This is a genomic window from Blautia coccoides, assembly GCF_034355335.1.
In the GTDB taxonomy this organism is placed as follows: Bacteria; Bacillota; Clostridia; order Lachnospirales; family Lachnospiraceae; genus Blautia; species Blautia producta.
Genome location: NZ_CP136422.1, coordinates 2011446 through 2069116, shown reverse-complemented (window position 1 = coordinate 2069116; position 57671 = coordinate 2011446). Strand labels below are relative to the sequence as shown.

The window sequence follows — 57671 nt, the reverse complement described above, 5'->3', positions numbered from 1 at the left end:
ATCCAGGCCCAAGGGCAATGGTCAGTTCTGCCATATCCCTTCTGGTGCCTAGATTCCGCTTTGCCAGAATCCCATCAATCAGGATCTCCGGTTGCAGAATAGCAAGGGAACTACACGCAGGGTCCACCAAAAGCACCGGGGACATAGGAGCCGCAGCAGCGAGCGCCTCCTCGGCACTCTCCGCCCTTTTGCACACCATGCCCTCCACTTCTGTCTCCCCATCATAAACTGCCTGGGAAAAAGCCACGAGCCTTCGGATTGCGGAAGGTCTGTCAGTCTCCAGTATGACAACAGGGTATCCGCTTCTGCCAAGGCGGTGGATGGTTCCTGTTGCCAAGTCGCCGCCGCCTCTTACTACAATTGGTCTCATGATCCGTTCTCTCCTAACCGTAACCGCTCAGACAAACTGAACGGTTACTCCTAACCTGCTTTTGTCATTGTCCTATGGACGTATGATCTTATCTGCGTCTGCCTGTTTTTCCACAATTTCATACATATTGGTCGCTCTGCCCACAGCCAGTTTTTCCCCGATCCCGTAATGATTCAGACAGGTCCCGCAGGTGAGAATCTCCACACCTTCCCTGTCCAGCAGCTTCAGATCCTCCAGGGACTCTGAATCCTCACAGGACAGATGTGCGCCTCCATTATATAAAAGCACTGTTTTGGGAAGTACGGGAAGCTGTGTCAGGGCATAGATAAATCCTTTCATTAGGATTTTCCCCAATACCGCGTCTCCGTTTCCCATCTCTTTTGAGGAAATCACCACTACAGTATTGTCCCCGGCGGGAACCGCACAGTTTACAGGGATCTCCTGCTCTGTCCGTTCTTCTCTTTCACTGGTCACTGTGATCCTTATACTGTATTCCTTTTCTCCCAGCTTTTCAGAGGCATACTCTGCACTCTGTGACGCAGCCAGCTTGCGCAGATTTTCCACAGCCATCACATTATCCACTGTGATGAGGACAACATCACCCCGGTTACATGTATCTATCGCCTTTTTTGCCAGGATCACTGGTTTTGGGCAGGCCAGCCCTTTTGCATCAATTCTCTGCTCCATATGTCACCTTTTCCTCTTTTCTTACTGAGGTGCCGTATATTTTTTTCTGGGCACATATCTGCCCGCCTTTTCAATCTGTACTGCACCTTTGTCTACTACAAGAGTACCATGCAAATAGACTTTGTCAATACATCCTTTTATTTTTCTTCCCTCAAAGGGAGCATAATCCATGGCATAGTGCTGACTTTCAACAGAGATCACTGCCTCTTTTTCCGGGTCCATAACGACCAGATCCGCTGTACTTCCCGGGGCGATGCAGCCCTTCTCCGGGTACATTCCATACAGCTTTGCCGGATTCTCAGACAGAAGGCGGCACATCTGCTCCAGAGAGATTTTACCTTCCCTCACCCCATAGGTATAGAGAAGTGTTCCCCTTGTCTCCACACCCGGCATACCGTTGGGTATTTTTGTAAAATCCTCTTTTCCCATGGCCTTCTGCTCTGTGGTAAAGCTGCAGTGGTCTGTGGAAACTGTCTGGATCCGTTCCTCTTTCAGCGCCTTCCAAAGGCATTCCTGGTCTTTTTTCTTCCGAAGAGGCGGAGATATCACATATTTTGCCGCCTCAGCACCACCCTGTTCATAAAGACTGTCATCCATGAGCAGATACTGGGGACACGTCTCCGTGTATACCTCCTGCCCCTCTGCCCTGGCCTTCTCAATTTCCCGGTATGCCTCCTCACAGGTCAGGTGCACAACAATAATAGGAGTACCCGCAGTCCGCGCAGTCACCAGCAGTCGGTGCACAGCCTCAGCCTCAAGCCGGGCAGGGCGTACTTTGGGATGTGTATCGGAATCCAGCCTGCCCTCTTTTTTTGCCTCACGGACCAGGGCGTCGATAATATCAGCATTCTCACAGTGTACTCCCGCGATCCCGCCCATGTCCTGCAGACGTTTCAGAACCTCGTATATCTCACCGTCATTAAGCTTCATTGCAGGATATGTCATATACAGCTTAAAGGTTGTCACCCCTGCCTTTATCATATCCTCGATCTGGGCAGCAGTCTCTTCGTTCCAGTCGGAAATGGCCATGTGGAAACCGTAATCACAGGAAGATTTTCCATCCGCCTTCCTGTGCCAGTTTTCAAGGGCTTCTTGCAGGGTCTCCCCTTTATTCTGTGTTGCAAAGTCAACCACCGTCGTTGTCCCTCCGGCTATGGCAGCAATGGTCCCGCTGGCAAAGTCGTCTGCCGTTACGGTTCCTGATACCTCCAGATCAAAATGGGTATGTGCGTCGATGAATCCCGGGAATACCAGTTTCCCTTCCAGGTCCACCGTCTCATCAGCCTCCCCAGACGGTATATCCTTCCCCACTCTGCATATGGTCTCCCCGTCAATGAGAATATCCTTTCTTCCGCTTTCCTGTCCGTTCACAACTGTTCCGTTCTGCAAAAGCAGCTTCATATGGCCTCATCCTTTCTTCTTTTCTTTCCTGTAAAATGTATTTTCAAGGGGCAGTTTTCTCCGCTCCACTCCGTCCAGTCTGTAGTAGGCATGTGCGCATGCAGGTGCTGTGGGCACTGTGGAAATCTCTCCCACACCCTTTGCCCCATAAGCCTCGGTCAGCACTTCCGGGGAAGTGACCAGAATAGATTTGATATCCGGCGCAGCGGTTGCCCTGAAAAGTCCCAGCTTTCCGTAACTCAGCACCGGCCTTCCGTCCACCATAGGGAAGTCCTCTGTAAATGCATAACCAAGCCCCATAACTACGCCGCCTTCCACCTGTCCCTCACAGGACTGTACATTGATCACCGTACCTACATCGTGTGCTGCCACCACCTCTGTGACTTTCCCGCTCTCGTCCAGGATCACCACCTGGGTTGCATATCCATATGCGATATGGCTCACAGGATGTTCTTTCTCTGAACCCATGGCATCGGTCACTCCTGTATACTCCGCATAAAATTCCTGTCCCTCCAGTTCATCCAGGGATTTCTTATCCTGCAGGGCATCCTTTAATTTAAGCGCTGCCTTTCGTGTGGCCTCCCCAGTAAAAAGCGTTTGGCGGGATGCCGTACTGGTCCCGGAATCCGGTGTGTCTATGGTATTTGCCTTCTTATGGGTCACCTGATCAGCCCTAAGCCCTGTGGTTTCGCAGACGATCTGAATGGCCACCGTGCCTACTCCCTGTCCCATGCAGGCCGCGGAGGTGAGCACCTGGACTTTTCCGTCCCGAATCCTCAGGCTGCAGCGGCCTATGTCCGGATTTCCAACACCGATCCCGCTGTTCTTCATACAGGAGGCAATCCCTGCATAGGGATGGGAATCATATACTTCCTTTACTGCCTCCAGTGTCTGTGCCAGGGCACAGTCCGGTGTGGCGATCTGGCCGTTTGGCAGTGTCTGACCGGGGCGGATAGCATTTCTGTAGCGGATTTCCCACGGAGTGATGCCCACCTGCTCTGCCAGCAGATCCAGATTGAATTCCGTGGCAAAGCAGCTCTGGGTCACACCAAATCCTCTGTATGCACCTGCCGGAATATTATTGGTATATACACCATATCCGATGATCTCCACATTCTGATAATTATAAGGTCCTGCCGCATGGGTACAAGCTCGCTCCAAAACCGGGCTTCCCAGGGATGCGTAAGCCCCTGTATCCGCATAGAGCACAGCCTTCATTCCTGTCAGATATCCGTTTTCATCGCAGGCTGTGGTGAAGTCCATCTCCATGGCATGACGCTTCACATGGCACATCAGGCTCTCTGCCCTTGAAAAGCGGACCTTGACCGGCCGTTTCAGAAGCCAGGCGCAGAGGGCCGCGTGATGCTGCACACTCATATCCTCCTTGCCGCCGAAACCGCCGCCTACCAGCATGGATTCCACGATCACCTTCTCCGGGGGAATCTGAAGGATCCCTGATATCTCCCTCTGTTCATCGTAGACAGACTGGCCCGAAGTATACAGATGTACGCCATCCTCCCCTTCGGGAAAGGCAATGGCACATTCCGGTTCCATAAATGCATGGTCTGTAAAAGGAAGACTGTAATGGCGTGTGACGACATATTTTGAATTCTTCACAGCCGTATCCGCATCTCCCCGGATACACTGTTTCTTAGCCAGCAGATTGCCCTCCTCGTGTACTTTCGGCGCATCTTCCTCAAGTGCCTTTCTGGGGTCTGTCACAGGCTGCAGTTCCTCCGCATCCAGTTCTATGAGACCCAGCACTTCATCTAAGCTTTCCCTGTGGTTCACCACAGCAAGGGCCAGCGCATCCCCTACATATCTTGTGATCCCGCCTTCAGGGATCATGACATCCCAATCCTTCTTAATATGTCCGCAAATATTCTCCGGCACGTCTTTTGCCGTATAGACAGCCACACAGTCCGGGTGAGCCAGTGCTTTTCCTATATCTATGCGGTTGATCCGGCATCTGGGATACGGAGAGCGGAGAGCCTTTGCATAGGCCATATCCGGCAGGACAATGTCATCCACATATTTGCCGGTTCCCCGAACCTTCTCCTCCGCGTCCACACGTTTGAACCTGCGGGTTATACCGCCTTCTTCCTCTTCCTGTGGTACTTCACGTTTTTCTCTGAAAAAATCCGCTGCCATGAGAATAGCGTCCTCTATCTTCTTATATCCTGTACAGCGGCAGATATTGCCGTGGATCGCCTTCTTCACATCCTGTCTGTCAGGGTTTAAGTTTACATCCAGCAGGGATTTTGCGGAAATGATCATTCCGGGGATGCAGAAACCGCACTGTACCGCACCGGCTTCCGCAAAGCAGTGAACATATACCTTCATCTCCTCTTCCGGAATTCCCTCCACGGTTGTTATATGCCTGCCGTCCGCTTTTGACAGCTTGACTACACAGGCCTTCATCTTTTTCCCATCAACCAGCACGGTACAGGTTCCGCAGGCGCCCTCGCTGCATCCCTCCTTGGCTGCTGTCAGCCCCAGTTCATCCCTGAGATAGTCCAGAAGCCTGCCTTCCTTTTCACTTCTACACTCTTTTCCGTTTACATAGAACGTATACATAAAAACCTCCCATCCGGAACCTCCTATATGGTTCCTTTCCCTTTTCCTACACCAATACTTCGTAAATACCCTCATACAGGATTTCCCGCTCCTGCATCATTTTCTCCGTTCTCTCTTTTTCCTGAACCTCTGTACACCAGGACAGGCCGCATCCGGCAGAAACTGCTCTCGGAAGAGGGATCAGTCTCCCGGGAAGCCCCTGTTCCCTGCACATCTTTTCCATTGCCATGGCCCTGGTGGTGGTTCCGAACGTAACCACCAGCTTTAATGTTCTCTCTCTCATGTCTCTGTCTCCCTTGCAGCAGTCCAAACAAATGGATCTTACTGCTCTTCTTTTCGCTGTAAATGTGGCTTTGATATCCTAACTATAACACCTGCAGACCCTTATTACAAGGGATTCGGAGCACTTTTTAAAAAATATTTTAGATAACCTAAAAATTTTTGTAAAAATCTCTTGCAATCTCAAAAAAGTATGCTATGATGGAATTAACAAGAAAAAGGAAAACCTGTCAGAAAGGAGCTTTCTCATGGGCAGATTGAAATTACTGAAACAGGTGGCAGACGGCCTTGTCAGACAGTTCGGGCCGGACTGCGAAATCGTAATACACGACTTAAAGACCAAAGACCTGGAACACTCTATCGTCTATCTGGAAAACGGTCATGTCTCCGGCAGACAACTGGGAGACGGCCCGTCAAATGTGGTGCTGAAAGCATTGAAGGAAACACACCCGGAAAATCTGACGGACAGAACCGGTTATCTGACCCGGACAGCAGACGGAAGGGTCCTGAAGTCTTCCACTTTCTACATAAAAGATGAAGCTGAGGAGCTTCACTATATTCTGGGTATTAATTATGATATTACCAAGCTTCTCACCTTAGAAGCCGCCATCCACAATCTGACTGACACAGACGAGGAAAAAGAAAAAGAGGCCGCTCCTGAGATCACCCACAATGTGAATGACCTCTTGGACCACCTCATCGAAGAATCCGTGAATCTGGTAGGCAAACCGGTTGCACTGATGACCAAGGAAGACAAGGTAAAAGCCATCCAGTTCCTAAATGACTCCGGCGCTTTCCTCATCACCAAATCCGGCGATAAGGTGGCAACTTATTTTGGCATTTCCAAATATACTTTATACAGCTATACCGATGTGAATAAAGAAAAGGGGGAACAAAAAAAATGAAAGAAATCCAATGGGCAGAGAACCGTATGCCGAAGACGGCAGACACCTCTCTTCCGATCATGTCACTGGAAAATGTAGCAAAGGCCAGGGCATTTCACGAAAGCTTTCCGCAGTACAGCAAAACACCGCTTTCAAAGCTTGACCACATGGCCGAATATCTGGGTCTTGGAGGACTCTTTGTAAAAGACGAATCCTACCGCTTCGGCCTGAATGCCTTCAAGGTACTGGGCGGCTCCTTCGCCATGGCAAACTACATTGCCAAACAGACCCACAGGGATGTAAGCCAGCTTCCCTACGCGGTCCTCACTTCTGAAGAGCTTAGAAAAGAATTCGGGCAGGCCACATTTTTCACTGCAACAGACGGCAATCACGGACGCGGTGTTGCCTGGGCTGCCAACAGACTGGGACAGAAATCCGTAGTCCTCATGCCCAAAGGCTCCACACAGACGCGGCTTGAAAATATCCTGAAAGAAGGCGCTGACGCCACCATCACGGATGTCAATTATGATGAATGCGTCCGCCGGGCAAACGCAATGGCAGAGCAGACGCCAAACGGTGTCATGGTACAGGATACCGCATGGGACGGCTACGAGGAAATCCCCTCCTGGATCATGCAGGGGTACGGAACCATGGCTTCTGAGGCTGACGAACAGCTCAGGGAATACGGCTGTGACCGGCCAACACACATTTTCATCCAGGCAGGCGTTGGTTCCCTTGCCGGAGCCGTACAGGGATATTTCGCCAACCGCTATCCTGACAACCCGCCTGTGGTTGTGGTGATGGAAGCTGATTCCGCTGCCTGCCTCTACAAAGGCGCCAAGGCTGCTGACGGCAGTATCCGCATCGTGGACGGCGATATGCCTACCATCATGGCAGGCCTTGCATGCGGAGAACCAAACACGATCTCATGGGATATTCTGAAAAACCACGTGTCAGTATTTACCTCCTGCCCTGACTGGGTATCCGCCAGAGGCATGCGTCTGCTGGCCGCCCCCGTAAAGGGAGACCCACAGGTGACAAGCGGGGAATCCGGCGCTGTAGGCATGGGACTTCTGAGCGCAGTCATGGAACAGGAAGAATACAGAGATCTGCGGGAGCTGCTGAAGCTGGATAAAAATTCAACGGTTCTTCTCTTTTCCACAGAGGGCGATACAGACCCTCAGCGTTACAAAGAAATTGTATGGGATGGAAAACAATATGATTAATGGTTCCTGTTCACATGCATAGTTAGAATATGAATCCCCTTAAAAAATAAGGGAACGGAAACAATTACAGCAGCTATCACGATATGAAAAAGCTGCCTAATTATAAATCAAAAAAATGTATTGGGAGGATATTATCATGGATTACGGTAAAATCAAAGAAGCAGCACAGGGTTATGAGCAGGCTATGACAAAGTTTTTAAGGGATTTGGTCAGGATTCCCGGTGAAAGCGTAGGCGAGGAAGGCCATGTAAAACGCATTGAGCAGGAAATGAATGCTCTGGGATTTGATAAGGTTGTCATTGACCCCATGGGCAATATTTTAGGATATATGGGAACCGGAAAGACACTCATCGGCTTTGACGCCCACATTGACACCGTAGGAATCGGCAACCGTGACAACTGGGATTTTGATCCGTATGAAGGCTTTGAATCGGACACAGAAATCGGCGGACGCGGTACCTCAGACCAGCTCGGCGGCATTGTCTCCGCTGTCTACGGCGCCAAGATCATGAAAGACCAGGGACTGCTGGATGACCGCTATACTGTGCTGGTAACTGGAACAGTCCAGGAAGAAGACTGTGACGGCCTGTGCTGGCAGTACATCGTCAACGAAGATAAAGTAAGACCGGAGTTTGTCGTTTCCACAGAACCTACAGACGGCGGCATCTACCGAGGACAGAGAGGCCGTATGGAGATCCGTGTGGATGTAACAGGTGTCTCCTGCCACGGTTCCGCTCCGGAGCGCGGTGACAATGCCATCTATAAAATGGCTGACATCCTCCAGGAAGTACGTGACTTAAATGAAAATGATGCTGAGGACTCCACAGAGATCAAAGGCCTGGTTAAAATGCTGGATGAGAAATACAACAAGGAGTGGAAGGAAGCCCGTTTCCTCGGCCGCGGCACAGTGACCACCTCCGAGATTTTCTTCACATCCCCAAGCCGCTGTGCAGTTGCTGATTCCTGTGCGATCTCCCTCGACCGACGCATGACTGCCGGTGAGACCTGGGAAAGCTGCCTGGATGAGATCCGCGCCCTTCCGTCTGTAAAAAAATACGGCGCTAAGGTATCCATGTACAATTATGAGCGCCCGTCCTGGACCGGTCTCACTTACCCAACAGAGTGTTATTTCCCAACATGGGTGATCCCGGAGGATCACAAAGTGACAGAGGCTATGGCAGCCGCTTACACCGAGCTGTACGGAGAGCCGCGTATTGACAAATGGACCTTCTCTACCAACGGAGTTTCCATTATGGGCCGTTTCGGCATTCCCTGCATCGGTTTCGGACCCGGCAAAGAAGCTCAGGCACACGCTCCCAACGAGAAGACCTGGAAAGAGGATCTTGTAAGATGTGCTGCTGTGTATGCTGCACTTCCCACTGAATACTGTAAATAAGGATCACGGATCATATAAATTTTTATAAAAGAAAGGATACCCATACCATGAAAACATTACAGGATTATATCGATAAATTAAACAAACTGAATTTCAAAGAAATGTACGAAAATGACTTCTTCCTTACCTGGGAGAAAACAGATGACGAGCTGGAGGCTGTATTCACCCTGGCAGACGCTCTGCGTTTTATGCGCAAAAACAATATTTCCACAAAGGTATTTGAGAGCGGCCTGGGCATTTCCCTGTTCCGTGACAATTCCACCCGTACCCGCTTCTCTTTTGCCTCCGCCTGCAACCTGCTGGGCCTGGAGGTACAGGATCTGGATGAAGGCAAATCCCAGATCGCCCACGGGGAAACCGTGCGTGAGACTGCCAACATGATCTCCTTCATGGCAGACGTTATCGGTATCCGTGATGATATGTATATCGGAAAAGGAAATGCTTACATGCACCAGGTTTCCGACGCTGTCAAAGAAGGCTATGAGGACGGCATTTTAGAACAGCGCCCCACACTTGTGAACCTGCAGTGCGACATTGACCACCCCACCCAGTGTATGGCCGATATGCTCCACATCATCCACGAATTCGGCGGAGTGGAGAACTTAAAGGGCAAAAAACTGGCTATGACCTGGGCTTACTCCCCATCTTACGGCAAACCACTCTCCGTTCCCCAGGGTGTGATCGGTCTGATGACGCGTTTTGGCATGGATGTGGTTCTGGCACATCCGGAGGGATATGAGGTAATGCCTGAGGTTGAGGAAGTGGCAAAGAAAAACGCTGAGAAGACCGGCGGCAGCTTCAAACGTACCAACAGCATGGAAGAAGCGTTCAAAGACGCTGATATCGTATATCCAAAAAGCTGGGCACCATTTGCAGCTATGGAAGAGAGAACTGATTTATACGGAAAGGGCGACTTTGACGGCATCAATAAATTAGAGAAAGAACTTCTGGCACAGAACGCGCAGCACAAAGACTGGGCCTGCACAGAGGAGCTTATGAAGACAACAAAAGACGGCAAAGCACTCTATCTGCACTGCTTGCCTGCTGATATCACTGGTCTGAGCTGTGAATCCGGTGAAGTGGACGCATCCGTATTCGACCGTTACCGCACACCCCTGTACAAGGAGGCCAGCTTCAAGCCATACATCATTGCTGCCATGATCATGCTCAGCAAATTTGATGACCCGGCAGAGATCCTGAAAAAGCTAGAAGAAAGAGAACAGCCGCGTAAATTCAAATAATATGCTGTCACAAATGTAAGAACAGGGGGTTTTTACTATGCAGAAACAAAAAATTGTCATCGCCCTGGGCGGCAACGCCCTGGGCAATACCCTTCCGGAACAGATGGCAGCCGTTAAAGTAACATCGAAAGCCATTGTGGACCTGATCGAAGAAGGCCACCAGGTTATCGTCACTCACGGAAACGGCCCGCAGGTGGGTATGATCAACAACGCCATGGCAGCCCTTTCAAGGGAAGATGCAGCACAGCCCAACACTCCGCTTTCTGTCTGTGTTGCCATGAGCCAGGCTTATATCGGATATGATCTGCAGAATGCTCTGCGTGAGGAGCTGCTGAACCGGGGGATTGACAACATCCCGGTATCCACTATGGTCACACAGGTTCGCGTCAATGAGGATGACCCGGCCTTTTCCAATCCTTCCAAACCCATCGGAAAGTTTCTGGGCGAGGAAGAGGCCAAAGAGATCGCTGAAAAATACGGCCACATCATGCGTGAGGACGCAGGCAGAGGCTGGCGCCGCTTCGTCGCCTCCCCGAAACCTCAGGAGATCGTGGAGATCAGAGCGATCCGCTCCCTGGTGGACTCCGGTGAGGTAGTCATAGCCTGCGGCGGCGGCGGAATTCCCGTGACGCTGAAAGGAAATCATTTAAAAGGCGCCAGCGCAGTCATTGACAAAGATTTTGCAAGCTGCCTGCTGGCTAAAGAACTGGACGCTGACTATCTCATCATCCTTACAGCCGTAGAAAAGGTTGCCATCAATTTCGGCAAAGAGGATGAGACCTGGCTGTCAGCCATATCCACCTCTGAGGCAAAAAAATACGCCAAAGAAGGACAGTTCGCACCCGGCTCCATGCTTCCGAAAGTGGAAGCAGCCATTGATTTCGCTTCCTCAAAACCAGGAAGAAAGGCTCTCATCACTCTGCTTCAGAAAGCAAAAGATGGAATTGAGGGCAAGACAGGAACTGTTGTCTGTGACAAACTTTAATATAGAAAAAAGTATGAAAATACCCGGCAGGCCTGCCTCCGCTTTGTGCCTGTCGGGTATTTTTAATTTTACTTTTTGGAACAATAAAGAATCTTTACCTCCTGCGGCTCCAGGTTCCAAACCTTCTCTAATCTCTCACCTGTCTGCCACTGCTCTTTTGTCACCATATCAATCACCTCTGCCTCCCATTCAAGGTCCAGGCTGAGACTAACTCCTGTATGCTCTGACTCATGGTTGATCACAAAGACAAATTTATCCTCTTCCTGCTCCAAAATACGAACTTCTATGTTCTGTTCCTCTCTCGGTCCCTTTATGAGTATCTGAGAATGATATCCCACCATATCAAGCGCTTTCTTAAAAAGCCTGTTCGTATCCGCAGAATAATTCCACATGGCATTTGCGAAAAACAGAGTTCCCAGATATACAGTCTTCCCTTTTCCGTATGCGCTCTTTGTCATAATAGGAAGCCCGTCGGCAAGTGTGGCCACTGCCTCTGCGTTTTCATGGAGAACCAGTTTTTCTGCTATGACCTTGGCAGTATGCTCATACCGTCTGCCCTCCAGAATAATATCCTCCTCATTGATGGTCCTGTAATCGCTTCTCACATGCAGACCAAACACCTGGTCCAGGCCGCCTGCAGGACATATCTCTGCACCCCATGCTTTATCTGTAAAATATCCGCACAAGCCGTCGCTGATCACTTTTCCCCCATTGCTTACAAATTTTTCAATCTCCTTTGCCATGTCTGAGGACAGATTAATACTATAGGGCAACAGCAAAATCTGATATTTATCAAGTTCCCCGCTAAGGACCTGCTCTTTGCTCACAAAATCCGGCTGTATCTGATTCTGCATGCAGAGCTTATAGGCTCCCATCAAAGAGAGAGAATCCTTATAATATCTGTTTTGCTTCCGGATCATACAGCTTCCTGATAACCCCAGGGAGATAAGTCCCTCCGTAAAAATACTGTCCAGATTATAGAGAATGGCTGCCTGGCTCTTGGGTGCCATGGCCTTGGCGATTTTTTCCTTATACGGCTCGAAAACCTGATGAAACTCTTTCAGCGCCTGGCATCTCTCGGTCGGTTCCCCGTTTCTCTCCGTAAAGCCAAGAGAAATGGTCTCCACAGTGGAAAGCTCCGGCCTCCACCCCCAAAAAAGAATACCCTTTGCCCCTCTTGCAATCTGCCCCCAGGTCTGGCGCTTGATCTCCGCTCCTGTAATAGGGATGGAGAAGCAGAAGCTGTCCTCTGATCTTTCCCCTATAAAGACATACATGGGACCTGCCCCTGTACCCGTCTCCCCGATCCAGTAAGGCCCATTGCCGCCGGCACTTCGCAGCAGATCACAGACAAAGGCAGTGATTTCTGGGTTGATAAAATCATACATAGAGCTTCCCAGCATATCTGTTGTCCCGGCCAGCTTGTAATGATCATTGGATGTAACTACCGGATGCCCTGTTTCGTATATAGCAGTATGGACCACAGTGCATCTGTTCTCATCATATTTTTTCACGGTATCACTTAAAAATTTCATGGCATCTGCCTGGGCATCCGATCGGAAATATTTCCAGTCCAGCCAATCCGTATAAATTCCCACAGAACGAGGCGGTTCTACCTGTGCCCAGTTCTGATACTGTCTTGTCCAGGTATCATTCAGATTTTCCAAAGTACCGTACTTTTCTTTCAGCCATGACCTAAACTTCTCCTTTGAATGTTCACAGTAACAGTATACCAGTTCTCTCCATTCATTTTGATAATACTGCTGGGACGGTTCCTCTGTCGGTTCATGGAATACATCAAAAGCTGTGATATTCGTGTTGCCTTTATAATGTTCTGTGAAAGCCCGAATAAAGTTTTCTATGGTTTTCCTATGCGGCTCGCTGTCCAGACATAAGCCCGGCCATCCGCCTGTTGCCGCATCTGCCTGCTGGTGCGGTGTCCACACGGTTCCGGATGCTGATACATAGCGGCTGTCCGGATGCTTTTCATATACCCACTCAGGAGTACATACCAGGTACAAAGTAAAAATCGCCTGCAGTCCATGCTTCACTGCCGTTTCCAGGATCGCATCATAATAGGAAAAATCAAATTCCCCTTCTGACGGCTCAATCGTGCCCCAGGTAGCATGTACTCTTACGGTATCCATACCGCACTCTTTCATATTCTGAAAATCATATTCCCAGTGTCTGCTGGTTCTGTCCCTGTAAGCAGAATATTTCGTGCCGATAGGAAACAATGACTGAAGCTTATCTGTCTGATTCATATAGTTTTCCCCCTTTATCTTACCTGCCTGAAATGAATCTCCTGTCCCTTTGGATTCTCTATCTGAATCTCCTTTTTTTCACCCGGCAGAATGTCAAAATAGTTATCTGTACATACATAATTTCCTTCTGCATACGCCCCATGGACATAGCCTGTACTTGTCACGGTCACATGAGTAAAACAGCCTGTCTGTTTTGTCTGTACTATTTCAATGGTACTTTTTTCAAACTCCAGATTCCGCATATCTCCCATTCTCAGGCATACACTCTTTGCCGGACCATCGGCTGCAAAGAACATGATACTGCCTTTTTTATAATCCTCCTTGGGAAGCTTTTCCCGAAGCACGCATTGTCTGGAGGCCACAGGAAGTTTGAACGCAGCAGGGCGCAGCTTCCGGACCGTTCCGTCAAAGGAAACGTATCCCAGTTCTCCCACCGCTTCCGTACAGGTATTGGTATCGTTAAGTCCCCATACGACCAGTTCGTCCTTTTCACAGCGCATGACCAGTTTGACCGGGGCAAGTGCCCGCTTCACTGCATAATAAGATATTTTCCGTCTCAGATAATAATCAATAATGGTCCAGCCGTTTTCTCCCCAGGTGTCGTTATACATCCAGAATAAAGCTCCATAGCATTCCATCTGTGCCCGTATCGCTTCCAGAGAGTATCCCAGGACCAGGGCCTGAAACATACCTCCATAGAGTGAGTATTCTTCCATATCCAGGTTCTCGGGATTGTCCAGATAATGTTTTCGGATCCCAGCGTAAACGCTGTCCCGCTCAAAGACATTACAATGCATTTCCCACGCTCTACCGGTTCTTTCCGGTTGGTCTGTGTCCATATACTCATTCACGGATTCCACACAGCACGGACCTACACAACCATATTCGCTCACAAATCTGGAATGTACTTCATCATACAGTACGGGTTCTATCCTCTCCTCCATATCCATGCTCATAAAACCGTTATGCCACCGGTGAACATCTCCGCAGGAATCATCATTCGGCAGTTTCCCTCCATATGGAGAACTATTCCAATAAGGAATATCCGCACAATTTGCATGTATGATTTTTTTCGCCATTACATTCGTAATATATAAACCCAAAGGCTTCTCTCTCGTAAATTCCACCTGCCACTGTGGATTATCCTGAGGATTGAAAAGCCAGTGGTTCTCATTACTTCCGCAGAATAAAGCTATACAGGCATGGTTTCTCAATCGTCTGGTCTGGTATTCCAGCTCCTTTTCAACTTCAGCGCAAAACCAGTCCAGATGGTCCGGATAAGCGGCACAGGCAAACATGAAATCCTGCCATACCAGAATTCCTTTCCGGTCACAGAGCTGATAGAAATACTCTCTCTCATACAGTCCTCCGCCCCAGATGCGCAGCATATTAAAATTGGCATTCACTGCCTCCTCCAAAAGCTTCTCTATCTTCTGGTCCGTCACCCTTGCATAAATGGAATCATTTGGGATCCAGTCTCCGCCTTTGCAGAACACAGGTACATCATTTACATAGAACTGGAATCTTCTCTTGTCTCCTTCCATAGGTGATGTGTCCAGTCTCAGAGAGCGGATGCCATATGTTATCTCCCTGCATTCCTTTCTCCCGCCATCCAAAGTCATTTCCACTGAGACACGGTACAGGGGCTGTTCTCCATATCCATTTGGCCACCACAGCTTGGGATGTTCTATCTCCATATCCACACAAAAATAATTCATGCCGGAAGTCAGAAGCTGATCTTTCAGGACAGATACTGCACAAACCTGCTCTTCGTAAAAAACCTTCACTTCTATATCACAATTTTGTGTAGAAACCATGGACAGGCTTTCCACCTCTGCTGTCACTTCCAAAAAAGCCTTATCTTCCCGAAGCCGGTTCTTTATTTCCACATCCCTGATCACTGCCTTTTCACTGCAAAGAAGATATACATCCCCCACGATTCCACAGGTAACCACCCGCGGCCCCCAGTCCCATCCTACCGTGTACTGAGGCCTGCGCACAAAGGCCCTTCGGTAATCACTTCTGCATTTTCCTCCATTGTCATCTTCCCGGCATACTGCCCAGTTGATCTGGGAGAGCTGTTCGTCCGTAACCTCTTCAAGTCCTGTGGATACCCGGACTGCAATCTCGTTTTTCCCCTCTCTCAGCATATGTCCTGCAGAGCAGACAAATGGATAGTGCACACTTTTCTGACTGCCTGCATACTGACCATTGATAAAAACATCGCTCTTGGTATCCAGAGCTTCCAAAACCAGCTCTGCGGTCTTTCCCGACAGACCGCAGATTTCAAACTCTTTAAAAAACCACCATGCACGTTTTTCCACCCATTCTGATTCCAGACAATGATCCGCCACTACAGGGTCTTTGATAATTCCCTCTTTTATCAAAGGCATTCTCACATCTGCAGGTACATCACAGGTAAGCCACCCTTCCTGAAATGATCTTACTGCTTCCAGTTTGTCTTTTTCCCAGAAAAGAGGGGAATCATGCAGTTTCCATCCCTGATTCAGATTTATCTTCTCCATATTTTATCCTCCAGACAACTATTCAGTCCTTTTATGATCATAGTCATCTATACTGATGAGCTGCTCCTCATGAATATTTCTCAAGTCTTTTGTAAAATGCCGGAAATTCCTGCATATATGCCTTATACAGACGCTTTCTGCCCTCATATATATTGCAATTCTCCGCACCTGGCTCATATATGCCGGAAACCTTTACATATTTCTTAGTCGTCTCCTCCAAGCTGTCAAATATCCCAACTGCGTTTCCCGCAAGAATGCACGCCCCCCACATGGATACGTCACCTCTATTCATGGTGCAGTGGGTCTTCCCTGTAATATCCGCAGCCATTTCCGGCCAAAGGACAGACTTCGCCCCTCCTCCGATCATCTTTACCCTGTCCCACGGATATTCCGGATAGTGATGGTCCACTCGTTCCAGTGCAAGGGAAAAATCATAAGAAAAACTCTCCAGAAGTGCACGGTAGAAATGTCCTGCATCATGGCTCCAGTCAAACCCCATAAAAAGACCTTTCAGTTCTTCGATCAATGGCATGGAACTGCCGCCCAGAAGTCCTAAAGCCATCATGCCGTCACAGCCTGCGGGAACCGCTTTCGCCGCCCTGTCAATTCTGCTGAAGGCATCTTTTAATGACTCCTCTTTTCTGACAAAATGATTCACAAACCAGTCCAGGGTAATACCGGATCCTGCAATAAAATGTGTGGCGTAATATTTTCCGGGTACTGCTGCTGCCAGAACATCCAGACGCTTTTCCTGCATATCCGGACGGTACTCCTCCACGCAGCAGCTTATTTCCCCATATGAAGATGCCTCAAACACAATATCTCCGGCCTCTACATTGGCCGCACCCAGACATCCGGCCACTTTGTCCCCTGCTCCGGAGACAAGAGGTATCCCGCTTTTTAAGCCTACCTCTCTGGCTGCCCGTCCGCTTAAGTATCCGCAAATGGTATTGGACTCCACCATTTTAGGCAAATATTTTTCTTTCAACCCAATACTTTGGCATATCTCTTCTGACCATTTATCCTTCCTGATATCCGCAAGACCTGTCCAGGAGGCATAGGAGCGGTCCATTACAGCCTCCTCCATTTTAAGCTCCCCCAGCCTGCCGATCACATAGCCGCTGATCATTACGTATTTTTCAATTTTCTTTGAAAGCTCCGGATATTCTGTCTTAAACCATTCATATTTGGGTGCCATCTGCGGAAAATTCGTCCCGCTGATTTCCAAAAACTCGTCTTTCAGTTCCTCCATCTGCCTTTTTGCATATGGCATATACCGGGAATCCAGGGAACAGGACCATGTGGTAATATCCTCCCAGTCCTTCCCCACTCCCATAAACCCTGACATCTGTCCTGTGAAGGCTATGGCAGCAATATCCTGCGCCCGCTCCCCAAGTTTTTCAGAAACCACTTTGATACAGTTCACAACAGAAGCGAACAGATCATCGCCTCTCTGGATAAATACCCCCGGTGAGGGTCTTTCATCCTTCACCGGCTCCATGGCCTCTTCCACACAGATACTCTCTGTATCATACACACCGCACTTAATAAAACTGGTTCCCAAATCCACCGCCATAAGTAATTGTCTGTTCAATCTTTTTCCCCCTTACGGCCTTTATCTGCCGCCTGTCATGAATCTGTTGACTCTGTAAGAAGTTTTACCGCTGAACTCGTTCCGATCCTGTCACATCCCTCAGAAAGAAATGCCTCCAGCTCCTCCCGGGTCCGTATTCCGCCTGCTGCCTTTATTTTTACATTTTCCCCAATATATTCTTTGAACAGACGAATATCCTCAATAGACGCTCCTTTTGTGCCAAATCCTGTGGAGGTCTTGATATAATCCGCACCGGCCTGGGTAACTGCTCTGCACATGGCGATCTTTTCCTGTTCTGTCAGATAGCAGGTTTCAATTATAACTTTCAAAACCGTATTTCCCACAGCATCCTTTACGGCACGGATCTCATCTGTCACCTTCTTTGTGTCTCCATTTTTTAAATCTGTGATATTGATGACCATATCCACTTCCCGTGCGCCTTTTGACACCGCGTCTTTTGCCTCAAATACCTTGGTTTCCCTGGTACTGTATCCCAGGGGAAATCCGATGACCGTACAGATATCCAGACTGTTCCCAAAGCTTTTATGGACTCTTTCCACATAGCAGGGAGGTATACAGACAGAAGCTGTTCCATATGTAACTGCCTCTTCACACAGCTTCCGAATCTCCTCCCATTCTGCTGTGGCCTTTAAAAAGGTATGATCAATATGTCTTAAAATCTCTCTGTTTTCTGTCATGCTGCCTCCTGTCCGTTAGGAAAAATCATGATTTTACTGAAAAAATAACCGCCTGCATCAATTTTCTTAAATACCTCAGGCACATCATCCAGACAGATCCTATGGCTGATGATGCCCTTAGCGGACATGCCGTTTTCATAAAGCTTGATGGATTCCGTCCAGTCCCTTCCCGGGAACGGCTTGGTAAAAGAGTTCCAGGACCCTACAATCTCAATCTCGCTTCTCATCACGTAATCCACTTCTTCTTCCGATAAGGCAAGCCCCTGATGGGAAATGCCCAGCAGAACCACTTTTCCCTGTTTTCTGGCACAGCGGATACACTGTTTCTGCGCAGCCGGCGAACCGGAAAAGTCGATCACCACGTCTGCTCCTATTCCTCCGGTGGCATTTTTTACTTCCTGTATGACATCTGTGTGCAGGGAGTTGATGACATAGTCTGCCCCCTCTTCCTTTGCCATATCCAGCTTCTTGTCCCATACATCCACTGTGATGATCTTTCCCGCTCCCTGTATTTTTGCATACTGCACAGCAAAGAGACCAATTGCCCCTGCTCCAAAAATGCAGACATTTTCTCCCGGCTGAAATCCTGCTTTAAACATGGCATGAAGTGCATTCGCGCAGGGGTCCACTGTGGCGATATCTTCAAAAGGAACATTTCTGTCTACCTTCAGCAGATTACTTGTCTTCACAGCAATATACTGTGCCATGGCACCATCTCTCCTGGAGCCGTAATAGTCATAATGATCACACAGGGAATACTGTCCTTCTCTGCACCAGTGGCAGGAATAACAAGGGATCAAAGGCGTAGCGGTCACATGGTCCCCTATCTCAAAATTCCCGGCCTCCTCGCCTTTTTTTACAATAACACCACCAAACTCATGTCCCAGAATAATAGGGGAAACATGTGCCCCATATTTATTCGCCCGCGGGATATCTGAACCACAGATTCCCACAGCCATGACTTTTACCAATACCTCGTCCTTTTCTATTTCCGGAATGGAAACCTCTTCCACTCTCAAGTCCCCCGGTGCATACATTCTAACTGCTTTCATAAGCTGTCTTCCCTCTCCTTCTTAACCTTATACTCACCTTTCTACATAGTAACCACCAGTTTCATGGCTTCTCCCTTTTCAGCTTCCTCAAATGCCTCGCCTGCGCGTGACAACGGATAACAGGCGCTGATATATTTTTCCGCATCTATGACACCATCCCGGATATATTCCATTGCCTTTTTATTCTGCTCCGGTGTGGATGCATGGACACCATAAACTGATAATTCTCTGTAGTGGATCAAATTACTGTCGAGAAATCCCTTAGACTCCCCCGGAAGTCCCCCAAACAGGGATATTCTTCCCCTCTTTGCCAAAAGCTTCATGCCCTGTTCCTGTACTTTTCCCACAGAACAGGCCGTAACCACCACATCTGCCCCATTGCCTTGTGTAAGTTCTTTTATTTTTTCCTCCAGATTTTCCTTTGAAGAGTTGATAAAAGAAACTCCTTCCAATAATTTCTCCGCCTGGCAGATCCTCTCCTGTGATGTCTCAGCGATCACTACCTTTCCCGCTTTTGCATGCACAGCAAGCTCTGCATGCATACAGCCAATAATACCGCTTCCTATAATAAGAACACAGTCACCCGGTGCAATGTGCAGATAAGACTGGGCATTCATGACACAGGCAAGAGGTTCACTCAGAGCATACTTTGTATGGTTTCCTTCCTGCGGCAGTCTGTAAACATTCCCCATTTCAAACGCACATTCGGGAACAGACATATACTCCGCAAAGCCTCCGTCATATTCAAAACCTATGGTTTTCAGATCATCACACATATTGGTAAATCCCTGTTTACAACATCTGCAGTTTCCACATCCTATGGCAGGCGCCATGGATACATAGGTTCCTACGGGAAATTCATTGCTATACTTTTCTTTTATTTGTGCAATACGCCCCACGATCTCATGTCCTAAAATCCTCCCATCCGGTATTTTATTACTCCCGAACCGGTATGTGCGGATATCCGTACCGCAGATGGAACAGGCTTCCAGTTTGATCACTGCCCCGCTCCCCGCCTTAAGAGACGGCTTTTCCTTTTCGGTCAATTTAGGTTTTCCCTGTTTATCAAATATGTAAGCTAACATACCTCTCCTCTTATTCCTGAATCAGTTTCTCTGCCGCTTCCTCATCTATGATAAGAACATTGGCATAGCCTGCATGAAGGACCGCACGCAGGGTCTCAAGCCTTTTCTCACCTAGTATAACGGCTATTCTGAATTCACAGTTTTTAAGCTGCTCCATGGGAACCGCTATGGTCCTGTCCTCCAGATCCTGATTAGCACACTTTCCCTCTTTGTCTACAAAATGGGTACAAACCTCTCCCACAGCCCCGCTTTCCTTCAGATGTTCTATCATCTCTCCCGGAACGTAGCCGGAACGGACAAGAGAGCTTTGCTGTTCGCATTTACCCACCGTAAATACCGCTATATTCATATTTTCCCAAAGCTGCATCACACGGCTTATTCCATGTTCTTTCAGGAAAATATCCTTATACGCTTTGTTTTCCACAATGGCAGGAGCTGTCATGGCATACGCATCTCCCCCAAATGCAGAGACAAAATTCTTGCTGATTTCCCCTGAAAATGTGCTGTTCTGGTTCTGACTCAATCCACCGCATAACTGAACTACCTTTATGTCCTTATACTCCTGTTCTGTGGAAAGTCTCTTGGAGCACTCATAGATCGTTCTGCCCCATGCAACGCCAATGGTATCCCCATCCTTCACAATGGCATTGAGAATATCATTTAAAACCCTTCCAAGCTCCTGATAATAGGCCTCTCTTTTTCCCTCATCCTTTTTTCTGCCTGCTGAAACTATAAATCCCTTTTTCAGCCCGTATTTTTTTCTGAGGTACTTTTCCTCATCTGTCTCGATCAGCCACGGATTGCTGCTTCTTATCTCGATCAGCTTTTCCTTCCTGGCTTCTATAAGCAGTTTTGAAACATAGGAACGTGAAATCTCCATCTGTTTTGCGATTTGATTCTGACTTAAATTTTCCAGATAATAAAGTCTGACTACCTCTAGTTTTAAATGATCTCTTACCATATTTTTTTATCTCTCCTTGTCTGCTGAAGTTTTATCCCTTCACAGAACCAGCCACCATCCCTTCCATAATTTTCTTATGAAACAGAAAATATACGATCACAACCGGCAGTGTAGCTATGGTAAGCCCTGCCATCATAGGCGTATACTGGACGGAGTGCTGTCCTGTAAAATATGTCAGCGCGATCGGCAGCGTTTTCAGCTCAGGTTTTCCCATCAACACCAAAGAGAACGGAAATTCATTCCAGGCATCCAAAAAGCTCAAAATAATCACGGTCGAAAGAATAGGTTTGGATATCGGTAAAAACACCTTGAAGAAGATATCATGGGTATTTCCCCCATCAATGATCACAGCTTCCTCAATTTCTCTTGGTATGGTGGCGGCAAAGCTCGTCACCAGGAAAATGGCCTTTGGCAGCCCAAAAGCGGCATAGACTAGAGCCAGTATAAACCTATTATTATTCAGTGTAAATAGCTTTAACTCCACAAAAATCGGTATTAGGAGACTGTGAACAGGGATCAGCATTCCGGACAGGAACATGGTGTAAAGAATTGTTTTACCCTTGAACTGATATCTGGCAAAAACCACTCCCGCCACAAATGCTATGAAAACCAAAGCCGCTACAGCCACAACACTGACCAATACACTGTTGACAAATGCCACATCCATCTTTCCCGTCTTGATTGCAGAGAGATAATTGCTGAAATGAAGGGAAGTAGGAAGCCCTATGAGATTTTTTAAAAATGACGGTTCATCCTTCAAAGAAGAATAAATCATCCATACCACAGGAAACAGACAGAAAAGAGACAGAAGAGCTATGAGCACATTTACCAGCAGCATAAGTATTTTTTTTGATATTTGCGTCACTCCGTAAGTTTTATTCATATTTCTTCTTTCCCTTCCCGAATATCACATTGCATAGCAGAACCAGTGTCAGACTCACCGCCATGATCCCTACGGATATGGTAGAGCCATAGCCAAACCGCTGTTTAATAAAGGACGTTTTGTAAGCATACATAGCCCCCACCATAGACGCGGTACCCGGCCCTCCGCTGGTGATGATATAGATATGTTCAAAGATCTTCATACACCCGGAAACAGCCAGGATAACTGAAATTTTCACTGTATCCATAGTCATAGGCCATGTGATAAAAACTGCCTTTTTGATTCCCCCTGCCCCGTCAAGTGCTGCGCTCTCAAAAATCTCCTCGGGTATGTTTTTCATGGCACTGACAAAAATAACCACATACAGTCCAATCCACTGCCATACAATAGGCACCGTTATACATTTCATAACTAGATCCACATCGTCGATCCATGGCCGGATCCAACTCTCCAATCCCGCTGACCTCAGCAGAAAGTTTAAAAGTCCGTAATCCTGGCTGTAAATGATTTTCCATAGAAAGCCCACCACAACTGGCGCCAGAACAACCGGCATAAATATCGCGAACTGGTGAAAAGATTTTAATTTAAGGCCTTTGGAACAGATTAGAGAAGCAATTATAAATGCAATTCCCACCTGAAAGATCACACAACAGGCTGCCAGAATAAAGTTATTGAGCAATGCCTTTCCAAATATGGAATCTCCCAATAATCTGGAATAGTTGTCCAGCCCCAGAAATATCTTTTTCTTTCCTCCGGACCAGTTAAACAGAGAATAATAAATCGCCATAGCAATAGGTATCGCTGTAAATACAAGAAACAGCACTACACTCGGAAACATGTACAGAAAAAGAGTTCTCTTCTTAGGCTGCAGTACCTTGTTGTTTGCCATTTGGCAGCCACCGCCTTTCTAAATTTATCTGCCGGGACCGGCCTTGGACCGGTCCCTTTGTACAAAACTGCTTACCTGTCATCAGTCAAGAGTCAGCTCATATTCCTCCTGAACACGTTCTCCCCATTCCTTCGGGGTAATTTCTCCAATGAGAAGTTCCTGGAAGTTTGTATTCATAGCATCAATGACAGAAGTATCAAAATGACAGTCATACTGCGGGGTCTTTTTCACACTGTTTTTAAGCTGTGCATATTCCTGGACAAGAGGAGAAATTGCACTGTAATCGTAGTCTATATTCATACCTCCAAAATCACCTTTTTCTGCCAGATCCTTACACCATTCTTCATCCGTGGTATATTTGATAAACAATTCTGCCGCCTGCTTTTTGGCTCCGGTAAGTTTTGCGTTATATGCCTGCCCCCATGCAGAGCCGCCAGGTGTAGCCGGATAATCGCCCTTGCCTCCGTCAATTGCAGGCAGAACAGCCACGCCTGATTTCTCTACTACACTCTGGTCATCGCCTGCTGTTGCGATCAGTGTGGCAAAGGTCCAAGAGCCATCCACATAAGAAGCATACTCCTCATTGAGATACGGCGGCATAACTTCAAACTGGTCAATACTGTTCAGGTTCGTATTTAAATACTCTTTTTCTGCCAGTTCTGCCATCTTCTCTACGCCTTTTAACATATTTTCATCCAGGAATCCATCCCCGGTGCCTTCCATGATGTCATCATACCATTTGCTTCCGGCACCTCTGTCTCCCATTGCTCCGAAGATACAGGAGTTGGCAACCCACTGTCCGCTGTTTCCCACACCTAAAGGCACATAGCCAGCCTCTTTCAGCTTAGCAAAGCAATCCATCATGTCTTCCCATGTCTCGGGGAACTTTTCGTATCCCACAGATTTATAGATATCCTTATTGTATATTACCAGGGAACAGCAGAGATTCTGGAATGGTGCACCATAGTAATGTCCGTCGTACTCCATATCAAAAAGCACTTCATCATCGAATTTATCTGACCAGTCTTTATCATTTTCAAAAAATTCATCCACAGTACCTATCTGTTCGTTCTCCACCAGATTCGGAATCCATGCTCCCTTTACGTTAAATACATCCGGAAGCGTATCTGCTGCGGCATAGGTCATCATAATCGTCTGATAATCATCATGTACAGAACCATCATAATTTACTTTAATATTCGGATAATCCTTCTCCAGCCTTTGAATGGCACGGTTCAGCGCGTATGATTTTGCATCTGTAGTGCTGTCAAGAGGCCACATCATAGCAACATCCAGCGTAACCTCCTCTGTAAAGTCACCGCCTGTCTCAGATTCATTCTCTGCTTCAGGTTCTTTCTCTTCCTTTGCCTCTTCCTTTGTCTCCCCCTGTTCTGCTTCAGGTTCTCCCTTGGGTTCTTCCGTGGAACCACAGGCAGTCAGCATAGAACAGACCATCAACCCTGCCAATAACACAGCAATTCTTCTTCTCATTGTTTTCCTCCCAAATTCACATTATAATTTTTTGCCAATATCGTTTACATTCTCAACTATGAGCTGTTTTTTCAGCTCCTCTTTTGTGATCTGCCGGCGGAGACTCTTTTTATCTATCTCCACTGTTTTTGTTCTTCCCGGCGAAAGGTCAAAACAGTTATCCGAAAACTCACAATCATTATCCTCTAAATCCATTTTTATACATTTAGCAAAACAAGTAGTCTGAATATTTAAGATATACTTTTCCCTTTGATTCTGTACATCCACCATAAATTCCGGATGCATAAACTGAAAATGTTTAGGTTTTACAAACAGGTAAGTCTCCTCAGCAATCATCTCATCATTTTGACCGTATAAAAATAGTTCCAGATAATATTTTTTCCTATCCTCCTCTTTGATCTCCTCTGACCAGTCCATCTCCTGAATGACAGTGGAGGAAGAGGCTGGGATCTGCATAGTTTTTTCCCCATTCTTAACTACATGGCCGGCAGCATCTCTCAAGGACCAGGAAAGCTTTGACGCAAATCCTTCCGGATCATCGTTTACCGCCAATATCTCCAGCCTGCGTGATTCAAACCGGTCCTCTCTCACACACAGAATGACCTGTTTGAAAAAGCGTCTTGCATAATAATGCAGAACTTTCAAACGGTATTCGTAATCAATGCCGGACCAGCTTGTGCCTGGAAAACAGTCTACGATCTGCCAGTAGAGAGCCCCCATACACCTTGGTTTCATGCTTCTGAAATGGCAGGTTCCGTATTTTATACCTTCAGCCTGGGCGTACTGGGACGCAAAAATATATTCCTTAAAGCTCTGGGGTGTCTGAACCTCCTGGAAAATATAGTTCATGATCTTTCCATTCCCCATATTGCAGTAATTGTCACTGCACCGCTGCATGTAATCCATCACTTCTGAATTGGGGCTCATGTCTTCCGGATCCAAATAATTACAAAGCGTCTTATAATTCTGGAAGGATTCCAACCCGAATTCGCTGATGAATCTTCCTGTACAGTCTCGGTAAAAAGTATAGGGTTTTGCAGGCAGATACCAGACATACCAGCAATGCACATCCCCTTTTTCATATCCATTCGGGTCGTAATACCCTCCCCCACTGGATGGAGAACTGGGCCAGAACAGCCTGTCCGGGTCATATTTCCTGACCACTTCAGCCAGATGCACTTCATACTGCTGCAGGTTCTTCATTCTCAGTTCCTGAGTCAGCCCCTCTGCATGATGCTCATAGTCATGAAACCACTCATTTTCGTTATTCCCGCACCAGAGCACAAGGCATGCATGATTCCGAAGTCTGATCACATTGTCTCTCACTTCTTCCCTGATGCTTTCCAAAAACGCCTCGTCAGAGGGATATAATGCACAGGCAAACATCAGATCCTGCCAGATTAAAATTCCGTTCCTGTCACACAAATCATATAATTCATCGTCAGGATATACCGCCCCACCCCATATGCGGATACAATTATAATTAGCCTCCTTACAAAGACGGATCAACTCCTCGTGACGCTGTCCCCTGCAGGCTGTCAGGAATTTATCCGGGGGAGTATAGCTTCCTCCTTTTGCAAATACAGGAACACCATTTACATAAAAGGCAAAGCTTTCTCCAAAGGCATCTTTTTCCCTTCTCACCTCCATCGTGCGAAGGCCCACAGAAAAACGTTTCTCATCCCGCTCTTCCCCGCACTGCATTTTGACACAGATTTCATAAAGCGGTTGATCTCCATACCCGTTAGGCCACCAGATTTGAGGATTCTCAATCTCTATCCAGGCTTCCGACAGAAATTCTATGCATTTTGTCTGTTTTCTGGATATTTCTGTCCCTTCCGGATCATATAAAATTATACTTACGTCTGCCTCTCTCCCACATACCGTGTCCACCAAAGTCTCTGTTTTCAAAAAAACTTTTCCTTCTTCATGTCTCTGTCTGGTATATACATGGGAAATACGCGCCTTGTCGTAAGCCTCTATGTATACCTCTCTCCAGATTCCCAAATCCGGCACATTCGGCTCTGCATCCCATCCAAAGGAACTGTGGATTTTCCGTATCTGTGAAAAACCATGAGGGCTTGCCGTATTAAACTCAGGCAGGGGGTGTTTTCTGTGCTGTTCTTCTATGTAACGCACCGGCGAATGCAGGGTGATATGCAGCAGGTTTTCCCCTTCCTGTAATATCCCCTTTACCGGAAGCCGGTATGTACGGTGCATATTTTCTGTCTGGGCAATCTCAACACCGTTCAGACAGATGTCTGCGATCGTATCAATCCCTTCAAACACCAAAAACTGTTTTTCTCTGAAAAACACATCCTCCTGTACGGCAAAACGCAGCTCATATTCATAATCCTTTTGTGCAAGCTCCTGAAATTCTCTCTCCTGGAAACGATAAAAAGGATTTTGGATTCTCCCTTCTCTTATCATATCCATAAACAAGGTACCAGGAACATTTGCATCATGCCACTCTTTCTCCTGTATATCTCTATATTTCCAATCCGTTCCTCCCAGCTTTTGTACGATCATAAACAGCCCCCGCTTTTTATTCTTCTATTGTAGTAAACCTTGAAATCGCAGGATCTGTATAGACATCCGTGCCGTCATCACTGTATGATGAAAACTCTGAGACCACTGCACCCTCCGGCCCGGCCTGGAACCAGTGCTTCGTATTCGGTACCAGGGTATACTGTTCCCCCTGCTTCAGTACAATTTCATGCCAAACAGTATATACGTCTTCCTTTCCCTCCGGAATCGTTGCCTTGGGAGTCTGGGTTGGCTCTCCGGGAACATGTACATATACTTCTCCGTAACGGCAGCGGAAGGTCTCTTCTTTACCCGGATTGTCCGGTCCAAGGGGCGGATGTCTGTGTTCTGCACAGATTTGTCCGGGGAGCATAGGCAGTTCCTTGGCGCAGCATCTTTTTGTATTTACATAAACATGCAGCATAAGACCTTCGTGATAAGGATCATTCAGACCAAAATCTGTAACTTCCATCCTTTCCTTTTCTTCCGGTGTCAGATAGATACCGGCCTTTTCCATCAGTTCCAGTCCTTCCTTTTTAATCTGATCATATTCGCTTCTCTTCATTTCCTTCTCCTCTGTGTCATATGACACAACTTTTTTTCATATTTAGTTACCATTCATTTTCGGATGCATCCATAAAAATGAACTTTTTTGTTTATATCTGCATATTATCACAATTATTTACAGCGGTCAATTATAAATATTTCACAATTTTCCCCCTCAAATTTCTACATATTAAAATTTTTCCAATTTTTACCATTTGTGTCATTTGACACAGACAATATTTTCAATCCGTTTATGCTTAATTTCAATATATTTATTGACTTCTGAAATCGCCCATATCATGAACTTTTTTCTCAACATTCTCTTTTAAACTCCGTCTTCGCTGCTTTCTACTGCAAAGAAAAGAGGTATAAAATAAATCCCCGGCCGCCGAATCGTTACCCAGGCACAAAAAAATACCCTTTATGATGAATGCAAACTCATAAAGGGTATTCCTATAATCCAATTTTAATCTTTTGAAACCAATAAAATCTTTTTCTCAAACCCGCCTCGCCGCCGGCGTTTTTCTTCCCTGACAGCATGCAGCTTTTCAACGGTATATCCCCTGGCTTCACAAATTGCGTAGATAACCTCTACCACGTCCGCCAGTTCTTCCAGTTCCTTACTCTCCTGATATTCCGCAATTTCCTCGTCAAGCTTTTTGTCAAGCTCAGAGATATACGATGCCGCTGACAGAATTTCCGTCCGTGGCTGTCCGCCGTCTTCTCTTATGATATCCGGAATTTTATCCCGCACCAGCTTGTTAAAATTTTTCAACACATACCACCTCTCCAAATACTCCGCCCTCCCCGGACGGTTTTTCTCTCCCTTAAAACAACAAAAAACCCTTGAAAATTCAAGGGTTTCCATCGAGCTGCCTAGCGGATTTGAACCGCCGACCTCCGCCTTACCAAGGCGACGCTCTACCAACTGAGCCAAGGCAGCATTCCTTGTGATGTCCTGTGTAGTTCGTCATCACAATTAAGAATTCTAACAAAAGTTGTGTCAAATGTCAAGATATTTTTGAAAACTTTTTTATTTTTTTGTCGTATCCGGTTACTGTTCCCTGTGCGATGTCTGAATTCCGCACCGCACAGGGCATTCCATACCCAATGGCTTTATTTTTTATTGATTTGATAGATGGAAATCTTCTTATAAGCCCTCATAAATGTTTATGACACCATGAGAAAATGGCTTAAAATCAAGGTTTTCCGCATATCTTCATTTATCTTGCCGTATCTCCGTACAAGGTGGTTTTGTAAGACCGGGCACCATTTTAGCACCACAAAAATAAAGGAGGACGACATGAATAACGTACTTTTAGACAAGGGTATTATAACCCCGTCCGGCGAAATCAGCAAGGATAAGATAAACCTTGTCGCCGGGGCAATCACGCAGCCATTCGCAGAAATGGTATGGGTAACGACGGGCGGCGACATGGAAACCGTAAACCGCCTGACGGACGTACTCGTAACCATGAACACCCCCGCCGACCGGGAAAAGCTATTCAAAATCATTAAGCTGCTTTACGGGCTTATGGGCTTGCGCTTTTCCGAGGAAGCCGAGCCAATGGACGCAGACCCCGACGTATTGGAATACTTCATCTTTTCCTTTACGGCAGACTTTGGCGAAGTCATGCAGGACATTATCGCTGATGAAAAAGAATAACGACCCGCACAGGCGGCGTTTCTCAATCCCCACCGGGGAGAAAAGGAACGCCGCTTTTTTCATGCCCTCATGTTACGCAGTAGAGCCGAAAAAAGCCTTGTATTATGCGGCTTTACAGACACTATTTTGACGCGGCAAGGGGATTTATACCTAATTGCTCTAAAACGCTGTTTTAGAGCGTAACAGGCACTTCAAAACTGCACCCACAAAATATGGGGCGCGGTGGCCCTTCGTTGGCTGCCGCGCCCCGTTTTTTATGTTCTGCAAATGCTTTATTTCTTTACGTCCATATGTAGGGATTTTTTAGCCGCTTTTCTTACTTGTTCAATACAGCTATTTAGTTTTGATAGATTGTATGCCGCAACCCTATCATGCTCTGCATTAGCTGAAAACTTTTCCATTAGGTGATTAACAATTACTAATATTTCACAATCTGATATTGTTTGGCGCTTCAACAACTCATTTTTGAAATCATCTAATTCCAAAAGCAATATTTGGGGAAATGTTCCGATTTCACTATCCGCTAATAGTTTTGAACACTTTTCTTCTTGGTCCTTTTTCGCATTATATTGATTGATTTTATTTTGAACTTGCTCTATCACAGTTTCGTCTTGGTAGTCTTTATATTGAACATCTATATGGCTAATACAATTTGATGAAAGAACAAGTAAATCTAATAATTGCTTGCTTTTTTCTTGAACAGTTAGACGTTCACCTACAAATGAATACTCTGATATTTTGTATTTGTAAAAATCAATCGGATAAAACGAAAGCATTTCAAATATATCAATCGCAGCATTTAATAGCTGCTCAATATCCTCTAAATTAACAGATAGCTCTTTCATTTCTTTTGTCAATTTATGGGCTATGGCTTTATCTCGAAACTCTCCCAGAGCGTCTTTTAAGCGAAGTTTTGTAGCTTTGATACTGTCCGATTTCCAACATGAGCTTGAAATATGGCTACGTAACTCTGACTTAAATTCTACATTACTTAAATTTTGAATTACTCTGCTTATAAAAGTATCTATTGTAAGGACATCAGTCCCGTTGTCAAACATTATTCGGTATGTTTTCAATATCAAATGTTCAAAATTGTTCTTAAATAAATACGATATTATAATATCCGTGTCCAATATCATACGAGGTTGTGTATCGTTATGTGATATACACTCTTTCAAAAAAGCAACATCGAATAGCATAATATTTAGCTCTCTAAACAATGTCATATGATAAGATTTATATTGTTCAATAAAATCTTCGTTTAGTACGTCTTTATACATAGTTCCACCTTATCTAAAAGTAATGCTCTTGCTTACGTGTTATATGTTTTATTATACCTTGGAAATGTAAACATTTCAATCGCAATGCCTGTTATAATTCTGTTTCCCTGCCACGTTCCGGCTCTCTGTCCTGACGCAAAATGCTGTCAATGTTCCGCTTGATAACGTCGTATTCCTTGACTTGCTTTTTCAGCCTGCCGTAGTCGGCGTATAGGGCTTCTTTCTGCTCTTGGAGCGCGGTATATTCCACTTGCAGGGCGGCAACGTTTAAGAGCTTGGCACCGCCATATCTCATTCATCCCCCCTTGATTTCCTCTATGTCCTCTTGGTAGACGTTGCTCATCGCATTGACGCGCTTTGCTATCTGATTGACGTTGACCCCGATTTTCTGTATCTCGGCGGTCATTGCCTTAATGTCGCTGTGATCTACTTGCAGGATATATCCGTCGATTGCGATTTTCCGCAGATATGCAGCCATGTTCCGGGTGGGTATGAGCTTCATCTTTTCCAGTATTAAATCTCGTTCTGCTTCCGTAACGCGAAACTTGATTTGTACCGTCCTTTTCCGTCCGTTCATGCTCTAACGCTCCTTTCCGTTTTGAGAAGGTTTGGGATACTTCCCAACAAGCCATTTTCAACCGACGCGCCGCAGGCGCTGGCGGGCGAAAATATGGAAGCGGGTACCCGCTTCCTATGCTTGCTACGAAACTTTCTCCCTTACTCCTACTACAACGAAAATTCCATTTTGCCAAAGCAGGACAAAAGAAAAACGCTGCAATCCTCATTCAAGGCTGCAACGCTCTTTCCTGCCTATTCAGTTTTCTTGTTCGACATCTGCAATCTCTTTCACCGTTGCGGTTACAATCCGTATTCCCTTATCGCTCATACCGTCAAGCAGCGCGTTGAGCTGCCGCCCGGTGCTTTTCCCGGCTGTCTTGTCCGGGAAAAAGAATTGGTCTACTGATATGCCAAAATAGAATACATTCTTTGCTATACTGTTTTTCGGAAAGATGAAAAGTGGATGTACATTCAGCCATAGGAATTGACAAATTTGTTGCCCTGATATATAATTTGAATTATATATAACGCAAATTATAAAACAGGAGGTACGGATATGCCTGCAAAAGCAAAGGTTTCAAAAGAGATGATTGTAGACGCTGCCTTTGAGATTGCCCGTAAAGAGGGCATGGAAAATATCAATGCAAGGACTGTATCAGAAAAGCTAAACTGTTCTACGCAACCCGTTATGTACCACTTTGCAACGATTGAGGAATTGAAAAAAGCGGTCTATGCAAAAGCAGACTGCTATCACTCGGAATACTTAATGAAAATTAAAGACCCACAGAAGGGTACTATGCTTGGAATTGGATTGAATTATATCCGCTTTGCGATTGAAGAACCGCATTTGTTCCGTTTCCTTTTTCAGTCAAATTTTTTCACTGGAACTACTCTGCTTGAAATGATAGACGCCGAGGAACTTACGCCTGTTATTTCGGCAATGCAAGGAGCAATCGGAGGAAGTATCGAGCAAGTGAAAGAAATTTTTTTGATGGTTTTCCTGTTTGCTCATGGATATGCAAGTATCATAGCCAACAATTCATTGGAGTATGATGAAGAACTCATAAAGTCACATATAGAACGAGCGTACAGAAGTGCGATATTAGCCGTACAGGAGGAAACAAAATGAAAAAACTATATGAGAAAAGCGAGCAGACATTTGCGATTGTTTGGATTGTGATTTATTGCGTTTTGCAATCTTTAGCTAATCCACTAAATGAAAAAATAGGGATTGAATATTCTGCAAGTGCTATTTTTTGTATCGTACAGGCCACTGTCCTTTTTGTTTTTATTCGGAAAAACAATTTACTGAAACGGTACGGACTTTGCAAAACTTCCGTACCTGCCCGACGATTTCTTTACTATGTGCCACTTTTTATCTTAGCCACAGGAAATCTTTGGAACGGTATTGCTGTCAATTATTCGCTATCGGGAACTGTTTGTCGTATTGCCTGTATGCTTTGCGTGGGATTTATCGAGGAAGTGATTTTCAGAGGTTTCCTGTTCAAAGCAATAGCAAAAGACAATCTGAAATCCGCAATTATTATCTCAAGCGTAACCTTTGGTGTGGGGCATTTGGTAAATTTATTCAACGGAAGCGGTATGGACTTAGTAAGTAATTTGTGCCAAATTTGTTTTGCGATTGCGGTAGGTTTTTTGCTTGTAACTATATTTTATCGTGGTGGCAGTCTGCTTCCCTGTATTATTACTCATTCTGCTATTAACACTCTCGGTACTTTTGCAAATGAAGTGGGATTTACGGTGGAAAAGCATATTATTCGTGTTCTTGTTATGACTGTACTAACTGTTGCCTACACTTTAATCCTCACAAAGACGCTCCCGAAAAGGCAGCGGAAAAATGGGAATGACGAGGTGGATTGACTATATGACGAAAATAATTTCTGAGTGGATACGCTGCCCTGTTTGCGGAAATAAAACAAGGTTACAGATACGGGAAGATACAGAACTAAAAAACTTTCCTCTTTATTGCCCGAAATGCAAACAAGAAAGTTTGATTGACGCAAAGGATTTACAGGTAACAGTTATTAAAGGGCTTGAAATGAAAATAGCAAAGAGCGCGGCAAAGAAAAAGAGCAGCAAAATAGAGCTTTAACTGCCTTATCTCTTTACTGCTTCTTGCAGCCTTTTATAACCTCTTGTGGGATTTAGGCACCATTTGGGCACCATTCACCGAAAAAGCACCACCAACACAGGTGATAAAAGAAACGCCGAGAACGCGCAAAAAAGTAGTGTTTATGCGGGCTTCCGGCGTTTTCTAATCCTTTATCCACCTAAAATTATCTTGTGCGAGAGAGAAAAGTTCTACTATTTTTTATTTCCGCTGCAATATCCCGCCTGGAAATCCATGACATTCCTGAGTCTCTGTCCCTGCATGTACCGCTTCAGATTCTCAGTGCAGATATTCACCACCTTATCCAGAGTTTCCGGAAGATGATAAAAGCCTGATATATGGGGCGTTATAAACACATTGGGATAATCCCAAAGCCTGTGGTCTGCAGGAAGAGGCTCCGGCTTTGTCACATCCAAGGCCACGCCGGCCAGACGTCCTTCATCCAGCACCTCACAGAGTTCCTCTGTACAGACTGCATCGCCGCGTCCCCCGTTTAAAAAGAACGCACCCGGTTTCATGAGATGAAACATCTCTTTGTTGAACAGACCTCTTGTCTCTGATGTACTTGGCAAAAAGGAAACCACCACATCCGCATGGGGAAGCAGTTCTCTGCAGTCCTTCATCAGATGGGGCTCATCAATAAACTCCGGACAATTTCCGGGATTCTTCTTAACACCGATCACATAAGCCCCCAGGGCATGTGCCATTTTAGCGAAATGGCGGCCGATATCTCCCATTCCAAAGATAAGCACCGTGGAATCCGCAATGGATGTCACAGTTCCGTGTTCGTCCCAGATGTGCTTGTTCTGGCTGTCACGATAGAGATGCAGTTTCTTCTGCATGGCCAGCAGCATGGCAAACATATGCTCTGATACTGTTTTTCCGTAAGCTCCGTTGGATGTTGTGACAACTGTATTCTTATCCAGAATACCCTCTCCGGCATAGGCATCAGCTCCCGCAGAATTTAGCTGCAGCCACTCCAGTTTTTTGGAAGCCCCTATTTTATCTGCAGGGACATTCCCCAGAATGATATCTGCTTCCTGCACCTGCTCCCTGCTCACCTCTTTGATGGAGGAATACACAAAACGGTTTCCCGGTGCCGCCTCCTCCAAAAGTTCTCTATGTTCTTCTCTCACAGGTATTACTACCAGAATTGTTCTTTCCTTCATGTTGCTACCTCCCGTCTTTTCTGCTGTAACACTTTACTTCCCTCTATTTTAACAGGGCAGAGGATTTTCGTCAATCAGATGGAGTGTGGTATTGCCGATTCTATGGTTTTCCACAGAGTGTACCTTGACCCGTACGCCCAAAAATTCGCACTCGAACCGCTCACCGTTCTTCGGTACCCTTCCGATAATGCTGCAGATAAATCCGTTGAAGGTGTCGTAAGTATCCGTAGGAAGGTGGATCCCTAAGGCTTCGGCAACGTCATCCAAGGGTGCGCAGCCCTGTATCTTCCACTCTTTCTCACCGATTTTCTCAATTTCCTTCGGCCGCAGTGGCTCCTCCGCTTCATAAAGCTCTCCCACAAGGGCTTCCATCAGGTCGTGGAGCGTAGCAATCCCTGAAACACCGCCGTATTCATCAACCAGTACAGCAAAATATGTCCTGTTCTTTTTCATATTGGCAAAGAGCACATCTGCTTTCATTCCATCCGGCACAAACCATGCCTTATCTACAGCCTGCTCCATGACAGCCTCGCGTGACCTGTCCTTCATGCGGAAATAGTCCCTGGTATCCAGGATTCCCACAATATCGTCACAGCTCTCACCGCACACGGGATAAAAAGAATGACGGCTGCGGCATATTGTGTCCTCCCATTCCTGCATATCATCCTCCAGATACAACGCATCCACATCAATTCGGTGGGTACAAATCTGCTCCGCATCCATATCGTCAAAATCAAAAATATTCTGGATCATCTCATTTTCCTGGGCATCAATGGTTCCTTGGGCGTTTCCTTCCATGAGAAGCATGCGGATCTCCTCCTCGGAAACCTTCTCCTCCTCTTCCTCCGGATTGATCCCCATAAGTTTCAAGATCAGGTTTGTGGAGACTGTCAGCAGAAATACCAGGGGTGCAAATGCTCTGGACACTGTATAGAGCATACCCGACATGGACAGCGCCATGGAATCGGCCTTTTTCATGGCAATCCTTTTTGGTACCAGCTCACCAAATACCAGATTGAAATAAGCCAGTATCAGTGTGATCAGAAATACCGCTATGGATTTCAGCACTGATTCCGGAATGGACACCCCTGCTGCTATCAGCTTACCTACTAACGGCCCGGCAAAATTTTCCGCAGCAAACGCACTTCCCAGCAGTCCTGCCAGTGTAATGGCAACCTGAATGGTGGCCAAAAACCTGGCGGGCTGTTCTGTCAGGGCGGACAGCTTCACAGCCCTTTTATCGCCATCTGTTGTCAGCTTGCGCAGCCGTGTCTCATTCATGGAGATCACCGCGATCTCCGCACTGGCAAATGTAGCATTCAAAAAAATCAAAATAACCTGTAAAAGTATTGCTCCTATCATAACTCATATACCTCCTAAAATCGTACTATGGAATTTTCCCTCATAAATTCGGGGTTTAAAAAAACACAAAAAGGCACAGCCTGTATCCGGATTCCTCCGTATACAGACCACGCCTTACCTATCCATAATACGACATGGGGCAGCTAATCTGCTATATGCACTATCACTATCGTCGCTATCCTCCATGTGCGCGATCACATCCTTTCACCTTATTGTGTATTAAGATACCACCAAAATGAGCGCCTGTCAATGCTGTTATTTTTTTAACATTATGTGGCTGCTTACTATTCAGCCTTTCGGCTTTATAACAACAAAAATATGCACACAGACTGCAAAAGTCCTATGTCAAACCGCCTTCGGCAGTCCTTCTACTCTAAGAATTCTCTAATCTTCCCCCTGATCCTCTGCAGGGCATTGTCAATGGATTTGGGGCTTTTCTCCATGGCCTCCGCGATCTGGGTATACGTCATTCCCTCCAGATAAGAGTCCAGCACCTGGGTTTCAAAGGAACTCAGATGCTGCCTGATCTTCTCCTGCATGACATTCACATTTTCCCGGTCTATGACAATAGCCTCAGGGTCCTGCTGCTCAAAAGCCAGGCTGTCCAGAATAGGACTCTCCTCCTCACTCAGAGATATATAGGAGTTCAACGGCTTGTTTTTAAGCCTTCCGGACATCTCTATGGCTTTATAAAGCTGACGCTCCACACACAGATTGGCAAAGGTGGAAAAGACAGCACTTTTCCCCGGCTGATAATCTCTCAAAGCCTTGAACAGGCCGATCATGCCCTCCTGGATCAAATCTTCCCGTTCTCCGCCCACGATAAACATGGCATGCGCTTTCTTCAGCACCATCCCCTTGTACTTTTCCATGAGATAGTCCTCCAGCTCCTGCTCACCGTCTCTCAGCCGCTCTATTAATTCTTCGTCCGTAAATTGTTCGTAATTTTCCATATCTTATCCCAAAAGCCGCTGTCTCACAATTTCATAGGCCAATACTCCCGCAGCAACGGAAGCATTTAAGGAATCAATATCCCCTTTCATAGGAATGGATGCCACAAAGTCACACTTCTCTTTTACCACCCGGGATACGCCTTCCCCTTCATTTCCGATCACAAGACCCATGGGTCCCTTCAGATCAAGCTGATACATGCTGGTACCGCCCATATCTGCGCAGACAAACCACAGCCCCTCTTTTTTCAGTTCCTCTATGGTCCTGGCAATATTTGTCACTCTGGCCACAGGTGTATAGTTCAGGGCGCCGGCAGAAGTGCGGGCCACTGTGGCTGTAAGGCCCACTGCCCTGTTCTTCGGTATGATAACCCCGTGGGCACCTGCCAGATTGGCAGTACGGATGATCGCTCCCAGGTTGTGAGGGTCCTCAATGTTGTCAAGGATCACTACAAAGGGAGCCTCTCCCTTCTCTCTTGCCTTATTCAGAATGTCTTCCACCTCAGCATAGTCATAAGCTGCCGTCACGGCAATGACACCCTGGTGTTTTCCTGCCTCAGACATCTGGTCCAAACGTTCCTTTTTTACAAACCGAACCATAGTATCGTGTTTTTTCGCTTCTCTCAAAATGGTACGGACCGGACCGTCTTCACATCTCTCCAGCACGAACAACTTGTCCACCACGCGGCCTGACCGGAATGCCTCCAGCACCGCATTGCGGCCTTCTACTTTACTCTCCTGGAATTTCTCTTCCATCTGTTTCTCCTTCTTCCAAACCTATTTTTATCAGCTCCAGCATACGTTCCCACTGTTCCGTGAGATACAGGTATCCCATGAGCGCCTCAAAACCGGTTGCTCTTCTGTAGTCTGACATGCTGGCATTTTTCGCCATAGTATAAGATTTCGCGTTTCTGCCCCGCTTGTACACGGCTGCCTCCTCCTCTGTCAGGTGGGGTTTCAGCTTCTCTATCATGGATGACTGGGCAGATGCCTTTACAAGCCTGCTGGCGCGGTTATGCAGCTTATTTACCTGCGTATTGCCCTTTTCCACCAGAATGGTACGGATGATTAGCTCGTAGATGGCATCTCCCATATAAGCCAAAGTCAGAGGAGAATACGTACGGATATCCGTATCCTCCAGGCCAAACATATCTTTTAACTTTTTTAAGCTCTCTTCCATTGTACACCTTCTCTTGTGTCTTTTAAAATGATGCCCATGGAGGCCAGTTGGTCACGGATCTCGTCTGCACGCGCAAAATCCTTTGCCTTTCTGGCAGCCTGGCGCTCTTCGATCAGGCTTTCTATCACAGAGTCCAGGACCTCTTCCTTTTTATTCACCATCAGCCCAAGCACATCACACAGGCCTGTGATCTTATCAAAGAGCAGTTCCGCAAATGCTTTGGTGCTGCTGCCGTCCACCTGAGTATTGGCGAATTTTACAAGCTCAAAAACGGCTGCGATGGCATCTGCCGTATTGAAATCATCCTCCATGGACTCCTCATACTTCTTCACAAGCCCTTCGATCTCCGGAAGCATTGCTTTCTCTGACTGGGAAAGCTCCTCACCCTGGGCACTTTCAAGGAGATGTTTTAGCTGGTCCACACAGGTCACAATACGGTCCAGTGCATTCTTGGATGCCTCCATCAGCTCTGCACTGAAGTTGAGGGGACTTCTGTAATGGGCGTTCAGCATGAAAAAGCGCAGAACCTGCAGGTCATATTTCTCGCCGATCTCACGGACAGTAAAGAAATTCCCCAGAGATTTTGACATTTTTCTATTATCAATATTCAGGAACGCATTGTGCATCCAGTATTTTGCAAAAATTTTTCCATTGCAGCACTCAGACTGGGCGATCTCATTCTCATGATGGGGAAATACCAGGTCCTCGCCGCCTGCATGAATGTCAATCTCCTCACCCAGGTATTTTTTTGACATGACAGAGCACTCAATATGCCAGCCCGGCCTTCCTTCGCTCCAGGGTGATACCCAGTAAGGCTCCCCTTCCTTTTTCGGCTTCCACAGAACAAAATCCAGAGGATCTTCCTTCTGGTCCTCTCCTGATACCTGGATGGAACGAAATCCTGACTGCAGGTCATCCAGATTCTTGTGGGACAGCTTACCGTACTCCTTGAAATTCTTAACTCTGAAATATACCGTACCATTCACCGCATAGGCAAAACCCTTGTCAATGAGAGTCTGGATCATTTGGATCATACCATCAATTTCCTGGGTTGCCAGGGGATGTGTGGTGGCGGGCTTTACATTCATATCAGCCATATCTTTTTTACATTCCTTGATATAGCGCTCAGAAATCTCCTCTGCGGGAACCCCTTCCTCGATGGCTTTTGCAATGATCTTATCATCCACATCTGTGAAATTGGATACGTAATTTACCTCATATCCTTTATACTCCATATATCTTCTGACAGTGTCAAATACGATCATAGGCCTTGCATTTCCTATATGGATAAAATTGTATACGGTTGGCCCGCACACATACATTTTTACTTTTCCTTCCTCTAAGGGAATAAAATCTTCTTTCCTCTTTGTCAGTGTATTGTAAATCTTCATGTCTCTACTCCTTTTCTTCTATCAATTCCTGAAATGCGTATTCCAGCTTCTGCAGCTTTGATTTCAGATTTTCATTCTCACTCTGTAGTTTCCTGATATCCTCCAAAACCGGGTCCGGAAGATGGATCTGGTCCATATCACTTCTTGGCACCTTCTGATTCTCCCGCTTCACAATACGCCCGGGTACGCCAACCACAGTACAGTTGGGCGGTATCTCCTCCAGCACCACGCTTCCCGCACCGATTTTTGAATTCTCTCCTATGGTAAAGGAACCGAGTATTTTTGCACCGGCACTTACCATCACATTGTCCTTCAGGGTAGGGTGGCGCTTGCCGGTCTCTTTGCCTGTGCCGCCCAAAGTCACTCCCTGGTAAAGAGTCACATTATTGCCTATGACTGTAGTCTCTCCAATGATAACACCGGTACCATGGTCAATAAACAGTCCCTTTCCTATTTTTGCCCCAGGATGGATTTCAATACCTGTTTTTCTGGCTGCCCTCTGGGAAATCCATCTGGCAAGGAAATAATGGCCGTTTTCATAGAGCCTGTGAGCCCTTCTATATTGGATCATGACACGGAAGCTGGGATACAGAAGGACTTCCAGCGGCGTCTTGATCGCCGGGTCTCTTTCCTGGATAACCTGAAATTCTTCTCTTATATGTTTAACAAATCCCATGGTCTGTTTCCTTTCTATAATAAAAAACGTCTCTATATGGCTGTTCCTGCCATATAGAGACGAAGATATCACTCCGCGGTTCCACTCTACTTGAGGACGATCTGTCCCCCGCTCATACCTTTAACGCAGGTCTGCGGACCTTCCTGTCAGACAGGCAGGTCAGCTCCCGGACGCACTTTCACCTTTTCCTTTTCGGACAGCTCTCAGCCGGTGACTGTCCTTCTCTGTAAAAATTCCCAGGCTACTCTTTCCATTCACAGCTTTTTCCATATCTGTCTTTAGTTTATGCATAAATGGCCTGTTTGTCAATGGATTTTTCACCTGCTGATGCAAAAACCGTCTTTATCCGACTTTTTCACCCGGTACATGGCCGTATCCGCTGCCCGGTAAAGCTGTGGGAATGTGGCCCCGTCCCTGGGGCTTATGGCAACACCAATGCTGGCGGATACCGGTTTTCCCACACCCTCCACCTGAATGTTTCTTATCTCCTCTAATATCATATCAGCTTTCTTTTTCGCCAGTTCTGAATCCACCTTACCCTGCAGGAACACTGCAAATTCATCTCCGCCCATGCGCACCACCAGGTCATCCGAGCGAAAAGTTTTGTTTAAAACCTCACCGACTTTTCTCAGGACAATATCTCCGACCTCATGTCCCCATTTATCATTGATGCTTTTAAAATCATCAAGGTCGATCATAAAAAGCACACCTGCCGTATTTTCTTTTAAGCTCTGGGATATCTTCCCTACCGCGGACTTATTATAAGTGTTGGTCAGCACGTCCCTCTCGCTGATTTCTACCAATCTCTGTTCTCTTTGCTTGATATCCGTTATATCCTGAAGCTTGCCCACCACCACGCTGTCTTTGGCTTTTCCGTTAAAGATAGCCTTAAGATGGCAGGAATACCAATAATACCGGCCTTCTTTTCCCTTTACCCTGAGCTGTATGCTTCTGGTATCCAGAGAATGGGGCATTTCTTTTAAAGTGTTGTACACCATCTCCCTGTCGTCAGGATGTATGAGTCCCTTATCGATCGTATGGGAAAATTTTTCAAAACGAAGAGTATCCAGTCCCAGCATACTCCTGGCATTATTGGTGAACTCCAATACATCCTGCCCGCAGAAATACTCGAACAGTGCAGTGTCGGAGAACTGGGCAAGAGCCGCAAAGCGCTTCTGTTCCAGCACACGCTCTCTCTGCTGTCTTCTGAGCACCGCAAAGCCTGCACAGACCGCAGCCATGGTGAGAATTATGAGAAGCATTCCCGTAAGAAGTACGTTTCGGTAGACTGCGCGGGAGCTGACCAACACATCCTCCTCGCTGACAAAATTGACAATGTACCAGCCATTGTAATCCATTTTTTCCACAGACACATAAAAATGCAGCCCGTCCAGCAAAATCTTGTCTGCAATTTCCGTATTTTTGCTGTTTTCCAGCATATCTCTGACTGTTTTTTCATCTTCGGAGGAAATCCCTCTTTCCTCCAGGATTCCAAAGAGACTGCTGTCCGTGGTAAAATCAGGAATCCTGGAATAGGCGATCTCGCCGTCTCTTGTTGCTATGAATGTTCTGACTTTCTTATACATTTTGCTTTCCTGCGTCACGGAAGTAAGGATGGTAGCCGGGATTTCCGTCTGCAGTATCCCGGTGACCCGCCCACCCTGTGACACGGGAATTCCCACCGCAAAGCAATATTTCCCCTTCTCATCCACACAAAAATGGTCGGATACGGTGGAACCCTTTTGAAGGAGCTGCTGATAGACCTTCTGTTCCGTAAACCAGCATTCTCCCTTTTCCAGTTCCTTTCTGATCTCATCCATATCCAGATATTCCAGATGGTATCCCTTATTCTTATCTCCGATACGGTTCAGAAAAGGGGCAAACCATTCCTCTTCAGCTGACAGGCCGTTGGTATCCATCACTGCCGCTATGGCACTCATCGTATTTAAAATATCCGATATTTTCCCGTTGAGCTGCCTTTTCTGATTCTTCGTGTAGGCGGAGAGATTATTTCCGATCAGCGTATCATACTCCTCATTGAGCTTTTTCTGCTGTACGGCAAAAATTGAGGAGACCAGAATAATAAATATGAGACAGCAGGTTCCAAGCACTCCCAGCAGTTTTCCGGTCTTTTCGGGATGTTCCTTCATAGCCATCAGCCCTTTACATTTTCTCTTGCCATCAGCAGATTGGTAAATGCATCTGCAGGCATAGGTCTTGCATAGTAATAACCCTGTCCGTATTCGCACCCCACAGAGCGCAGAAAGTCTCCCTGCTCTTTTGTCTCGATCCCTTCAGCAATGGTATGCATGCCGAGTTTTTTCGCCATACGCACCAGGGATGCCAGAATCTCAGGTCCTCTTCCTGAAATACCCTGGTTCTCCAGGAATTTCATATCCATTTTCAGGATATCCACAGGTACATCCTTCAACATATTCAGAGAAGAATATCCGCTGCCAAAGTCATCCATCAACACCTGGAATCCATAATTCTGCAGCTCTTTCATGGCAGCCAAAAGCTGCTGTGGATTGTCCGTATAAGCACTTTCCGTAATTTCCAGCCGCATCATTCCCGGTTCCAGCCGGTACCTCTCTGTCAAATCTATAATGCTTCTACAGAGATTGGGATCATTAAATTCCAGCCTGGAAACATTTACGGACACAGGGACACAGTTCAGTCCCCGGCGCCCCAGTTCCATAATGTTCCTACAGACTTCCTCTCTGATATAGGCGTCCAGTTTAATAATGAACCCATTATGTTCAAAAAACGGGATAAAGAATCCCGGTGACACCATTCCCTTTTCCGGATGGTTCCACCTCACCAGGGCCTCCGCACTCACCACTTCCCCTGTTTTCAGATCCACAACAGGCTGATAATAAACCTCAAACTGCCTTTGGAGAAGTGCCTCCTCCATGGAATTGGTGAGCTGCTGCTCACTTAAGACTACCTGATGAAGCTCATCATTGTACACCGCGTAAGAGCGATTTGAATTTCCTTTTACAGTGCGCAGTGCCAGATTGGCTCTGTCGCACATCAGATCCACAGACATGTCTCTGTCCTCTACCGTGTAGACGCCATAATAGAGATTGATCTTCTGTTCTATCTTCACAGACGCAAGGCTCTTGTCCATCTGCTCCCGCACATACTGCAGCTCCTCTGTGCCGGCGGGCAGGCATACAGCAAAATGGTCCGCCTCCAGTCTGCCGTAGGTTCCTTTATCTTTCAGACATTTTTGGAGACCCTCGGCGATGAGGAGCAGTATCCTGTCACCCATAAAATTGCCGTATAACTCATTGATCACCTTAAAACGCTCTATGTCAAACTGCACCATATTGTAGGTGCCATTTGGATTCTGTCTCAGAAAATCCGCTGTCTTTCTACAGAAGGTAGAACGGTTATAAAGGCCGGTGAGAGCATCGTGCTCCAGCAGATACCTAAGCTCCTCATTTTTCTGTTCTATGAGAAGCTCATTCTCCCTGCTCTCCGTCACGTCAATATTTACAATGCGGTACACAGGCACGCCATCCTCCTCCTTGTATTTCAGCGCATTCAGGCTGAACCACCTGAGGATCTGGTCCTTTCTTCTCACCTGATGGACCAGAGAAATCCTGTCACTGCTGTCCTGATTTTCCCTGAGCCGCTTAAGTATATATTCCGTATCGCCTCCAACCCATAAAACAGTCAGATCCTTGGTAAACTTTTCCTGGAATTCCTCCCTGTCATAGCCGAACTGACGGCAGAATCCATCATTAAAATATTCCACCTGTACCTTATCTGTCACTTTCCAGACACCGATGCCGCCCGGAACAGAATCAATCAGGGAATTCAATTCATTTCTCGTCTCAAAAAGAGCATTCTCCAGCCTTTTTCGCTCCAGAATATGCTTGACCACTATGTTTTCCACACGTTTTTTTACCACCATGGCCCGGTATGGCTTGTTGATAAAATCATCCGCCCCAAGTATGAGGGCACGCTCCTCAGACTTTTCTTTCTCTGAGGTAGCCATAATCACCGGAATGCCTGAAAGGCTTTCCTCTTCTTTCATGGCTTTCAGGACTTCAAATCCATCCATGCGCGGCATGACAATGTCCAACAGGACAACATCCACCGGCTGGCTGCGCAGGATTTCCATGGCTTCCACTCCGTCTGCAGCCTGGAGAATGCTGTACTCATCATCAAAGATGTTCTCCAGGAGTGCTCTGTTCAATTCTACGTCATCTGCAATCAGCATGGTTTTTTCTCTCTGCATCTATTTATAACCCTTCCTCGTTTTTCTCCTGTCTGTTCCCATATACTACGGACGCTCTGCAGAATTTTTCTATCATGTCCTGCATCTTTTTCACGTCCACGGGCTTTGCCAGAAAACCGTTCATACCGGCCTTTTCAGCGGCCTCCACATCCTCCTGAAACGTATTGGCAGTCATGGCCACGATGGGCACTGAGAGAGAATCCTCCCGTCCCATATGACGAATTGCCCGCGCAGCCTTCAGACCATCCATAACCGGCATTTTTAAGTCCATCAGTATCATTCCATAGGTCTCCGGCCTGCTGTCTGCAAAACACTGGACGGCCTGTTTTCCATCTGCTGCCAGGTCTGTCCGGATTCCCCACATTTTCAAAATTTCTGCTGTTATCTCCGCATTGATCTCATTGTCCTCTGCCAAAAGGACTCTTAAATCCTCCCATCTGCACTCACACCCGGAAGTATCCTCTCTGCAGAGCGTTCCCCTTCTCAAAGGCAGCGTAAAGGAAAACGCAGCGCCTTTGCCCGGACAGCTTTCCACGCTCAGAGTGCCGCCCATAAGTTCTGTCAGGCTTCTGCTGATGGACAGGCCCAGGCCGGTTCCCATCTGGCGGCTCTCTGTTTCTTCTACCTGTTCAAAAGCTTTAAAGATCCTCTCCTGATCCTCCCGGGCAATCCCGATCCCTGTATCTTTTACCAGAAACCGTACCGGCAGAATCCCCTTCTCTTCCGGCTGCACCACTGCTTCCAGAAGAATGCTCCCGCCCTCAGGCGTAAACTTCACAGCATTTGACAGAAGATTCAAAAGGATCTGCTTAATATGCATGCTGTCACCTTCAAAAGCATCCTCCTCGTTCTCCGCGCGGAGGGTAAAATGAATATTTTTTTCCTTTGTCTGCAAAAGAAGGATATCCGTAATCTCCCTCATCATCACGCCCAGGGAGAAGGGGTCCTCTGTTATCTTCATCTTGCCGTTTTCTATCTTTGACATATCCAGAATATCGTTGATCAGCGCCAGCAGATAACCGGCAGACACTCTGATCTGTTCCAGTCTGGTCCTGCAGCTGTCAAAGCCCTCCTCTGATCTGAGGCACAGCTCCGTAAGGCCGATGACTGCATTCATAGGCGTTCGGATTTCGTGGCTCATCCTGGAGAGGAAGTCAGATTTTGCCCTGTTTGCCCGGTCCGCGGCTCTCAGCGCTTCTTCGAGCACCTGGCGGCTCTCCTCCTCCTTCTTCATCACATCATGCACGTCTCTGGATGTCATCAGGTACATATCCCTCTGCCCTTCAAAGCAGCAGATGCGCAGCTCCTTATACCTTCCCTTATCGGAGAGATAGATAAACTGTACCAGATCCGTATCTTTCCGAAGGCACTGTTCCAGATTTTCAAGACTTATCTTGGAGATCCACGCATCCCGGTCCTGCTCTGCCACATAGTACCCGGCAAACTGTTCCAGGGTTTTGTCATACATTCCCGTAAGGGGAATATCCGGGTATGCCTCCTTATCGGAAAACCTTATGGCATACTGGTTCTTTTTTGCATCTATGATACTCAGATACTCATAATCATGCTCCATGGTAAAATCATAGATAGCCTGAAGACGAATATTGTCCAGCTCCGCATTTTTTTCTTTTGTGATGTCTTCCGTGATTCCTATGTAGGAAATCTGGCCTTCCCCTGTCCCATGCTCTACCGCAGACAAAAAAGATCTGCACCAGATTCCTGTCTTCCGGCTTCTGAATACACAGGCGGCAGTCTTTTCCCCCTCATAGATCTGTCGGAACATTTTCCTATAGTCCTGTGCAAACTCTTCCTCCACATGTTCCTCAATGAAGCTTTCCGGCATATGAGCATACTCTTTTCTGCATCTGAAATACCGACATGTGCGCTCAGAATTTATCAGTATCCTCTTCTCCGGATAGTAATAGAAATCATAGAAGGCTGTATTCTCCAGGGAAAACCGCAGAAGCTCCCGGCTGGCCTCCACCTGCCTTTTAAGGTTCACATTCCGCAGTTCTGTCTCCTTCCGCTTGTGGATGTCAATAAACACACTTTGAAAGACCAGGTCCCCGTCTATATCATAGAGCAGCTCCGCATTGCCAACGATCCAGCATTTATCTCCGTTCTTTTTGAGCAGTCTGTATTCATACCCTTTCCGGTCCCCGGCTTTTTTGAGGGAAGAAAATTCCTCTATCACCCGTTCCCTGTCCTCTTCTGCCACCAGTGCCGGCAGATTCCAGATCTTTTTTGCCTGAAACTCCTCCGGGTCATATCCGAAAATGCGCATGGCCTCATTATTGGCCATCTTAAATTCCACGCTCATGTCATCCTTGGCTTTATACTGGACGATACCGCACAGTACAGACTGCAAAAGCCTGTCATACCATTCCTTCTGCCTTTCGATCTCCTGTCTGTGCTCCACTTCATCTGTGATGTCCCGGATGGTGCTGATGCAGATTTCCCTTCCGGAATCAGAGACAGCCTTTCTGCCCATATCATTGACCCAAAGGTAACTTCCGTCCCTGCGCCGCATGCGGTACTGTACTTCGTATTCCTCTCCTTTGGCAAGGGCTGCCTCCACAACGGCATCTATATTCGGAGCATCCTGGGGGTGCATACAGTTCATCACTTTGCCGTCTATATCCCTCACGTATTCATCATAAGAGGCATATCCCAGGTAATTGAGTAGCTGGTCATTGATAAAATACAGAGGAAAGCCTTCCTCTATATATCCGCCCATCATCCCTCCCGGTATACTTCGCTTGATCAGATCCATGGAACGGCCGGAAATCTGCTTTTCCATCTCTTTTCTGGACTCCCTGCCGTTGGAATCCGGAAAATAAGAACCCTCTTCCTGATCTGCCGCCGCTACCGACGCATGGATAGAGACTATCTTCCATCCCTCTTCTTCCCTTATGCAAAAGGCTGTGACACGAAGATATATGGAGATTTCCTCCTCCGGCTCCCTGCGTCCTACCTGCATCTGGATCAGAACAGAAGTACACTCACCCAGGTCTCTGCTCTCTATGTATTCATAATTTATATAATAGGGCACGGGGTCCATTTCCATCTCTTCCCTGAGTGCCCTCATGGCTTCCGTCTTGTCTCTTGCAAATTCCTGTTCACCGGTTCCTATCCACTGGATCTCACGGTGCAGATAGACCTCCGTCTTCTCCACACTGCGTTCTACCAGATAGGCATTAAAAAATGCTTTTACCAAACTTTCCGCGAAAGGGTTCTTCATGTATACCTCCCCTGCATCTTCCTGCAGTTCTGATTATCTTTCATTATAGCTCACTGCGCGCCTGCAAACAAGATTTTTCAAGACAAAAGCGGGCGCAAAATCTTAAGATTCTGCACCCGCTGCTTACAAGAGGCTGATTTCTATCTATTTTATCTTAATTTTCAAGGAAGGCTGTTCAAATCATACGTTATCAGCAGATGCCCTGGGCAAGCATTGCTTCTGCAACTTTTTCAAATCCGGCTGCATTGGCGCCAACTACATAGTTGCCCTCACTGCCGTATTTTTTAGCTGCGTCCACCATATTGTGGCAGATGTTGACCATGATACCCTGTAATTTAGCGTCTACTTCTTCAAAGCTCCAGCTAAGACGTTCACTGTTCTGGGACATCTCCAGTGCTGAAGTTGCAACGCCGCCTGCGTTAGCAGCTTTACCCGGTGCAAAGATAACGCCGTTCTCCTGCAGATACTCGGTAGCTTCCAGTGTGGTAGGCATATTGGCACCTTCACATACCGCAATGCATCCATTGGCTGCTAACTGTTTTGCGTCTTCAAGCTGCAGCTCGTTCTGTGTTGCACATGGAAGGGCAATATCCACTTTCACGCTCCATACACCTTTGCCTTCATGATACTCTGCATTTGGTCTGTATTTCTTATACTCTGTCAGACGGGCGCGTTTTACTTCTTTGATCTCTTTTAAGGCTGCCAGGTCGATTCCTTCCGGATCATAGATCCAGCCTGCAGAGTCAGAGCAGGTCACCGGCTTAGCGCCTAACTGATATGCCTTCTCAATGGCATAAATGGCAACATTTCCCGCACCGGATACTGCAGCGGTCTTGCCGGCAAGCTCTTTGCCGTTTAACTTCAGCAGTTCCTCTGTCAGGTATAAAAGTCCATATCCTGTAGCCTGTGTTCTCACCAGAGAACCACCATATGTCAGGCCTTTTCCTGTGAGAACTCCCTCGTAAGCGTCGCGGATCCTCTTATACTGGCCGAACATAAATCCGATCTCTCTTGCGCCTACACCGATATCACCGGCAGGTACGTCAGTGTCTGCACCGATGTGTCTGTACAGCTCTGTCATAAAGCTCTGGCAGAAAGCCATAACTTCTCTGTCTGATTTTCCTTTGGGGTCAAAGTCAGAACCGCCTTTGCCGCCGCCGATGGGAAGTCCTGTAAGAGAGTTTTTGAAAATCTGCTCAAATCCCAGGAACTTGATGATTCCAAGGTATACGGACGGATGGAAGCGAAGACCTCCCTTGTACGGTCCGATAGCGCTGTTGAACTGTACGCGGTAACCTTTGTTCACCTGCACATTGCCTTTGTCATCTACCCATGGTACGCGGAACATGATAATGCGTTCCGGCTCTACCAGACGCTCCAGCAGTGCTTCTTTGCGGTATTTTTCCTCATTTGCTTCAACAACCGGTTTCAGGGACTCCAGGACCTCTCTGACAGCCTGATGAAATTCCGGTTCACCTGGATTTTTCTTAACTACTGATTCAATTACCTCATCTACGTATGACATGACGATCCTCCTATAGTGATATGTGTAAAACTTATGTAGGTTATTATAAAACCTGTTGCCAGATTTTGCAAGTTCTATTTTTCATTCTTGCAGATTTTTTCATAAATTTTACTTTTTTGAGATTTTTTCCAGGAAAAGTGAATCTTTATTTTGTGAAAGTGTCATATACTTCTTTGGTTTAAAGTGTTTTATTTGTAGTGTATTGACAATGGCCAGTCTCTGTCAGATCCTGGTCGTCCATTCAGAGCAGTCCCACACCTTGGAAACCAGGCCGTCATAGAACTCCGGTTCGTGGCATACCATGAGGATCGTACCTTTATATTCCTGCAGGGCACGCTTTAATTCCGCCTTGGCATCCACGTCCAGATGGTTGGTGGGCTCATCCAGGAGCAGCAGGTTGGTCTGCCGGTTCAGGATCTTGCAGAGGCGGACCTTTGCCTGCTCTCCGCCGCTCAAAACACGCACCAGACTCTCAATATGTTTGGTCGTCAGTCCGCATTTTGCCAGAGCTGCCCTCACTTCATACTGGGTGTAGGCAGGAAACTCCTCCCATATCTCCTCAATACAGGTGCGTTTGTTGCCCTGAGGCATTTCCTGTTCAAAATATCCGATCTCCAGATAATCTCCCAGATGTACTTTGCCCGACAGCGCGGGGATCAATCCTAAAATGCTCTTCAGCAGAGTGGTCTTGCCGATGCCGTTGGCACCTACAAGGGCTATCTTTTCCCCTCTCTCCACCGTAAGGGTCAGGGGCTTTGAAAGGGGTTCCTCATAGCCTATGACCAGTTCCTTTGTCTCCACCACAAAGCGGCTGGGGGTTCTGGCTGTCAGAAAGTGGAATTCCGGCTTTGGCTTTTCCCTGGCCAGCTCAATGACATCCATCTTGTCCAGCTTCTTCTGTCTGGACATGGCCATATTCCTGGTAGCCACACGGGCTTTATTGCGCGCGACAAAGTCCTTCAGCTCACTGATCTCCTGCTGCTGCCTCTGGTATGCCGCCTCAAGCTGGGCTTTCTTTACTGCATAGACTTCCTGGAAATGGTCATAGTCCCCCACATACCGGTTCAACTGCTGGTTATCCATATGATAGATCAGATTCACCACCTGGTTCAGAAATGGTATGTCATGGGAGATCAGTATGAAGGCATTTTCATAATCCTGCAGATACCGTTTCAGCCATTCTATATGCACCTCATCCAGATAGTTGGTGGGCTCATCCAACAGAAGGATGTCCGGTTTTTCCAGGAGCAGCCTTCCTAAGAGCACCTTGGTCCTCTGGCCGCCGCTCAGATCCGTCACATCCTTGTCAAGGCCGATATCGGAAAGTCCCAGTGCCCTGCCCACTTCCTCCACTTTAGAATCTATAATGTAGAAATCATGCATGGTGAGCATGTCCTGAATGGTGCCCAGTTCCTCCATCATCCGTTCCAGCTCCTCCTCTGATGCCTCTCCCATGCGGTCGCAGATGGAATTCATGTTCTCCTCCATCTCAAAAAGCCAGGCAAATGCGGACTTCAGCACATCACGGATGGTCATTCCCTTTACCAGTGCGGTGTGCTGATCCAGATATCCCACACGGACATTTTTTGCCCACTCGATCTTTCCCTCATCCGGCATCAGTTTATTGGTGATAATATTCATGAAAGTGGATTTTCCCTCGCCGTTGGCACCCACAAGACCGATATGCTCGCCCTTTAAAAGGCGGAAAGATACATCCTGAAAAATAGCCCTGTCACCGAAGCCGTGGGACAAATGTTCTACGTTTAATATACTCATTGTTTCCTGATCCTCTCCTGTTGTTTATTACTGTCTCTGGCAGCACCCGCCGCAGCCTCCGCCTGTGCGGTCATCCACCATAAGATCCCTGGCATCTGTAAGCGCGCAGACAGCCTGAGCGGAAATCCCCTCACCTGTGCCGGTAAAGCCAAGCCCTTCCTCTGTGGTTGCTTTGATATTGACCTGGTTTTCCTCCAAATGCAGGACCTCTGCTACATTTTTTACCATATGCTCAATGTGGGGCATCATTTTGGGTTTCTGCGCAATAATGGTGGCGTCAATATTGTTGACGACATACATATTTTCTTCCAGAAGGGTGCCCACATGCGCAAGCAGCTTCATACTGGAAATCCCCTTATATTCCGGATCTGTGTCCGGGAAATGTCTTCCGATATCGCCAAGCGCTGCTGCCCCCAAAAGCGCATCCATAATGGCATGCAGAAGCACATCCGCGTCGGAATGTCCCAGAAGGCCTTTCTCCCAGGGGATATTCACTCCCCCCAGTATCAGATCCCTTCCCTCCACCAGTTTGTGTACATCATACCCCATACCTACACGTATCATGATAGGTCTCCTTTCCTGCCGTGGTTTTATCTATTCTGCGGACTGCCCGCCGGATTCATCCGCGGTTCTCCGCTTTCTCAATCTTCATTTTCGGCCATACGCAAAGTATAACAGATAAGCCCTCCGCATGACAAGGCCGTCCTATGCACATCAATCCGAAACTTTAACAAGCAAAACTGTCATTGACATCTAAAAAGCAGAACACCACGTTCAAATGATGTTCTGCCCTTTTAACATTTCTTTGTCAGTTGTACAAACTTATTGCATTGTTATTTCTGTCACTTCATATCCAGCATCCACAACAGCCTTTTTCAGCGCATCTTCAGATACATCCTCCTCTGCTTCCACATATGCTGCCTTGTCATCCAGGCTTACGTCTGTCTTTTTCACACCCTCCACGGCATTCAGCGCTTTTGTCACTGCTGCCTGGCAGTGGGGGCACATCATTCCTTCAATCTTCATTGTGATCATTTTTATTTCCTCCTTATTTTCCGGCAGTGTTCTGCCTTGTTTTACAGTACCTTCAGTTTCTATCTGTTCCTTTGCCGCAGGCTTCTTCAGTACGTGAAAGAAGCGAAGCCGCAGGGCATTGGTCACAACAAAAAAGCTGCTGAGACTCATGGCTGCCGCGCCGAACATAGGGCTTAGCTTTAAGCCGAACATGAGGTACAGAAGCCCCGCCGCCAGGGGAATTCCACAGGCGTTATAGAAAAATGCCCAGAACAGATTCTGTTTAATATTGCGGATGACCGCTTTGCTCAGGCCTACTGCTGTGACTACATCCAGAAGGTCACTCTTCATCAGCACGATATCCGCACTCTCAATAGCCACATCCGTACCTGCACCAATGGCGATCCCCACATCGGCTCTGGCAAGAGCAGGCGCATCGTTGATGCCGTCGCCTACCATAGCGACAGTTCTTCCGCCCTCCTGCAACTTTGCCACTTCCCGCTCCTTGTCCTGAGGCAGCACCTCAGCAATGACGGTATCTATATCCAACTGCCTTTTGATCGCCTCGGCAGTTCTTCTGTTGTCACCTGTGAGCATGATGACTTCTATGCCCAGCTTCTTCATTTCCCGAATAGCCTGGGCGCTTGTATCCTTCACCACATCGGCTGCGGCTATAATGCCCAGGATTTCCTTCTCATCAAAGAACAGAAGCGGGGTCTTACCCTCCATGGCCAGACGCTCCATATCCTGTCTCTGTTTTTCTGCGGCAATCCCTTTTTCCTCCGCAAACTTCTGACTTCCCGCAAAGTACAGTTTTCCGTTTATTCGGGCCTGCACGCCGCGTCCCGGCACAGCAAGGAAATCCTCTGCTTTGTCAGCTCTTATCCCCTCTACCTTTGCCCTCTCCAGAATTGCCTCTGCCAGAGGATGTTCACTTTTCTCCTCCAGGGAAGCCGCCACTGTGAGCAGTTCTGTTTCCGTCCGCTTTCCCGGAAGGATATCTGTCACCTGCGGTTTTCCCTGGGTGATCGTACCTGTCTTATCAAGCACAACACTCTTTATATTATGTGTGATCTCCAGGGCTTCCCCTGACTTGATGAGGATTCCGTTCTCCGCGCCTTTTCCGGTTCCCACCATGATGGCTACTGGAGTTGCAAGTCCCAGCGCACAGGGACAGGAGATGACCAGCACCGCAATGGCACAGGAGAGCGCAAATTCAAAAGCCGCTCCCGCTATGATCCAGGCCACTGCCGTGATCAGAGCGATCCCCATGACTACCGGCACGAAAATACCTGCTATCTTATCTGCGATCTTGGCAATGGGTGCCTTGCTGGAACTGGCTTCCTCCACCAGGCGGATGATCTGGGAAAAGGTGGTGTCCTCCCCAACTTTTGTTCCCCGGAAACGGATAAATCCCGCCTTATTCATGGTAGCCGCGATCACGGTATCTCCCACTGTCTTCTCCACAGGAATGCTCTCCCCTGTGATGGCGGCCTCATCCACACTGGTGCTTCCCTCGATGATAATACCGTCTGCAGGAATACTGCTTCCCGGTTTTACAACAAAGATATCACCTTCCACAGCCTCCTCCGCTGGAATCTCTATCTGGCGGCCGTCCCGCTCTACCACAGCAGTTTTAGGTGCCATATCCATCAGTTTTCTGATGGCCTCGCTGGTTTTTCCCTTGGAACGTGCCTCCAGATATTTTCCCACATTGATAAATGCCAATATCATCACAGCAGACTCAAAGTACAGATCATGTCTGTACTGGTCCACCAGTGCTATATCCTGTACACCAAGTCCATAGCCTATGCGGTAAATGGCGAAAATGCCGTAAACAAGGGATGCCGCAGAACCAATGGCGATCAGCGTATCCATATTGGGTGCTCCGTGCATCAGGGTAGAAAATCCCTTTGTATAATATGCCCGGTTCACGATCACCACCGGAAGGCAGAGCAGGAACTGAGTCATGGCAAACCCCACCCCGTTCTCCGATCCGCTTAAAAACCCCGGAAGAGGCAGTCCTGCCATATGTCCCATGGACACATACATCAGCGGAATCAGGAACAGAAAAGATAGGATCATCCGGTTCTTCATCTCATGCATATGTTTTTCCACCGGGGACTCTCCCGCCTTTGCCGCCTCTGTACGGGAGGCTTGTGCTTTTAGAACAGCTTTACCGGCTCCTGCCTTTTCCTGCCCGCCTGCGGCTGCAGCGCCGTAGCCTGCCTGTTCCACCGCATTTTCTATCTCCTGTACGGACAGTGCGGACTCATCGAAATCCACCTGCATGCTGTTTGTCAGCAGATTTACGCTGACATCCTTCGTTCCGGGCAGCTTTCTGACACATTTTTCTACCCGGGACGAGCAGGCGGAACAGGTCATGCCTGTCACATCAAATTTCTGCTTCATAATATATTACTCCCTTCTAAGATCAGACGCATTTTATTTCAAAACATCGGATTGGTTCAAGCGGCAGTTCAGCCTTCCATCCTCACCATTACAATATTTTACCCAGCATTGCCACAAGTTCATCCACCTTTTCTTCTCTTTCCTCATCCGTATCCGCATTTCTGATACAATTTTTTAAATGAGCTGTGAGAATCTCCTTATTTGCTTTATTCAAAATGGCTTCCGTTGCCATAAGCTGCTGGGAAATGTCAATACAATACCGGTCTTCCTCCACCATCTTCAAAATCCCGTCAATCTGTCCCCGTGCTGTCTTCAAAAGACGATTGATCTTCCCTCTGTCTGCCTGCATATACAAGACCCCTTTCCAAAATAAAGATCATAACGGTTCCGTACCCTTATGGCTATGGGCAAAAATCCACGCGGAACCACTTTTTATCACTACACCCCTGGGGGGTATTATCTTTGTTAAAAATACAATAACAAAAAATGGAGTAAAAGTCAACACTTTTACTCCATTTTCCTGTCACCATTTATTTCTCACTTTTTCCGCAAATCCAAGCATGCGGCGAATCTCCAGTTTCCTTCCGTCATCCAAGACTGCCGTGCCGTCAAAATAGCCGAACACCTGATGCTGGTCACTGAGAATGATCCCCGCAGAAGTATACGCTTTGCGATCCAGTATTGGTACGAAGGTTAAATCCAGTCTGTCATCCGATGAGGTAAAATACCAGGGTTCCAAATACTTCTCACGCCCTTCCTTCTCCCCGGGAATATGGAATCTGACCTGTTCAAGCTTATGGGCACGACCGTCATAGAAAAGCATGTTTTCAGATGCCGCGGAGGTATCCCCAAACCCGTAACCCAGGTTAAAGCCAAATACCTTTCCATCTATCAGACCGTGCATGGCACTCCAATACCAGGTATTTTTGTACGTCCAGACGCCCCGTCCCCAATCCAGAAGACCGAAGCTGTCCTCAGGTTCAAAATAATGGCGCTGACCTCTGAATTCTACCACTCCTTTTGCACGCATGCCGATGATCTTCTGATTATAGTAAAACGCTTTTTCCTTCTCAAAAGGTGTGGCGATCACCATGCTGTCCCTGGGTTCTTCATCCAGAATGATTTTCATCCGGATGGGATCATGGCCCTCAAAATCTTTCATCCACGCTCTCAATACACGTCTGCCATTTTCAGCCTGAAAGGAGAAGTAACATTTTTTATCCCGGTATTTTGTCTCTCCATGCACGGAATCCGGCGGCAGATTTGTCTTTCCCATGGGGAAAACCGTCATCGGGCTTACTGTCTGCTCTGTCTTATGATCGAAATCCAGAAAGGAGATACTCATAAGCCCCATATAGCTGTTATCATCCACAGTCAATGCCACTCCGAAATGAGGATTATAGATGAGATAATAATCCCACTCCTTAATCCTGAGAGGATTGGCCCGGATCTTTCCCCTGTCATATCTCTTTACCAGTGACAGGGCATATCCTGCCTGTGCCAGATTTCCCCTTTCATCCAGCAGTTCCCCTGGTTCCAACTTTTTCTGCATGTAAAATCCCCCTTTCACACAGACACCGTGTTCTTATCCTAGTGCTACATCTAAAATCATCATCACCACAAATCCAACGGCAAAACCAATGGTCGCAATGTTGGAATGCTCTCCCTCACTGGCCTCCGGTATCAGCTCTTCCACCACCACATACACCATGGCTCCCGCCGCAAAAGACAGCAGATATGGAAGGACCGGAGTGATATAGGAAGCCAGAAGGATTGTCAGAAACGCCCCAATAGGCTCCACGATCCCCGAAAGGGTTCCCATGACAAAAGCCCGCATCCTTGTATTTCCCTCACTTTTCAGCGGAAGGGAGATGATAGCACCCTCAGGGAAATTCTGGATGGCAATACCGATGGAAAGGGCAAATGCGCCCATCATACTGATATCGGAATTCTTCGCCAGCATACCTGCAAACACCACACCGACGGCCATGCCCTCCGGTATATTATGAAGCGTTACAGCCAGGACCAGCATGGTATTTTTCTTCAGACTGCACTTTTTTCCCTCCGGTTCGCTGCCGCCTAAATGCAGATGGGGAATCAGACGGTCCATCAGAAGCAAAAAGAACACTCCAAGTCCAAAACCCACTGCGGCCGGGATAAAGGCCAGTTTTCCCATGTTCTCTGACATATCCATGGATGGGATGAGCAGCGACCACACGGAAGCGGCTATCATAACACCTGACGCAAATCCCAAAAGCATTTTCTGCACCAAAGGCTTGATCTCATTTTTCAGGAAAAACACACAGGCTGCCCCCAGTGTAGTTCCCGCAAAGGGAATTAAAATCCCCAGAAATGTATTCATACTTAATCACCTGCTTTTCTCTGTTTATTTATAAATCTATAACTATTCAGTGCCCTCACTGTCACGAGCAAAATTCCTCGTAAACTGAAAACAATGAACTTTTTTTATGAGGTTAAAAATATTGTAGCATAACCTGAAGCAATTTGCACTAATTTTGTTAAGTTTTCTATTAGTTAAAAGTAACCATAAAATCGCCCCATATACTGCCAGGTATTTTCCGGGGATCGCAGGACAATACTCGTGGTGGGTCCGGAATTTCATTTTGATACAATAAAAAACCCTGCAAAACAGACAGCCCTACGGCTGTACTCTTTTACAGGGTCTATATATAACTGAATTACTGAGATCTCTCTGAATTACTGAGTCAGTATTTTTCCCAGTTTTCTGCAGGCTTCTCTTTCTTCTTCTCCGGGTTCTTCATTGCAGATCACACCGCCGCTTACCAGTTCTGCGCCGTCTTTTCTGCATTTATCCTCCCAGGAACGCATCCATTCACCGTCACCCCAGCCGTAAGAGCCAAAGAGGGCAATTCTTCTGCCTTTCAGTTTCGGCTCACATTCAGCAAACAACGGCTGGAATTCTGTTTCCTCCAGCTCCTCATCTCCCATGGAAGGGCATCCGAATGCCACTGCGTCAAACTCATCCATCTTAGCCGGGCTGAAGGTTTCCGGGGTAAAGGAAGATGCCTCCGCCCCCGCACTTTTGGCGCCTTCCAACACAGACTCAGCCATCATCTCTGTATTTCCTGTTCCGCTCCAATATACCACCGCTATTTTACTCATGATAAAATCCTCCATATTTATAATGATCATCCTCTGTCAGCGGCTTCTCATGCCGCCACTGCCAGTTTCCAGACGGGTTTTCCCTGCTGCCACAACCGAAGGTAAATTTCCCTGCATTTCCGGAATTTCTCAAACAGCTTCATGGTCTCGCATTCGTTGCAGTACACTTTCCAACATCCTGCACATTTACTGTTTTTTCCTGCGTTTTCAATAAATCCTTTTACATCTCCTAAAGGATATCCCAGAAACAGGCCTATTTCGTGAGGGAAGTTCTCACCCTCCTCAAGCCGCATGCGCAGTCGTCTGATCGCCTGGTCAGTGTCAATATCCACATATCCGTATTCTTTTAAAAATTCTGCCGTACCGGGTCTTGCCAGATCCTCTTTC

47 protein-coding genes, 1 tRNA gene, 3 pseudogenes and 1 other annotated feature (2 of these 52 cut by a window edge) are annotated in these 57671 nt (G+C 47.0%); of the genes and pseudogenes, 9 read left to right on the top strand and 42 right to left on the bottom strand.

The genetic code is table 11. The features are described 5' to 3' along the window. From yqeB to BLCOC_RS09075, 5 genes are all read right to left on the bottom strand, one after another. Positions 1-370: the beginning of a selenium-dependent molybdenum cofactor biosynthesis protein YqeB gene (gene yqeB, locus BLCOC_RS09095; protein ID WP_029469772.1), read on the bottom strand. It extends 446 nt beyond the left edge of the window; 370 of the gene's 816 nt are visible here — the first part of the coding sequence; the start codon lies at positions 368-370; its stop codon lies beyond the left edge, outside the window. A gap of 72 nt (positions 371-442) precedes the next feature. Beyond that, positions 443-1057 carry a sulfurtransferase-like selenium metabolism protein YedF gene (yedF, locus tag BLCOC_RS09090; RefSeq protein WP_018593491.1) on the bottom strand — a complete coding sequence of 205 codons (615 nt, stop codon included), beginning with the start codon at positions 1055-1057 and terminating at the stop codon, positions 443-445. Between the two features lie 21 nt (positions 1058-1078). Continuing rightward, positions 1079-2458: a dihydropyrimidinase gene (gene hydA / locus BLCOC_RS09085; protein ID WP_115625088.1), complete on the bottom strand. Its 1380-nt coding sequence runs from the start codon at positions 2456-2458 to the stop codon at positions 1079-1081. 6 nt (positions 2459-2464) lie between these two features. Continuing rightward, a complete protein-coding gene (xdh, locus tag BLCOC_RS09080) occupies positions 2465-5035 on the bottom strand; it encodes a selenium-dependent xanthine dehydrogenase (protein WP_115625087.1) in 2571 nt (856 codons plus the stop codon). A 46-nt stretch (positions 5036-5081) separates the two neighbouring features. Continuing rightward, positions 5082-5318, bottom strand: a complete 237-nt coding sequence (locus tag BLCOC_RS09075) for a putative Se/S carrier protein (RefSeq protein ID WP_018593494.1) — start codon at positions 5316-5318, stop codon at positions 5082-5084. A 244-nt stretch (positions 5319-5562) separates the two neighbouring features. Here BLCOC_RS09075 and BLCOC_RS09070 point away from each other — a divergent pair, with 244 nt between their 5' ends. The 5 genes from BLCOC_RS09070 to arcC all read left to right on the top strand — a co-directional run bounded on the left by BLCOC_RS09070 (position 5563) and on the right by arcC (position 11046). Next, positions 5563-6219, top strand: coding sequence for a helix-turn-helix transcriptional regulator (locus BLCOC_RS09070; RefSeq protein ID WP_018593495.1), 657 nt, complete (start codon positions 5563-5565; stop codon positions 6217-6219). Then, positions 6216-7424 carry a diaminopropionate ammonia-lyase gene (dpaL, locus tag BLCOC_RS09065; protein WP_115625086.1) on the top strand — a complete coding sequence of 403 codons (1209 nt, stop codon included), beginning with the start codon at positions 6216-6218 and terminating at the stop codon, positions 7422-7424. The genes BLCOC_RS09070 and dpaL overlap by 4 nt, the downstream gene beginning before the upstream one ends. Before the next feature lie 136 nt (positions 7425-7560). Beyond that, positions 7561-8820 (top strand): YgeY family selenium metabolism-linked hydrolase, encoded by a 1260-nt coding sequence (locus BLCOC_RS09060; protein WP_018593497.1) that lies wholly within the window; start codon positions 7561-7563, stop codon positions 8818-8820. A 47-nt stretch (positions 8821-8867) separates the two neighbouring features. Next, positions 8868-10061 carry a knotted carbamoyltransferase YgeW gene (ygeW, locus tag BLCOC_RS09055; RefSeq protein ID WP_018593498.1) on the top strand — a complete coding sequence of 398 codons (1194 nt, stop codon included), beginning with the start codon at positions 8868-8870 and terminating at the stop codon, positions 10059-10061. Positions 10062-10098: 37 nt separating this feature from the next. After that, on the top strand, positions 10099-11046 hold the full coding sequence (gene arcC / locus BLCOC_RS09050) for a carbamate kinase (RefSeq protein WP_018593499.1): 948 nt from the start codon (positions 10099-10101) through the stop codon (positions 11044-11046). A gap of 68 nt (positions 11047-11114) precedes the next feature. Here the strand turns inward: arcC and BLCOC_RS09045 are convergent, their stop codons facing one another. The 14 genes from BLCOC_RS09045 to BLCOC_RS08980 form a co-directional block, all read right to left on the bottom strand. Beyond that, the gene (locus tag BLCOC_RS09045) at positions 11115-13310 is read right to left on the bottom strand and encodes a beta-galactosidase (RefSeq protein WP_115625085.1); all 2196 of its coding nucleotides are present in this window, start codon (positions 13308-13310) and stop codon (positions 11115-11117) included. 14 nt (positions 13311-13324) lie between these two features. Next, positions 13325-15835, bottom strand: a complete 2511-nt coding sequence (locus BLCOC_RS09040; RefSeq protein ID WP_115625084.1) for a glycoside hydrolase family 2 protein — start codon at positions 15833-15835, stop codon at positions 13325-13327. 67 nt (positions 15836-15902) lie between these two features. Next, entirely contained in the window at positions 15903-17429 is a 1527-nt protein-coding gene (locus BLCOC_RS09035) for a xylulokinase (RefSeq protein ID WP_131918316.1), read from the bottom strand. 35 nt (positions 17430-17464) lie between these two features. Next, positions 17465-18127 carry a deoxyribose-phosphate aldolase gene (gene deoC, locus BLCOC_RS09030; protein ID WP_115625082.1) on the bottom strand — a complete coding sequence of 221 codons (663 nt, stop codon included), beginning with the start codon at positions 18125-18127 and terminating at the stop codon, positions 17465-17467. After that, on the bottom strand, positions 18124-19179 hold the full coding sequence (locus BLCOC_RS09025) for a galactitol-1-phosphate 5-dehydrogenase (protein WP_026255288.1): 1056 nt from the start codon (positions 19177-19179) through the stop codon (positions 18124-18126). Before BLCOC_RS09025 ends, deoC begins: the two co-directional genes overlap by 4 nt. A gap of 41 nt (positions 19180-19220) precedes the next feature. Further along, positions 19221-20264, bottom strand: a complete 1044-nt coding sequence (locus BLCOC_RS09020) for an alcohol dehydrogenase catalytic domain-containing protein (RefSeq protein ID WP_115625081.1) — start codon at positions 20262-20264, stop codon at positions 19221-19223. 10 nt (positions 20265-20274) lie between these two features. Then, positions 20275-21225 carry a sugar-binding transcriptional regulator gene (locus BLCOC_RS09015; RefSeq protein WP_018593507.1) on the bottom strand — a complete coding sequence of 317 codons (951 nt, stop codon included), beginning with the start codon at positions 21223-21225 and terminating at the stop codon, positions 20275-20277. 31 nt (positions 21226-21256) lie between these two features. Continuing rightward, positions 21257-22108: a carbohydrate ABC transporter permease gene (locus BLCOC_RS09010; RefSeq protein ID WP_018593508.1), complete on the bottom strand. Its 852-nt coding sequence runs from the start codon at positions 22106-22108 to the stop codon at positions 21257-21259. Beyond that, positions 22101-22997 carry a carbohydrate ABC transporter permease gene (locus BLCOC_RS09005; protein ID WP_018593509.1) on the bottom strand — a complete coding sequence of 299 codons (897 nt, stop codon included), beginning with the start codon at positions 22995-22997 and terminating at the stop codon, positions 22101-22103. The genes BLCOC_RS09010 and BLCOC_RS09005 overlap by 8 nt, the downstream gene beginning before the upstream one ends. Before the next feature lie 81 nt (positions 22998-23078). Then, entirely contained in the window at positions 23079-24488 is a 1410-nt protein-coding gene (locus BLCOC_RS09000) for an ABC transporter substrate-binding protein (RefSeq protein WP_115625080.1), read from the bottom strand. A 21-nt stretch (positions 24489-24509) separates the two neighbouring features. Further along, entirely contained in the window at positions 24510-27017 is a 2508-nt protein-coding gene (locus BLCOC_RS08995; protein WP_115625079.1) for a beta-mannosidase, read from the bottom strand. A 16-nt stretch (positions 27018-27033) separates the two neighbouring features. After that, positions 27034-27579: a D-lyxose/D-mannose family sugar isomerase gene (locus BLCOC_RS08990; RefSeq protein WP_115625078.1), complete on the bottom strand. Its 546-nt coding sequence runs from the start codon at positions 27577-27579 to the stop codon at positions 27034-27036. A gap of 447 nt (positions 27580-28026) precedes the next feature. Then, positions 28027-28335 carry a nucleoside triphosphate pyrophosphohydrolase gene (locus BLCOC_RS08985; RefSeq protein WP_130181048.1) on the bottom strand — a complete coding sequence of 103 codons (309 nt, stop codon included), beginning with the start codon at positions 28333-28335 and terminating at the stop codon, positions 28027-28029. Between the two features lie 95 nt (positions 28336-28430). After that, positions 28431-28503, bottom strand: a tRNA-Thr gene (locus BLCOC_RS08980). Positions 28504-28863: 360 nt separating this feature from the next. On the opposite strand from BLCOC_RS08980, the gene BLCOC_RS08975 reads away from it, so the two are divergent. Continuing rightward, complete coding sequence (locus BLCOC_RS08975) at positions 28864-29226, top strand: hypothetical protein (RefSeq protein WP_115625076.1); 363 nt, start codon at positions 28864-28866, stop codon at positions 29224-29226. Between the two features lie 272 nt (positions 29227-29498). Here BLCOC_RS08975 and BLCOC_RS08970 read toward each other — a convergent pair whose 3' ends face one another. From BLCOC_RS08970 to BLCOC_RS27545, 4 genes and pseudogenes are all read right to left on the bottom strand, one after another. Continuing rightward, positions 29499-30506, bottom strand: coding sequence for a hypothetical protein (locus BLCOC_RS08970; RefSeq protein WP_115625075.1), 1008 nt, complete (start codon positions 30504-30506; stop codon positions 29499-29501). A gap of 91 nt (positions 30507-30597) precedes the next feature. Next, a pseudogene (locus BLCOC_RS08965) lies at positions 30598-30792 on the bottom strand (relaxase/mobilization nuclease); the annotation flags it as partial. After that, a pseudogene (locus tag BLCOC_RS08960) lies at positions 30776-31083 on the bottom strand (plasmid mobilization protein); the annotation flags it as partial. The pseudogenes BLCOC_RS08965 and BLCOC_RS08960, both read right to left, overlap by 17 nt. Positions 31084-31320: 237 nt before the next feature. Further along, a pseudogene (locus tag BLCOC_RS27545) lies at positions 31321-31479 on the bottom strand (transcriptional regulator); the annotation flags it as partial. 141 nt (positions 31480-31620) lie between these two features. Between BLCOC_RS27545 and BLCOC_RS08950 the strand changes: the two are divergent. Genes BLCOC_RS08950 through BLCOC_RS08940 form a run of 3 tightly spaced genes read left to right on the top strand, consistent with a single transcriptional unit; the run spans position 31621 to position 33177 of the window. Further along, the gene (locus BLCOC_RS08950) at positions 31621-32193 is read left to right on the top strand and encodes a TetR/AcrR family transcriptional regulator (RefSeq protein ID WP_115625074.1); all 573 of its coding nucleotides are present in this window, start codon (positions 31621-31623) and stop codon (positions 32191-32193) included. Continuing rightward, complete coding sequence (locus BLCOC_RS08945; RefSeq protein ID WP_115625073.1) at positions 32190-32945, top strand: CPBP family intramembrane glutamic endopeptidase; 756 nt, start codon at positions 32190-32192, stop codon at positions 32943-32945. Before BLCOC_RS08950 ends, BLCOC_RS08945 begins: the two co-directional genes overlap by 4 nt. A gap of 4 nt (positions 32946-32949) precedes the next feature. Continuing rightward, positions 32950-33177, top strand: a complete 228-nt coding sequence (locus tag BLCOC_RS08940; protein ID WP_115625072.1) for a cysteine-rich KTR domain-containing protein — start codon at positions 32950-32952, stop codon at positions 33175-33177. Positions 33178-33389: 212 nt separating this feature from the next. Here BLCOC_RS08940 and BLCOC_RS08935 read toward each other — a convergent pair whose 3' ends face one another. The 19 genes from BLCOC_RS08935 to BLCOC_RS08845 form a co-directional block, all read right to left on the bottom strand. Further along, a complete protein-coding gene (locus BLCOC_RS08935; protein ID WP_115625071.1) occupies positions 33390-34364 on the bottom strand; it encodes a D-2-hydroxyacid dehydrogenase in 975 nt (324 codons plus the stop codon). A gap of 48 nt (positions 34365-34412) precedes the next feature. Then, complete coding sequence (locus BLCOC_RS08930) at positions 34413-35726, bottom strand: hemolysin family protein (RefSeq protein WP_018593515.1); 1314 nt, start codon at positions 35724-35726, stop codon at positions 34413-34415. A 368-nt stretch (positions 35727-36094) separates the two neighbouring features. Beyond that, positions 36095-36679, bottom strand: coding sequence for a sigma-70 family RNA polymerase sigma factor (locus BLCOC_RS08925; RefSeq protein WP_018593516.1), 585 nt, complete (start codon positions 36677-36679; stop codon positions 36095-36097). 3 nt (positions 36680-36682) lie between these two features. Further along, positions 36683-37432: a 23S rRNA (guanosine(2251)-2'-O)-methyltransferase RlmB gene (gene rlmB / locus BLCOC_RS08920; RefSeq protein ID WP_115625070.1), complete on the bottom strand. Its 750-nt coding sequence runs from the start codon at positions 37430-37432 to the stop codon at positions 36683-36685. After that, a complete protein-coding gene (locus BLCOC_RS08915) occupies positions 37407-37856 on the bottom strand; it encodes a Mini-ribonuclease 3 (protein ID WP_029469788.1) in 450 nt (149 codons plus the stop codon). The genes rlmB and BLCOC_RS08915 overlap by 26 nt, the downstream gene beginning before the upstream one ends. Then, positions 37841-39247 carry a cysteine--tRNA ligase gene (gene cysS / locus BLCOC_RS08910; RefSeq protein ID WP_115625069.1) on the bottom strand — a complete coding sequence of 469 codons (1407 nt, stop codon included), beginning with the start codon at positions 39245-39247 and terminating at the stop codon, positions 37841-37843. The genes BLCOC_RS08915 and cysS overlap by 16 nt, the downstream gene beginning before the upstream one ends. Positions 39248-39251: 4 nt before the next feature. Further along, on the bottom strand, positions 39252-39923 hold the full coding sequence (gene epsC / locus BLCOC_RS08905) for a serine O-acetyltransferase EpsC (RefSeq protein WP_018593520.1): 672 nt from the start codon (positions 39921-39923) through the stop codon (positions 39252-39254). Positions 39924-39975: 52 nt separating this feature from the next. Beyond that, positions 39976-40190 (bottom strand) — a binding site (T-box leader). Positions 40191-40240: 50 nt separating this feature from the next. Then, positions 40241-42073, bottom strand: coding sequence for a sensor domain-containing diguanylate cyclase (locus tag BLCOC_RS08900; RefSeq protein ID WP_165907200.1), 1833 nt, complete (start codon positions 42071-42073; stop codon positions 40241-40243). 5 nt (positions 42074-42078) lie between these two features. Next, on the bottom strand, positions 42079-44172 hold the full coding sequence (locus tag BLCOC_RS08895; protein ID WP_115625067.1) for a two-component system response regulator: 2094 nt from the start codon (positions 44170-44172) through the stop codon (positions 42079-42081). Between the two features lie 4 nt (positions 44173-44176). Beyond that, positions 44177-47413: a PAS domain-containing protein gene (locus BLCOC_RS08890; RefSeq protein ID WP_115625066.1), complete on the bottom strand. Its 3237-nt coding sequence runs from the start codon at positions 47411-47413 to the stop codon at positions 44177-44179. A gap of 190 nt (positions 47414-47603) precedes the next feature. Next, complete coding sequence (gene gdhA / locus BLCOC_RS08885) at positions 47604-48938, bottom strand: NADP-specific glutamate dehydrogenase (RefSeq protein WP_115625065.1); 1335 nt, start codon at positions 48936-48938, stop codon at positions 47604-47606. 222 nt (positions 48939-49160) lie between these two features. Further along, the gene (locus tag BLCOC_RS08880; RefSeq protein WP_115625064.1) at positions 49161-50714 is read right to left on the bottom strand and encodes an ABC-F family ATP-binding cassette domain-containing protein; all 1554 of its coding nucleotides are present in this window, start codon (positions 50712-50714) and stop codon (positions 49161-49163) included. A 27-nt stretch (positions 50715-50741) separates the two neighbouring features. Beyond that, positions 50742-51275 carry a 2-C-methyl-D-erythritol 2,4-cyclodiphosphate synthase gene (gene ispF, locus BLCOC_RS08875; protein ID WP_026255292.1) on the bottom strand — a complete coding sequence of 178 codons (534 nt, stop codon included), beginning with the start codon at positions 51273-51275 and terminating at the stop codon, positions 50742-50744. A 261-nt stretch (positions 51276-51536) separates the two neighbouring features. After that, on the bottom strand, positions 51537-54140 hold the full coding sequence (locus tag BLCOC_RS08870; RefSeq protein WP_115625063.1) for a heavy metal translocating P-type ATPase: 2604 nt from the start codon (positions 54138-54140) through the stop codon (positions 51537-51539). Between the two features lie 88 nt (positions 54141-54228). Further along, positions 54229-54489: a metal-sensing transcriptional repressor gene (locus BLCOC_RS08865; RefSeq protein WP_018593528.1), complete on the bottom strand. Its 261-nt coding sequence runs from the start codon at positions 54487-54489 to the stop codon at positions 54229-54231. Between the two features lie 174 nt (positions 54490-54663). Beyond that, positions 54664-55692 (bottom strand): DUF2804 domain-containing protein, encoded by a 1029-nt coding sequence (locus BLCOC_RS08860; protein WP_115625062.1) that lies wholly within the window; start codon positions 55690-55692, stop codon positions 54664-54666. A gap of 33 nt (positions 55693-55725) precedes the next feature. After that, complete coding sequence (locus BLCOC_RS08855; protein ID WP_018593530.1) at positions 55726-56502, bottom strand: ZIP family metal transporter; 777 nt, start codon at positions 56500-56502, stop codon at positions 55726-55728. A 356-nt stretch (positions 56503-56858) separates the two neighbouring features. After that, complete coding sequence (locus BLCOC_RS08850; RefSeq protein ID WP_115625572.1) at positions 56859-57284, bottom strand: flavodoxin; 426 nt, start codon at positions 57282-57284, stop codon at positions 56859-56861. 47 nt (positions 57285-57331) lie between these two features. Beyond that, a protein-coding gene (locus BLCOC_RS08845; protein WP_115625061.1) for a DUF3793 family protein crosses the window boundary here: on the bottom strand, positions 57332-57671 show its 3' portion. Its footprint extends 212 nt past the window's final position; 340 of the gene's 552 nt are visible here — the last part of the coding sequence; the start codon falls outside the window, past its right edge; the stop codon is at positions 57332-57334.

Excerpts from the sequence above, each read along its gene's own strand:
- yedF (WP_018593491.1), bottom strand. The coding sequence starts at position 1,057 with ATGGAGCAGAGAATTGATGCAAAAGGGCTGGCCTGCCCAAAACCAGTG.
- hydA (WP_115625088.1), bottom strand. The coding sequence starts at position 2,458 with ATGAAGCTGCTTTTGCAGAACGGAACAGTTGTGAACGGACAGGAAAGC.
- xdh (WP_115625087.1), bottom strand. The coding sequence starts at position 5,035 with ATGTATACGTTCTATGTAAACGGAAAAGAGTGTAGAAGTGAAAAGGAA.
- BLCOC_RS09075 (WP_018593494.1), bottom strand. The coding sequence starts at position 5,318 with ATGAGAGAGAGAACATTAAAGCTGGTGGTTACGTTCGGAACCACCACC.
- BLCOC_RS09070 (WP_018593495.1), top strand. The coding sequence starts at position 5,563 with ATGGGCAGATTGAAATTACTGAAACAGGTGGCAGACGGCCTTGTCAGA.
- dpaL (WP_115625086.1), top strand. The coding sequence starts at position 6,216 with ATGAAAGAAATCCAATGGGCAGAGAACCGTATGCCGAAGACGGCAGAC.
- BLCOC_RS09060 (WP_018593497.1), top strand. The coding sequence starts at position 7,561 with ATGGATTACGGTAAAATCAAAGAAGCAGCACAGGGTTATGAGCAGGCT.
- ygeW (WP_018593498.1), top strand. The coding sequence starts at position 8,868 with ATGAAAACATTACAGGATTATATCGATAAATTAAACAAACTGAATTTC.
- arcC (WP_018593499.1), top strand. The coding sequence starts at position 10,099 with ATGCAGAAACAAAAAATTGTCATCGCCCTGGGCGGCAACGCCCTGGGC.
- BLCOC_RS09045 (WP_115625085.1), bottom strand. The coding sequence starts at position 13,310 with ATGAATCAGACAGATAAGCTTCAGTCATTGTTTCCTATCGGCACGAAA.
- BLCOC_RS09040 (WP_115625084.1), bottom strand. The coding sequence starts at position 15,835 with ATGGAGAAGATAAATCTGAATCAGGGATGGAAACTGCATGATTCCCCT.
- deoC (WP_115625082.1), bottom strand. The coding sequence starts at position 18,127 with ATGACAGAAAACAGAGAGATTTTAAGACATATTGATCATACCTTTTTA.
- BLCOC_RS09025 (WP_026255288.1), bottom strand. The coding sequence starts at position 19,179 with ATGAAAGCAGTTAGAATGTATGCACCGGGGGACTTGAGAGTGGAAGAG.
- BLCOC_RS09020 (WP_115625081.1), bottom strand. The coding sequence starts at position 20,264 with ATGTTAGCTTACATATTTGATAAACAGGGAAAACCTAAATTGACCGAA.
- BLCOC_RS09015 (WP_018593507.1), bottom strand. The coding sequence starts at position 21,225 with ATGGTAAGAGATCATTTAAAACTAGAGGTAGTCAGACTTTATTATCTG.
- BLCOC_RS09010 (WP_018593508.1), bottom strand. The coding sequence starts at position 22,108 with ATGAATAAAACTTACGGAGTGACGCAAATATCAAAAAAAATACTTATG.
- BLCOC_RS09005 (WP_018593509.1), bottom strand. The coding sequence starts at position 22,997 with ATGGCAAACAACAAGGTACTGCAGCCTAAGAAGAGAACTCTTTTTCTG.
- BLCOC_RS09000 (WP_115625080.1), bottom strand. The coding sequence starts at position 24,488 with ATGAGAAGAAGAATTGCTGTGTTATTGGCAGGGTTGATGGTCTGTTCT.
- BLCOC_RS08995 (WP_115625079.1), bottom strand. The coding sequence starts at position 27,017 with ATGATCGTACAAAAGCTGGGAGGAACGGATTGGAAATATAGAGATATA.
- BLCOC_RS08990 (WP_115625078.1), bottom strand. The coding sequence starts at position 27,579 with ATGAAGAGAAGCGAATATGATCAGATTAAAAAGGAAGGACTGGAACTG.
- BLCOC_RS08975 (WP_115625076.1), top strand. The coding sequence starts at position 28,864 with ATGAATAACGTACTTTTAGACAAGGGTATTATAACCCCGTCCGGCGAA.
- BLCOC_RS08970 (WP_115625075.1), bottom strand. The coding sequence starts at position 30,506 with ATGTATAAAGACGTACTAAACGAAGATTTTATTGAACAATATAAATCT.
- BLCOC_RS08950 (WP_115625074.1), top strand. The coding sequence starts at position 31,621 with ATGCCTGCAAAAGCAAAGGTTTCAAAAGAGATGATTGTAGACGCTGCC.
- BLCOC_RS08945 (WP_115625073.1), top strand. The coding sequence starts at position 32,190 with ATGAAAAAACTATATGAGAAAAGCGAGCAGACATTTGCGATTGTTTGG.
- BLCOC_RS08940 (WP_115625072.1), top strand. The coding sequence starts at position 32,950 with ATGACGAAAATAATTTCTGAGTGGATACGCTGCCCTGTTTGCGGAAAT.
- BLCOC_RS08935 (WP_115625071.1), bottom strand. The coding sequence starts at position 34,364 with ATGAAGGAAAGAACAATTCTGGTAGTAATACCTGTGAGAGAAGAACAT.
- BLCOC_RS08930 (WP_018593515.1), bottom strand. The coding sequence starts at position 35,726 with ATGATAGGAGCAATACTTTTACAGGTTATTTTGATTTTTTTGAATGCT.
- BLCOC_RS08925 (WP_018593516.1), bottom strand. The coding sequence starts at position 36,679 with ATGGAAAATTACGAACAATTTACGGACGAAGAATTAATAGAGCGGCTG.
- rlmB (WP_115625070.1), bottom strand. The coding sequence starts at position 37,432 with ATGGAAGAGAAATTCCAGGAGAGTAAAGTAGAAGGCCGCAATGCGGTG.
- BLCOC_RS08915 (WP_029469788.1), bottom strand. The coding sequence starts at position 37,856 with ATGGAAGAGAGCTTAAAAAAGTTAAAAGATATGTTTGGCCTGGAGGAT.
- cysS (WP_115625069.1), bottom strand. The coding sequence starts at position 39,247 with ATGAAGATTTACAATACACTGACAAAGAGGAAAGAAGATTTTATTCCC.
- epsC (WP_018593520.1), bottom strand. The coding sequence starts at position 39,923 with ATGGGATTTGTTAAACATATAAGAGAAGAATTTCAGGTTATCCAGGAA.
- BLCOC_RS08900 (WP_165907200.1), bottom strand. The coding sequence starts at position 42,073 with ATGAAGGAACATCCCGAAAAGACCGGAAAACTGCTGGGAGTGCTTGGA.
- BLCOC_RS08895 (WP_115625067.1), bottom strand. The coding sequence starts at position 44,172 with ATGCAGAGAGAAAAAACCATGCTGATTGCAGATGACGTAGAATTGAAC.
- BLCOC_RS08890 (WP_115625066.1), bottom strand. The coding sequence starts at position 47,413 with ATGAAGAACCCTTTCGCGGAAAGTTTGGTAAAAGCATTTTTTAATGCC.
- gdhA (WP_115625065.1), bottom strand. The coding sequence starts at position 48,938 with ATGTCATACGTAGATGAGGTAATTGAATCAGTAGTTAAGAAAAATCCA.
- BLCOC_RS08880 (WP_115625064.1), bottom strand. The coding sequence starts at position 50,714 with ATGAGTATATTAAACGTAGAACATTTGTCCCACGGCTTCGGTGACAGG.
- BLCOC_RS08870 (WP_115625063.1), bottom strand. The coding sequence starts at position 54,140 with ATGAAGCAGAAATTTGATGTGACAGGCATGACCTGTTCCGCCTGCTCG.
- BLCOC_RS08865 (WP_018593528.1), bottom strand. The coding sequence starts at position 54,489 with ATGCAGGCAGACAGAGGGAAGATCAATCGTCTTTTGAAGACAGCACGG.
- BLCOC_RS08860 (WP_115625062.1), bottom strand. The coding sequence starts at position 55,692 with ATGCAGAAAAAGTTGGAACCAGGGGAACTGCTGGATGAAAGGGGAAAT.
- BLCOC_RS08855 (WP_018593530.1), bottom strand. The coding sequence starts at position 56,502 with ATGAATACATTTCTGGGGATTTTAATTCCCTTTGCGGGAACTACACTG.
- BLCOC_RS08850 (WP_115625572.1), bottom strand. The coding sequence starts at position 57,284 with ATGAGTAAAATAGCGGTGGTATATTGGAGCGGAACAGGAAATACAGAG.